This window comes from Pseudomonas sp. NPDC089408 (assembly GCF_044749445.1).
GTDB lineage: Bacteria > Pseudomonadota > Gammaproteobacteria > Pseudomonadales > Pseudomonadaceae > Aquipseudomonas.
This window is the reverse complement of record NZ_JBIVHY010000003.1, coordinates 283,564-340,102: the sequence shown is the minus strand read 5'-3', so window position 1 is coordinate 340,102 and position 56,539 is coordinate 283,564. Positions and strand designations below refer to the sequence as shown.

Annotated in this window: 51 protein-coding genes and 2 pseudogenes (2 of these 53 running past the window's edge); 25 read left to right on the top strand and 28 right to left on the bottom strand. The window is 63.1% G+C overall.

The features are described from left to right. Nucleotides 1–689, top strand: partial view of an AraC family transcriptional regulator N-terminal domain-containing protein gene (locus ACIP02_RS07385; protein WP_400614709.1) — the 3' portion only. It extends 232 nt beyond the left edge of the window; the window shows 689 of its 921 coding nt (coding positions 233–921); its start codon lies beyond the left edge, outside the window; the stop codon is at nt 687–689. 150 nt (nt 690–839) lie between these two features. Here the strand turns inward: ACIP02_RS07385 and ACIP02_RS07380 are convergent, their stop codons facing one another. Beyond that, nucleotides 840–2,477 (bottom strand): 5-guanidino-2-oxopentanoate decarboxylase, encoded by a 1,638-nt coding sequence (locus ACIP02_RS07380; RefSeq protein ID WP_400614707.1) that lies wholly within the window; start codon nt 2,475–2,477, stop codon nt 840–842. 114 nt (nt 2,478–2,591) lie between these two features. Between ACIP02_RS07380 and ACIP02_RS07375 the strand changes: the two genes are divergently transcribed. Then, entirely contained in the window at nt 2,592–3,467 is an 876-nt protein-coding gene (locus tag ACIP02_RS07375; RefSeq protein ID WP_400614704.1) for a LysR substrate-binding domain-containing protein, read from the top strand. A 170-nt stretch (nt 3,468–3,637) separates the two neighbouring features. On the opposite strand, the gene ACIP02_RS07370 is transcribed toward ACIP02_RS07375, so the two are convergent. After that, nucleotides 3,638–4,252, bottom strand: a complete 615-nt coding sequence (locus ACIP02_RS07370; protein WP_400614702.1) for an NAD(P)-dependent oxidoreductase — start codon at nt 4,250–4,252, stop codon at nt 3,638–3,640. Between the two features lie 27 nt (nt 4,253–4,279). Next, a complete protein-coding gene (locus ACIP02_RS07365; RefSeq protein WP_400614699.1) occupies nt 4,280–5,155 on the bottom strand; it encodes an MBL fold metallo-hydrolase in 876 nt (291 codons plus the stop codon). Between the two features lie 102 nt (nt 5,156–5,257). On the opposite strand from ACIP02_RS07365, the gene ACIP02_RS07360 reads away from it, so the two are divergent. Next, the gene (locus ACIP02_RS07360) at nt 5,258–6,163 is read left to right on the top strand and encodes a LysR family transcriptional regulator (protein ID WP_400614697.1); all 906 of its coding nucleotides are present in this window, start codon (nt 5,258–5,260) and stop codon (nt 6,161–6,163) included. 278 nt (nt 6,164–6,441) lie between these two features. On the opposite strand, the gene ACIP02_RS07355 is transcribed toward ACIP02_RS07360, so the two are convergent. Next, a complete protein-coding gene (locus ACIP02_RS07355) occupies nt 6,442–7,311 on the bottom strand; it encodes an oxaloacetate decarboxylase (RefSeq protein WP_201205909.1) in 870 nt (289 codons plus the stop codon). 432 nt (nt 7,312–7,743) lie between these two features. Between ACIP02_RS07355 and ACIP02_RS07350 the strand changes: the two genes are divergently transcribed. Continuing rightward, complete coding sequence (locus tag ACIP02_RS07350) at nt 7,744–9,195, top strand: MDR family MFS transporter (RefSeq protein WP_400614694.1); 1,452 nt, start codon at nt 7,744–7,746, stop codon at nt 9,193–9,195. A gap of 221 nt (nt 9,196–9,416) precedes the next feature. On the opposite strand, the gene ttgR is transcribed toward ACIP02_RS07350, so the two are convergent. Continuing rightward, the gene (gene ttgR / locus ACIP02_RS07345) at nt 9,417–10,049 is read right to left on the bottom strand and encodes an efflux transport transcriptional regulator TtgR (protein ID WP_201207697.1); all 633 of its coding nucleotides are present in this window, start codon (nt 10,047–10,049) and stop codon (nt 9,417–9,419) included. Between the two features lie 257 nt (nt 10,050–10,306). Between ttgR and ttgA the strand changes: the two genes are divergently transcribed. The 6 genes from ttgA (at nt 10,307) to ACIP02_RS07315 (ending at nt 19,522) form a co-directional block, all read left to right on the top strand. After that, nucleotides 10,307–11,461, top strand: a complete 1,155-nt coding sequence (gene ttgA, locus ACIP02_RS07340; RefSeq protein ID WP_400614692.1) for a toluene efflux RND transporter periplasmic adaptor subunit TtgA — start codon at nt 10,307–10,309, stop codon at nt 11,459–11,461. Between the two features lie 3 nt (nt 11,462–11,464). Then, the gene (gene ttgB, locus ACIP02_RS07335) at nt 11,465–14,617 is read left to right on the top strand and encodes a multidrug efflux RND transporter permease subunit TtgB (protein ID WP_400614690.1); all 3,153 of its coding nucleotides are present in this window, start codon (nt 11,465–11,467) and stop codon (nt 14,615–14,617) included. Further along, nucleotides 14,614–16,068, top strand: coding sequence for an AdeC/AdeK/OprM family multidrug efflux complex outer membrane factor (locus tag ACIP02_RS07330; protein ID WP_400614688.1), 1,455 nt, complete (start codon nt 14,614–14,616; stop codon nt 16,066–16,068). The genes ttgB and ACIP02_RS07330 overlap by 4 nt, the downstream gene beginning before the upstream one ends. Before the next feature lie 362 nt (nt 16,069–16,430). Further along, on the top strand, nt 16,431–17,687 hold the full coding sequence (locus tag ACIP02_RS07325; RefSeq protein ID WP_400614685.1) for an OprD family porin: 1,257 nt from the start codon (nt 16,431–16,433) through the stop codon (nt 17,685–17,687). 205 nt (nt 17,688–17,892) lie between these two features. Beyond that, a complete protein-coding gene (locus ACIP02_RS07320; RefSeq protein WP_201207692.1) occupies nt 17,893–18,816 on the top strand; it encodes a LysR family transcriptional regulator in 924 nt (307 codons plus the stop codon). Between the two features lie 193 nt (nt 18,817–19,009). After that, nucleotides 19,010–19,522 (top strand): DUF962 domain-containing protein, encoded by a 513-nt coding sequence (locus ACIP02_RS07315; protein WP_400614681.1) that lies wholly within the window; start codon nt 19,010–19,012, stop codon nt 19,520–19,522. A gap of 161 nt (nt 19,523–19,683) precedes the next feature. Here ACIP02_RS07315 and pcaC read toward each other — a convergent pair whose 3' ends face one another. From pcaC to pcaR, 7 genes are all read right to left on the bottom strand, one after another. After that, entirely contained in the window at nt 19,684–20,076 is a 393-nt protein-coding gene (pcaC, locus tag ACIP02_RS07310; RefSeq protein ID WP_234227641.1) for a 4-carboxymuconolactone decarboxylase, read from the bottom strand. Nucleotides 20,077–20,086: 10 nt separating this feature from the next. Continuing rightward, nucleotides 20,087–20,878, bottom strand: coding sequence for a 3-oxoadipate enol-lactonase (gene pcaD, locus ACIP02_RS07305; protein WP_400614679.1), 792 nt, complete (start codon nt 20,876–20,878; stop codon nt 20,087–20,089). 11 nt (nt 20,879–20,889) lie between these two features. Further along, nucleotides 20,890–22,242 (bottom strand): 3-carboxy-cis,cis-muconate cycloisomerase, encoded by a 1,353-nt coding sequence (locus tag ACIP02_RS07300; RefSeq protein WP_400614676.1) that lies wholly within the window; start codon nt 22,240–22,242, stop codon nt 20,890–20,892. Between the two features lie 9 nt (nt 22,243–22,251). Further along, nucleotides 22,252–23,541 carry an MFS family transporter gene (locus ACIP02_RS07295; RefSeq protein WP_400614674.1) on the bottom strand — a complete coding sequence of 430 codons (1,290 nt, stop codon included), beginning with the start codon at nt 23,539–23,541 and terminating at the stop codon, nt 22,252–22,254. A 184-nt stretch (nt 23,542–23,725) separates the two neighbouring features. After that, a complete protein-coding gene (pcaF, locus tag ACIP02_RS07290) occupies nt 23,726–24,928 on the bottom strand; it encodes a 3-oxoadipyl-CoA thiolase (protein ID WP_400614671.1) in 1,203 nt (400 codons plus the stop codon). A 219-nt stretch (nt 24,929–25,147) separates the two neighbouring features. Beyond that, the gene (locus ACIP02_RS07285) at nt 25,148–26,494 is read right to left on the bottom strand and encodes an MFS transporter (RefSeq protein ID WP_400614668.1); all 1,347 of its coding nucleotides are present in this window, start codon (nt 26,492–26,494) and stop codon (nt 25,148–25,150) included. A 325-nt stretch (nt 26,495–26,819) separates the two neighbouring features. Beyond that, nucleotides 26,820–27,695 carry a pca regulon transcriptional regulator PcaR gene (pcaR, locus tag ACIP02_RS07280; RefSeq protein WP_400614666.1) on the bottom strand — a complete coding sequence of 292 codons (876 nt, stop codon included), beginning with the start codon at nt 27,693–27,695 and terminating at the stop codon, nt 26,820–26,822. A gap of 477 nt (nt 27,696–28,172) precedes the next feature. Here pcaR and ACIP02_RS07275 point away from each other — a divergent pair, with 477 nt between their 5' ends. Both ACIP02_RS07275 and ACIP02_RS07270 read left to right on the top strand, forming a co-directional pair. Further along, a complete protein-coding gene (locus tag ACIP02_RS07275) occupies nt 28,173–28,373 on the top strand; it encodes a hypothetical protein (protein ID WP_201207269.1) in 201 nt (66 codons plus the stop codon). 313 nt (nt 28,374–28,686) lie between these two features. Beyond that, entirely contained in the window at nt 28,687–30,159 is a 1,473-nt protein-coding gene (locus ACIP02_RS07270; RefSeq protein WP_400614664.1) for an inorganic phosphate transporter, read from the top strand. A 101-nt stretch (nt 30,160–30,260) separates the two neighbouring features. Here the strand turns inward: ACIP02_RS07270 and ACIP02_RS07265 are convergent, their stop codons facing one another. Next, on the bottom strand, nt 30,261–31,736 hold the full coding sequence (locus ACIP02_RS07265) for a helicase HerA-like domain-containing protein (protein ID WP_400614662.1): 1,476 nt from the start codon (nt 31,734–31,736) through the stop codon (nt 30,261–30,263). A 168-nt stretch (nt 31,737–31,904) separates the two neighbouring features. On the opposite strand from ACIP02_RS07265, the pseudogene ACIP02_RS07260 reads away from it, so the two are divergent. The 5 genes and pseudogenes from ACIP02_RS07260 to ACIP02_RS07240 form a co-directional block, all read left to right on the top strand. Then, nucleotides 31,905–32,921, top strand: a pseudogene (locus tag ACIP02_RS07260) (cache domain-containing protein); the annotation flags it as partial. Nucleotides 32,922–33,014: 93 nt separating this feature from the next. After that, on the top strand, nt 33,015–33,779 hold the full coding sequence (locus ACIP02_RS07255; protein ID WP_400615057.1) for a methyl-accepting chemotaxis protein: 765 nt from the start codon (nt 33,015–33,017) through the stop codon (nt 33,777–33,779). A 245-nt stretch (nt 33,780–34,024) separates the two neighbouring features. Then, nucleotides 34,025–35,146, top strand: a complete 1,122-nt coding sequence (locus tag ACIP02_RS07250) for a glycosyltransferase family 4 protein (RefSeq protein WP_400614659.1) — start codon at nt 34,025–34,027, stop codon at nt 35,144–35,146. After that, entirely contained in the window at nt 35,139–35,903 is a 765-nt protein-coding gene (locus ACIP02_RS07245) for a DUF2334 domain-containing protein (RefSeq protein ID WP_400614657.1), read from the top strand. The genes ACIP02_RS07250 and ACIP02_RS07245 overlap by 8 nt, the downstream gene beginning before the upstream one ends. Next, entirely contained in the window at nt 35,900–36,892 is a 993-nt protein-coding gene (locus ACIP02_RS07240) for a lysylphosphatidylglycerol synthase transmembrane domain-containing protein (protein ID WP_400614655.1), read from the top strand. Before ACIP02_RS07245 ends, ACIP02_RS07240 begins: the two co-directional genes overlap by 4 nt. A 292-nt stretch (nt 36,893–37,184) precedes the next feature. Here the strand turns inward: ACIP02_RS07240 and purU are convergent, their stop codons facing one another. After that, nucleotides 37,185–38,036: a formyltetrahydrofolate deformylase gene (purU, locus tag ACIP02_RS07235; RefSeq protein ID WP_110742665.1), complete on the bottom strand. Its 852-nt coding sequence runs from the start codon at nt 38,034–38,036 to the stop codon at nt 37,185–37,187. 283 nt (nt 38,037–38,319) lie between these two features. On the opposite strand from purU, the gene mvaT reads away from it, so the two are divergent. Next, nucleotides 38,320–38,697, top strand: coding sequence for a histone-like nucleoid-structuring protein MvaT (gene mvaT, locus ACIP02_RS07230; RefSeq protein WP_346642529.1), 378 nt, complete (start codon nt 38,320–38,322; stop codon nt 38,695–38,697). Between the two features lie 74 nt (nt 38,698–38,771). Here mvaT and sbcB read toward each other — a convergent pair whose 3' ends face one another. From sbcB to ACIP02_RS07215, 3 genes are all read right to left on the bottom strand, one after another. Next, nucleotides 38,772–40,205, bottom strand: a complete 1,434-nt coding sequence (sbcB, locus tag ACIP02_RS07225; protein ID WP_400614651.1) for an exodeoxyribonuclease I — start codon at nt 40,203–40,205, stop codon at nt 38,772–38,774. Nucleotides 40,206–40,263: 58 nt separating this feature from the next. After that, a complete protein-coding gene (locus tag ACIP02_RS07220) occupies nt 40,264–40,623 on the bottom strand; it encodes a PilZ domain-containing protein (protein ID WP_201202616.1) in 360 nt (119 codons plus the stop codon). 123 nt (nt 40,624–40,746) lie between these two features. Next, nucleotides 40,747–41,133 (bottom strand): tetratricopeptide repeat protein, encoded by a 387-nt coding sequence (locus tag ACIP02_RS07215; protein WP_201202617.1) that lies wholly within the window; start codon nt 41,131–41,133, stop codon nt 40,747–40,749. Between the two features lie 280 nt (nt 41,134–41,413). On the opposite strand from ACIP02_RS07215, the gene pyk reads away from it, so the two are divergent. Then, the gene (pyk, locus tag ACIP02_RS07210; RefSeq protein WP_400614648.1) at nt 41,414–42,868 is read left to right on the top strand and encodes a pyruvate kinase; all 1,455 of its coding nucleotides are present in this window, start codon (nt 41,414–41,416) and stop codon (nt 42,866–42,868) included. A gap of 124 nt (nt 42,869–42,992) precedes the next feature. Here pyk and ACIP02_RS07205 read toward each other — a convergent pair whose 3' ends face one another. Then, on the bottom strand, nt 42,993–43,913 hold the full coding sequence (locus ACIP02_RS07205) for an iron-sulfur-binding ferredoxin reductase (RefSeq protein WP_400614645.1): 921 nt from the start codon (nt 43,911–43,913) through the stop codon (nt 42,993–42,995). A gap of 364 nt (nt 43,914–44,277) precedes the next feature. Here ACIP02_RS07205 and ACIP02_RS07200 point away from each other — a divergent pair, with 364 nt between their 5' ends. Next, the gene (locus ACIP02_RS07200) at nt 44,278–45,801 is read left to right on the top strand and encodes a fumarate hydratase (RefSeq protein ID WP_136913127.1); all 1,524 of its coding nucleotides are present in this window, start codon (nt 44,278–44,280) and stop codon (nt 45,799–45,801) included. 123 nt (nt 45,802–45,924) lie between these two features. On the opposite strand, the pseudogene ACIP02_RS07195 reads toward ACIP02_RS07200, so the two are convergent. Continuing rightward, nucleotides 45,925–46,098, bottom strand: a pseudogene (locus ACIP02_RS07195) (amidohydrolase); the annotation flags it as partial. 24 nt (nt 46,099–46,122) lie between these two features. After that, a complete protein-coding gene (locus ACIP02_RS07190; protein ID WP_400614642.1) occupies nt 46,123–46,713 on the bottom strand; it encodes a GNAT family N-acetyltransferase in 591 nt (196 codons plus the stop codon). Nucleotides 46,714–46,828: 115 nt separating this feature from the next. Between ACIP02_RS07190 and ACIP02_RS07185 the strand changes: the two genes are divergently transcribed. Beyond that, a complete protein-coding gene (locus tag ACIP02_RS07185) occupies nt 46,829–47,227 on the top strand; it encodes a nuclear transport factor 2 family protein (RefSeq protein WP_400614640.1) in 399 nt (132 codons plus the stop codon). Nucleotides 47,228–47,421: 194 nt separating this feature from the next. Here the strand turns inward: ACIP02_RS07185 and ACIP02_RS07180 are convergent, their stop codons facing one another. The 6 genes from ACIP02_RS07180 to ACIP02_RS07155 all read right to left on the bottom strand — a co-directional run bounded on the left by ACIP02_RS07180 (nt 47,422) and on the right by ACIP02_RS07155 (nt 52,280). Next, the gene (locus tag ACIP02_RS07180; protein ID WP_012274008.1) at nt 47,422–48,000 is read right to left on the bottom strand and encodes a DJ-1/PfpI family protein; all 579 of its coding nucleotides are present in this window, start codon (nt 47,998–48,000) and stop codon (nt 47,422–47,424) included. A gap of 51 nt (nt 48,001–48,051) precedes the next feature. Further along, a complete protein-coding gene (locus tag ACIP02_RS07175; RefSeq protein ID WP_400614637.1) occupies nt 48,052–49,209 on the bottom strand; it encodes a phosphatidylserine/phosphatidylglycerophosphate/cardiolipin synthase family protein in 1,158 nt (385 codons plus the stop codon). Between the two features lies 1 nt (nt 49,210). After that, on the bottom strand, nt 49,211–49,792 hold the full coding sequence (locus ACIP02_RS07170) for a YceI family protein (protein ID WP_400614634.1): 582 nt from the start codon (nt 49,790–49,792) through the stop codon (nt 49,211–49,213). Between the two features lie 44 nt (nt 49,793–49,836). Beyond that, nucleotides 49,837–50,133: an amidase gene (locus tag ACIP02_RS07165; RefSeq protein ID WP_400614632.1), complete on the bottom strand. Its 297-nt coding sequence runs from the start codon at nt 50,131–50,133 to the stop codon at nt 49,837–49,839. Further along, nucleotides 50,130–51,212, bottom strand: coding sequence for a serine hydrolase domain-containing protein (locus tag ACIP02_RS07160; RefSeq protein WP_400614629.1), 1,083 nt, complete (start codon nt 51,210–51,212; stop codon nt 50,130–50,132). The genes ACIP02_RS07165 and ACIP02_RS07160 overlap by 4 nt, the downstream gene beginning before the upstream one ends. 180 nt (nt 51,213–51,392) lie before the next feature. Then, nucleotides 51,393–52,280: an acyl-CoA dehydrogenase gene (locus ACIP02_RS07155; RefSeq protein WP_400614627.1), complete on the bottom strand. Its 888-nt coding sequence runs from the start codon at nt 52,278–52,280 to the stop codon at nt 51,393–51,395. A 160-nt stretch (nt 52,281–52,440) separates the two neighbouring features. Between ACIP02_RS07155 and olsB the strand changes: the two genes are divergently transcribed. After that, nucleotides 52,441–53,196, top strand: a complete 756-nt coding sequence (gene olsB / locus ACIP02_RS07150) for an L-ornithine N(alpha)-acyltransferase (RefSeq protein ID WP_400614624.1) — start codon at nt 52,441–52,443, stop codon at nt 53,194–53,196. Then, complete coding sequence (locus tag ACIP02_RS07145) at nt 53,196–53,984, top strand: lysophospholipid acyltransferase family protein (RefSeq protein ID WP_400614622.1); 789 nt, start codon at nt 53,196–53,198, stop codon at nt 53,982–53,984. The genes olsB and ACIP02_RS07145 overlap by 1 nt, the downstream gene beginning before the upstream one ends. A gap of 132 nt (nt 53,985–54,116) precedes the next feature. Here the strand turns inward: ACIP02_RS07145 and ACIP02_RS07140 are convergent, their stop codons facing one another. Beyond that, on the bottom strand, nt 54,117–54,701 hold the full coding sequence (locus ACIP02_RS07140; RefSeq protein ID WP_400614620.1) for an ACP phosphodiesterase: 585 nt from the start codon (nt 54,699–54,701) through the stop codon (nt 54,117–54,119). A 150-nt stretch (nt 54,702–54,851) separates the two neighbouring features. On the opposite strand from ACIP02_RS07140, the gene ACIP02_RS07135 reads away from it, so the two are divergent. Further along, nucleotides 54,852–55,154, top strand: coding sequence for a helix-turn-helix transcriptional regulator (locus tag ACIP02_RS07135; protein ID WP_003255178.1), 303 nt, complete (start codon nt 54,852–54,854; stop codon nt 55,152–55,154). A gap of 16 nt (nt 55,155–55,170) precedes the next feature. Further along, the gene (locus ACIP02_RS07130) at nt 55,171–56,220 is read left to right on the top strand and encodes an alkene reductase (RefSeq protein WP_400614618.1); all 1,050 of its coding nucleotides are present in this window, start codon (nt 55,171–55,173) and stop codon (nt 56,218–56,220) included. Between the two features lie 123 nt (nt 56,221–56,343). Here ACIP02_RS07130 and ACIP02_RS07125 read toward each other — a convergent pair whose 3' ends face one another. Continuing rightward, nucleotides 56,344–56,539, bottom strand: the final stretch of a protein-coding gene (locus ACIP02_RS07125; protein ID WP_400614616.1) for an ATPase. 629 nt of this gene lie beyond the right edge of the window; the window shows 196 of its 825 coding nt (coding positions 630–825); its start codon lies beyond the right edge, outside the window — the gene reads right to left on this strand; the stop codon is at nt 56,344–56,346.

The window sequence follows — 56,539 nt, the reverse complement described above, 5'->3', positions numbered from 1 at the left end:
ACGACCCCCTGCATTACATGGTGGTTTCGGTGACCTTGCCGCTGAGTGGCGTAAAACTCGACGCCAGCCCGGAGAACCCCAGCCTGGGCCTGCGCATGGACCTGGACCCGGCCGAGATCAGCCAGCTGATCGCCGAAAGCGGGCCAATGCTGGTGCCCAACCGGCCTTCCGGCCGTGGACTGTTTGTGGAAAAAACCGACGCAGCGCTACTCGATGCCCTGTTGCGGCTGATTCGCCTGCTGGACACTCCGCGCGATATCGCGATGTTGGCGCCGCTGTTCCGCCGCGAAATTCTTTATCGCCTGCTGCGTGGGCCGCAGGGTTGCCGGCTGTACGAAATTGCCTTGGCCAACAGCCAGACCCACCGGGTCTGCCAGGCTATTACCTGGCTCAACAACAACTACCAGCAGCCACTGCGTATCGAAGACCTGGCGCGTGAGGTCAACCTGAGTACCTCAACCTTGCACCACCGCTTCAAGGCAGTAACGTCAATGAGCCCGTTGCAGTACCAGAAGCAACTGCGCCTGCAGGAGGCGCGGCGGTTGATGTTGAACGACGGGCTTGAGGCGGCGGTAGCGGCCTATCGGGTAGGGTATGAAAGCCCGTCGCAGTTCAGCCGCGAATACAGCCGGCTGTATGGCGCGCCGCCGATTCGCGATGTAGCCCGGTTGCGGGCTACGGCTGGCTGAGTGCTGCTTTAGCCTGATCTGGCCTCTTCGCGGCGGTTCGACGCCTCGATAAACCCGCTCCTACAGCTTTTGCATGGACCTCAAGCCTTGTGCAATCCCTGTAGGAGCGGGTTCACCCGCGAAGAGGCCCGCCCAGGCAACGGCAATACCTCAGCCCAGCACAGCCGCCTGCCACTGATTCTGGTCAACCTGGATCAAGGTCGGCCCCTTGCGCTCCACCGCCTCCCCCAGCGCCGCCTGCAACTGCGCCACATCCGCCACGCTCTGCGCCGCAGCCCCCAACGCCCGCGCCACGCCGATGAAGTCCGGGGTGTGAATATCCACCCCGACCGGCTCGATCGCCCGGTTGACCATGTACTTCTTGATTTCCTCGTACCCCTGGTTATTCCACAGCAGCACGATCAGCGGCACCTGCGCTTCCACCGCGCTGGCCAGCTCGGGCAGGGTGAACTGCAAACCGCCATCCCCAATCAAGCACACCGACGGCGCGCGTTCGCCAGCTTGCTCGGCACTGCCCAACCAGGCGCCCATGGCCGCTGGCAGGGCGTAACCCAGGGTGCCGTAACCAGTCGAGGCATTGAACCAACGCCGTGGCTGATCCATGTCCAACGTCAGGTTGCCGGTGTACACCGGCTGGGTCGAGTCGCCCACCAGAATGGCATTGGGCAAGCGTTCGAGAATCGCGCTCAGCAAGCGCGTCTGGCTCAGCGTCGGCTGGTCCCAGCCTGCCGCCAGGGCCTGGCGCAGGTTGGCCACGCGGGCCACACCCCAAGTGCTCTCACGCAGCGGTTGCGGCTGTACCTGCAAGGCGCCCAGCAGCGCGTCGGCGGCCAGTTCGGCATCGGCGACCAACGCCAACTCCGGCAGGTAGTTACGCACGGTCTGGTCGGGATCGATGTCGATACGCAGCAGGCTGCCCGGGATCTCGAAGCCGCCCTTGAAGGTCACGTCATAATCGGTTTCGGCCAGTTCGGTACCGATCGCCAACACCACGTCGGCCTCGGCCACCAGCGCCCGTGTGGCCGGCAGCGACTGGGTCGAGCCGATCTGCAGCGGGTGGCTGGCCGGCAGCAAACCCTTGGCATTGATGGTCAACGCCACCGGCGCCTGCAGGTGTTCGGCCAGGCGTGCCAGCACAGCACCTGCTGCCAAGGCACCACCACCGGCGAGGATCAATGGCCGCCTTGCGCAGGCCAGGCGTTCAGCCATCTGCGCGACGGCCTGCGGTGCAGCCCCTGCCCGGTGACCACGCACCGGGCGGCCCGGCAGCAGTTGGTCAGCCGGCTCAACCAGCACATCCAGCGGGATCTCGATGTGCACTGGGCGCGGCCGCGCACTGTCGAATACCGCAAAGGCCCGCGCCAATACCTGTGGTAGGTCGGTAGCACTCATCAGGGTGTGCGAAAACGCCGCGACACCCGCCACCAGCGCCGCCTGGTTAGGCAGCTCGTGCAGCTTGCCACGGCCGCCGCCCAGCTGGTCACGCGACTGCACGCTGGAAATAACCAGCATCGGAATCGAGTCGGCATAGGCCTGGCCCATGGCGGTGGTGATGTTGGTCATGCCCGGGCCGGTGATGATGAAACACACCCCGGGTTTGCCACGGGTGCGCGCATAGCCGTCAGCCATGAACCCGGCGCCCTGCTCGTGGCGCGGGGTGATATGGCGAATGGACGAGCCCGCCAGGCCTCGGTAGAGCTCCACGGTATGCACGCCGGGGATGCCAAAGACATGGTCCACGCCATAGCCTTCAAGGAGTTTGACCAGTACTTCGCCGCAGGTTGCCATCGGGTTTCACCATGAATCTTGTTGGGTTATGCGCTTATTGGACCCAAGCCACGGCTATCGCCACAATGCAAAAAAACACATACTAGCCATGTCCTGAGATCATGGCTTATTGCGATGAAACGCCTCCCGCCCCTGCCCGCCCTGCATACCTTTCTGATCACCGCCCAGTGCTGCAATTTCACCCGTGCCGGGCAGCAGTTGCACATCACCCAAGGCGCCGTCAGCCGGCAGATCGCTGCGCTGGAGGAGCACCTGGGTTATGCCTTGTTCCAGCGCCAGGCCCGCGGCTTGAGCCTGACCCGTGAAGGCCAGGACTGGCTGCCACGGGTACAACAGGTATTTGCACTCATCGAGCAAGGTGTGCGCGAGGTGGGAGAGCACAGCACGACCCTGCAGTTGAAGGCGCCCACGTGCGTGATGCGCTGGCTGCTGCCGCGCCTGATGGAGTGGCAGGCACTGCGCCCGGACGTACCGGTGGAGCTGACCACGACCGTTCAGCATGGCGTGGATTTTCGCCGCGAGGGCTTTGATGCCGCGGTGGTCTACGGCGATGCACCGAACCACGGGCTGCAGGTGCGCAAGCTATTCGACGAGCAACTGACGCCGGTGTGCGCGCCGTCATTGCGTGAGGGGCCACTGCCGTTGCAGCAGGTTGAAGACCTGGCGCGGCACATGTTGCTGCACCCCTCGCGGGATGAGCATGACTGGCGGTTGTGGCTGCAGGCGGCTGGTGTAACGCTGGCGGCACAGGGGCCGAAACAGCACTTCGAGACGCTGGACATGGCAATGGCCATGGCTTCGCAGGGGACAGGCGTGGCGATCGGTGATTGGTCGCTGATTGGCGATGACCTGCGCGGCGGGCGGTTGTGCATGCCGTTTGCGCTGAAGGTGCTGACCGGTAAGGGCTATTACCTGGTGAGCCAGGCCAGGAACCTGCCGGCGGGGTTGCTGGAGTTGCTGGACTGGCTGGAGGGCCAGGCCAGTCTATAAGAGCTTTACTCCAGACTGAGCGGCGTACGCAGGCCCTTGTAGGAGCGGCCTTGTGTCGCGAAAGGGCTGCAGAGCAGCCCCAGCAATTTGTGCATCGGCGCCGAAATCCCGGGGCCGCTTTGCGGCCCTTTCGCGACACAAGGCCGCTCCTACAGGGAACGCGCAGTGAGTTAATAACCCACAGTGAACCGCTGCCGCGAATGCTGCGGTTTCTCCAGCTCATCGAGCATGGCAATCGCATAGTCGGCAAAGGTGATCCAGCTTTTACCATCGGCACCGATCAGCAGATGGTCCTTGCCCAACCTGTAGTGCCCGCTGCGCGCCCCTTCAACGAACTCCGCCGACGGTGAGAGGAACGTCCAGTCCAGGTTCGGCTCGCGCTGCAACGCCTCCAGAAAACGCACCCCGGCAGAGGCCTCGGCCTTGTATGCCTCCGGGAAGTCCGGGCTGTCGATTACCCGGTGCCACGATGGCAGCAACAGGCTGCCGGCACCGCCCACCACCAGCAGGCGCTTGACCCCGGCGCGCTTGACCGGTTCGATGATGGCCTGCGGCTCGATGGTCGAGAAATGCGCCGCGCTCAGCACCGCGTCCACACCTGCCACAGCGGCTTGCAGGGCCGCGCTGTCCTTGGCATCCAGCGCCTTGACGGTCACCCCGTCACGCCCCTGTAAGTGCGCAGGGTCGCGGGCAATGGCCAGCACACTGTGACCACGGCGCAGGGCCTCTTCCAACAACTGGCTGCCCGCGCGGCCAGTGGCACCGATGATTGCAATCTTGCTCATGGGTTACGCTCCATCAGTTGAACGGAATTACCACTTCATTTCTCCCTTGGCGACTTTGGCCCCTAGCTCCAGCGAGCTTTCATCGGCCAGGCCCGGGTAACGCTGCTTCATCGCCTTGATCAACGCGTCAGCATCTTTCGCCTTGGCGGCTTCGGCATCGAAAGCACGAATGTAATTGGCCGTGAAGCGCACGGCCTCCAGCGAGCGGCTGCTGTCGCCCAGGTAATGGCCCGGGATGACCGTGCGCGGTGCCAGCGCCTCGATCTGCGCGAGCGTGCCAAGCCAGTCGGTATGCGACTTGGCCGTTTGCGTGTCGGCCATCCACACATGAATGTGCTCGGATACCACCACGCCACCGACCACCGCCTTGATCGACGGGATCCAGACAAAACTGCGCTCAGGCTGCGGGCCGTCCAGGCCAATCACTTCGAGGGCCTGCCCCTCCAACGTCAGACGGTTGCCTTCAAGCACCTGCGGCAGCACCAGGCGCGCGGGTTTGTCCGCGCCCATCTGCGGGCCCCAGTACGCCAGCTTGGCCTCCATGGTCTGGCGGATATGGGCAACCGTAGCGGCCGAAGCCAGCACCTTGGCGTCGGGGAAGGCCTGGGTCAGCGTATCCAGGCCGAAGTAGTAGTCCGGGTCACCGTGGCTGATGTAGATGCTGGTCAGCTGCTTGCCACTCGCCCGCAAGCGTTGAACCAGCTGCTCGGCCTGCGCCTTGCCGAACTGGGCATCGACCAGCACGGCGTCGTGCTCGCCACTGACGATCACCGAACTGACCGGGAAAATCGCCTCGTGCCCGGGGTTATAGGCCTCCAGTTGCAAAGGCTCGGCAGCCCGCACCGGGCCGGCCAGGGTCACGCAGGCCAGCAGCAGGCCACGCAGGGGAGTGAACAGGGACATTGGCAACGCCTTCAGCTGAACAATGCCCAACAGCTTAGTTGCCCGATCTGTGACAAAAAATGCCATGCTTGAACATAGTTTGTTTCTGAAATCGGGCAAATCATGGACCGTCTCAACGCCATGCGCGTGTTCGTCACCGTCGTCGACCTGGGCAGCCAGTCGGCGGCGGCGGACCATCTGCAACTGTCGCGCCCGGTCGTGTCGCGCTACCTGGCCGAGCTGGAAGACTGGGTGGGCGCGCGGCTGATGCAGCGCACCACGCGCAAGCTCAGCCTCACTGCCGCCGGCCAGGAAACCCTGCCGCGCTGCCGGCAACTGCTGGAGCTGGCCGGTGACCTGCAAGCTGCAGTGCAGCAGCCGGATGATGCACCAAGGGGTGCATTGCGCATCAGCGTCAGTACCTCGTTCGGCCAGGCACAACTGGTGGATGCGATCGCTGCTTATGTGCGGCGCTACCCTGGGGTAAAGATTGAACTGCAGATGCTCGACCGCACCGTCAACCTGGTGGACGAGCGTATCGACCTGGCCATCCGCACCAGCAACGACCTCGACCCCAACCTGATCGCCCGGCGCCTGAGCGTGTGCCGTTCGGTGGTGTGTGCGGCACCGGCCTACCTGCGCGAGCAGGGTACGCCACTATTGGTCGAGGAACTGAGCCGGCACAACTGCCTGACCCATGCCTATTTTGGCCATAGCCTATGGCACTTCGAAGTGGCCGGCCAGCAAGTTGCCGTACCGGTGGCGGGAAACATCAGTGCCAACGAAGCAATGACCTTGCAGAAGGCGGCACTGGCCGGCGCGGGCATCGCCATGCTGCCGACTTACCAGGCCGCCGAGGCCCTTCGCAAAGGTGAGCTGGTGCGCCTGCTGCCACACGCCAAGCCACGCGAGCTGAGCCTGAATGCGGTGTACACGTCGCGCAAGCACATGCCGGCGACCTTGCGCAGCATGCTGGATTTTCTGGTGCAGCGGTTCAAGGACGAGCCGGAGTGGGACCGCGATTTATAAGGTTCACGCCCCTTGTAGGAGCGGCATCACTGAATTTGGCCTAAGCTGGAAGTATCACCTATCGCTGTACCAGGAGGTGAGCACCATGGGCATCAAATCAAGAAGAGTCGCCCTTGTCATGGCCCTGACCGCAGTCGCAGGGCTGTACGGCTCGGCCTGCTGGCGCGCCGAGCTGCTACGTAGCCAGCCCAGCGCCGCCGCCAGCTGCGAGCAGGCACACTGTGTGCCTCACACGGCAACCTTGAGCGCCGTCCGTTGAGTTGACGGCGCCCTGCCGGTCACTCCTCGACGCTCATGTATTCCTTGGCCCAGCGGATGTAATCCTCAGGCTGGGTGTAGGTGTGCGAGAGTTCGGTAGCGCTGAGGTTTTCAGACTTGTTCTGCTTGCCGCGCTGCAGTCGCAAGCAGTCGTAGGTGGCCTTGATTGCAGCAAAGTAAGCCGCGTGGCCATCGACGGCAATGCGCACGCCCAGGCGCGCCAGGCGCTCGTCGTCATGCAGGTTCGGGTTGCCGTAGGTAACCAGCATCAGCGGCACCGTCAGGTGCTCGGCAATCTTTTCCAGCTGCTCGAAGTCCTTCACGCCCACCATGCAGATACCATCGGCACCGGCCTTCTGGTAGCTCTGGGTACGCACGATGATTTCTTCAGTGGTCAGCACGCCAGCATTGGTGCGGGCAATGATCGACAGCGAGGAATCGACCCGGGCTTCCAGCGCCGCGCGGATCTTGCCAACGCCCTCATCGACCGGGATCAGGTCGGTGGACTTGCGCCCGAACTGGGCGGGCAGCAGGGTGTCTTCGATGGTCAGGGCGGCCACGCCGGCGCGCTCCAGCTCGATCACCGTGCGCATCACGTTGAGCGCGTTGCCATAGCCATGGTCGGCGTCGGCCAGAACCGGCAGCTGCGCTACGCGGCCAATACGGGTCGCCTGCTCGACGAACTCACTCAGGGTGATCAGCGCGAAGTCCGGTGCAGCCAGTACCTGCAACGAGGCAACGGACCCGCCAAGAATGCCGACCTCGAAGCCCAGGTCAGCGGCAATGCGCGCCGACATCGGGTCGAACACCGACGCGGTGTGGTAACAGGAACCTGAAGCGAGCAGCTCGCGGAAGGCAAAACGCAGATCTTGATGGGAAGCCTTGGGCATGGTCACTCCGCTAATAGTTGAAATTTTGAACGGTAACTACCGACCCCTGTAATCGGGTCTACCTGACCTGTTCCAACCGTCGCCATCTGGGCGGTCATGCTCGACATGCAGGCAGAGGAATAAAAGGTGTGGGAGACAGCGGGCAGAAAGCCTGCGGCAGATGTTGCACCAAGCTGGTGCAGGCCGCGGTTTTCAGCCCCTGTGGCATACCAACGATATCACGCGGCCATGCAGCACTGGATGAATGCGCCAATGCCGATTCGGCATAGGGGATGCAGATAGTACATAGGAAGCTATCTAACTCAGGTTACAATCCGGGTACACCATGCTGGCCTTTTCGCGGGTAAACCCGCTCCCACAGTGACCGCGTCCGCCCTCTGTGGGAGCGGGTTTACCCGCGAAGAGGCCACCACAGCTATACAAGGTATCCCCGTGACCGCCGCCCTGCCCTCCACCACCCTGCGCAACGTGCTCACCGCCCTGATGCTGGCGATCTTCCTCGGCGCACTTGACCAGACTATCGTTGCTGTCTCGCTGCCGGCAATCTCGGCCCAGTTCAACGATGTCGGCCTGCTGGCCTGGGTCATTTCCGGCTACATGGTGGCCATGACCATCGCCGTGCCGATCTACGGCAAGCTGGGCGACCTGTATGGCCGGCGGCGCATGATCCTCACCGGCATCAGCCTGTTCACCCTGGCTTCGATTGCCTGCGCCTTGGCCCAGGACATGCAGCAACTGGTGCTGGCCCGGGTGCTGCAAGGTATTGGTGCCGGTGGCATGGTCTCGGTCAGCCAGGCGATCATCGGCGACTTCGTGCCCCCGCGCGAACGCGGCCGCTACCAGGGCTATTTCAGCAGCATGTATGCCTCGGCCAGTGTTGCCGGGCCGGTACTGGGCGGCTGGCTGACCGAGTACTTGTCATGGCGCTGGGTGTTCTGGGTCAACCTGCCATTGGGACTGGTGGCCTTGTACGCGATTCGCCGTGCCTTGGCTGGCATGCCGGTGCAGCGCCGCGAGGCACAAGTGGACTACCTTGGCGCCGTGCTGTTGATCCTCGGCCTGGGCAGCCTGCTGCTGGGTATTACCCTGGTCGGGCAAGGCCATGCCTGGGGTGACCCTGCCGTGCTGGCGCTGTTTGCCTGTGCCGTATTGGGCCTGGCGCTGTTCATCGCCCATGAGCGTCGCTGCCCCGAGCCGCTGCTGCCACTCGGTTTGTTCGGCAACCGGGTGGCGGTGCTGTGCTGGGCGGTGATCTTCTTCGCCAGCTTCCAGTCGATTTCGCTGACCATGCTCATGCCCTTGCGCTATCAGGGCATCACTGGCGCCGGCGCCGACAGCGCGGCCTTGCACCTGCTGCCGCTGGTCATGGGCCTGCCCATGGGTGCCTTTACCGGTGGCCGCATGACCAGCCGCACCGGGCGCTACAAGCCACAGATCCTCGCCGGGGCAGTGTTGATGCCCCTGGCCATACTCGGCATGGCGCTGATCCCACCGCAGTCGGCGTGGCTCAGTGCACTGTTCATGCTGCTGACCGGCATAGCCTGCGGGCTGCAGTTCCCGACCTCGCTGGTGGGCACGCAAAGCGCGGTGGCCAGCCAGGACATCGGTGTTGCCACCAGTACCACCAACCTGTTCCGCTCGCTGGGCGGCGCCATGGGTGTGGCGTGCATGTCTAGCCTGTTGTTGGCGCTGCTGCACGGAGGTGGGTTCGAATTGCTGGGTAATCCGTTGCTGGGGAGCTTGAAGGCGGGTGAGGTGGACCTGGTGACGCAGGGGCGGTTGCTGGAGACGTTCCGGCAGCTGTTGATCGGGAGTGCGCTGGTGGCGCTGCTCGGGCTGCTGGCGGCGGTGGCATTGCCGGACCGGCAACTGCGCGGCCGTTAAAACCTAGCGCGTTTTGTGTAGGAGCGGCCTTGTGTCGCGATCGGGCTGCGAAGCAGCCCCAGGATTTCAGCGGCGGTGCAAAAAATGCCGGGGCTGCTGTGCAGCCCGATCGCGACACAAGGCCGCTCCTACAGGATCTGTGTGCTGCCCAATGTACCTGGAAGCATTAATCCTCTCTTAACACAGAGAGGAAACACTCCCTCACAATCCTTAACAAAGTGTCATTTGCGCAGCGCCGGGCTCAAGCGCAGCATATCCAGCCCGGTGTCGACCCATTTTTCGACATCGCCGAGTAGATCGACACTGTCAGGTAGCAGCAGCCAGCGCCCGATCAGGCCATCGACATAGGCAAACATGGCCACCGCCGCGCGCTCGACATCCAGCTCGCCTGGCAACTGGCCCCGGCGTACGGCATTGGCCAACGCCAAGGTAATGCCCTGGTGGCAATCCAGCACCGCACCCTGGCGCTGCTGGCGAATTTCACACATATCGTCGGTGAACTCGCACTTGTGATGCAGGATTTCATTGATACGCCGGGTTCGGGCATCGAGCACCAGCTCGTTGAACACCTGCAACAGCAGCTTGCGCATGCAGCCAAGCGGGTCGAGTTCGTCCTCGCTTTCGCTGGCCCGCGCCAAATGGTCATGGGTCTCGTGCAGGCTGTCGAGCAGCGCCTGCACCAACTCGGCCTTGTTGTTGAAGTGCCAGTAGATCGCCCCACGCGTCACGCCCGCCAGTTCGGCGATGTCGGCCAGGGTGGTTCGCGCAACCCCGCGCTTATAGAAGGCCTTTTCCGCTGCCTCGATGATCTGGGCGCGGGTCTCCTGGGCTTCTTCTTTGGTTCGACGGACCATGGCAGTACAACCTCATCTGGCCCGAACGCGCAGCGCGAACGGGAAAACGCTCCGCGGGCACCTCTGCAGGGGGCCTCACGGATGACTAATCAAGGCTGCGGCAGTACCCAAGTACAACCCAGCGGTATTTACAAACAACCATGAATGTAAGTATATTCCTTAGCAAGCTATTTATCCACCGGATAGCAAATTTCTCCAGATCAAGACTCTTCCATTACTCTTGAGCGTCTCCCTGCTCCTGCGACCCGAGGATCCTCATGCAATTCAAGCCAGCCGTTACCGCTCTGGTTTCCGCCGTCGCCCTGGCAACTCTGCTCAGTGGCTGTAAGAAAGAAGAAGCAGCGCCAGCGGCGCAGGCTCCTCAGGTCGGCGTCGTGACCATCCAGCCGCAAGCCTTTACCCTGACCTCGGAATTGCCGGGGCGCACCAGCGCCTACCGCGTCGCCGAAGTGCGCCCGCAGGTCAACGGCATCATCCTAAAACGCCTTTTCAAGGAAGGTAGCGACGTCAAGGAAGGCCAGCAGCTCTATCAGATCGACCCTGCCGTGTACGAAGCCACCTTGGCCAATGCCCAAGCAAACCTGCAAGCTACCCGCTCGCTGGCCGAGCGCTACAAGCAGCTGATCGACGAGCAGGCGGTGTCCAAGCAGGAATACGACGACGCCAATGCCAAACGATTGCAGGCCGAGGCCGCGCTTAAAAGCGCCCAGATCGACCTGCGCTACACCAAGGTGCTGGCACCGATCAGCGGCCGTATCGGCCGTTCGGCATTTACCGAAGGTGCACTGGTGAGTAATGGCCAGGCCAATGCCATGGCCACCATCCAGCAGCTCGACACCATGTACGTTGACGTGACCCAGTCCACTGCCGAGCTGCTCAAGCTACGCCGTGACCTGGAAAGCGGCCAACTGCAGAAGGCGGGTGAAAACGCAGCCTCGGTGCAGCTTGTGCTTGAGGATGGCAGCCTGTTCAAGCAGGAAGGCCGCCTGGAATTCTCCGAAGTCGCGGTCGACGAGACCACCGGCTCGGTGACCCTTCGCGCCGTATTCCCCAACCCCGATCACACCTTGCTGCCAGGCATGTTCGTGCATGCGCGGCTCAAGGCCGGGGTCAATGCCAACGCCATCCTGGCCCCGCAACAGGGCGTGACCCGTGACCTCAAAGGCGCGCCGACCGCGCTGGTGGTCAACCAGGAGAACAAGGTCGAGCTGCGCCAACTGAAGGCCAGCCGCACCCTGGGCAGCGACTGGCTGATCGAGGAAGGCCTGAACCCAGGCGACCGCCTGATCACCGAAGGGCTGCAGTATGTGCGCCCTGGCGTCGAGGTCAAAGTCAGCGAAGCCACCAACGTCAAGAAGCCGGGCAGCCCTGATCAGGCCAACGCGGCGAAAGCAGACGCCAAAGCGGAGTAAACCATGTCGAAGTTCTTTATCGATCGCCCGATCTTCGCCTGGGTGATCGCCTTGGTGATCATGCTGGTCGGGGCCTTGTCGATCCTGAAGTTGCCGATCAACCAGTACCCCAGCATCGCACCGCCGGCCATTGCCATCGCCGTGACCTACCCGGGCGCCTCGGCGCAAACCGTGCAGGACACCGTGGTGCAGGTGATCGAGCAGCAGCTCAACGGTATCGACAACCTGCGCTATGTGTCGTCGGAAAGTAACTCCGACGGCAGCATGACCATTACTGCCACCTTCGAGCAGGGCACCAACGCCGACACCGCCCAGGTCCAGGTCCAGAACAAGCTGAACCTGGCCACCCCACTGCTGCCGCAAGAAGTGCAGCAGCAAGGTATCCGCGTCACCAAGGCAGTGAAAAACTTCCTGCTGGTGATCGGCCTGGTGTCCGAAGACGGCAGCATGACCAAGGACGACCTGGCCAACTACATCGTCTCCAACATGCAGGACCCGATCTCGCGTACTGCAGGTGTGGGTGACTTCCAGGTGTTCGGTGCCCAGTACGCCATGCGTATCTGGCTCGATCCGGCCAAGCTGAACAAGTTCCAGCTGACCCCGGTCGACGTCAAGACTGCCGTGGCCGCACAGAACGTGCAGGTGTCCTCCGGCCAGCTCGGCGGCCTGCCGGCCATGCCGGGCACCCAGCTGAACGCCACCATCATCGGCAAGACCCGCCTGCAAACCGCCGAGCAGTTCGAGAAGATCCTGCTCAAGGTCAACAGCGACGGCTCGCAAGTGCGCCTGGGTGATGTCGCCCAGGTTGGCCTGGGTGGTGAAAACTACGCGGTCAGCGCCCAGTTCAACGGCAAGCCGGCGTCCGGCCTGGCGGTAAAACTGGCCACCGGTGCCAACGCCCTGGACACTGCCAAGGCCCTGCGCCAGACCATCGCGGACCTGGAACCGTTCTTCCCGCCTGGGGTGAAAGCAGTCTTCCCGTATGACACCACGCCGGTGGTCACCGAATCGATCAGCGGGGTAATCCACACCCTGATCGAAGCCGTGGTCCTGGTGTTCCTGGTGATGTACCTGTTCCTGCAGAACTTCCGCGCCACCATCATCACCACCATGACCGTACCGGTGGTGTTGCTGGGTACGTTCGGCATCCTTGCCGCCGCGGGCTTCAGCATCAACACCCTGACCATGTTCGCCATGGTCCTGGCCATCGGCTTGCTGGTGGACGACGCCATCGTCGTGGTGGAGAACGTCGAGCGGGTCATGTCCGAGGAAGGCTTGCCGCCCAAGGAGGCGACCAAGCGCTCGATGGAACAGATCCAGGGCGCCCTGGTGGGTATTGCCCTGGTGCTGTCGGCGGTACTGCTGCCCATGGCGTTCTTCGGTGGTTCTACAGGTGTGATCTACCGGCAGTTCTCCATCACCATCGTCTCGGCCATGGGCCTGTCGGTGCTGGTGGCGCTGATCTTCACCCCGGCGCTGTGCGCCACCATGCTCCAGCCGCTGAAGAAGGGTGAGCACCACACGGCCAAAGGCGGCTTCTTCGGCTGGTTCAACCGCAACTTCGACCGCAGCGTCAACGGCTACGAGCGCAGCGTGGGTACCATCCTGCGCAACAAGGCGCCGTTCCTGCTGGCCTATGCGCTGATCGTGGTTGGCATGATCTGGCTGTTCGCACGCATCCCGACCGCGTTCCTGCCGGAAGAAGACCAGGGCGTACTGTTTGCTCAGGTGCAGACTCCGGCCGGTTCCAGTGCCGAGCGCACCCAGGTGGTGGTCGACCAGATGCGTGAGTACCTGCTCAAGGAAGAAGCTGACACCGTTGCATCGGTGTTCACCGTCAACGGTTTCAACTTCGCCGGCCGTGGCCAAAGTTCGGGCATGGCATTCATCATGCTCAAGCCGTGGGGCGAGCGTTCGGCAGAAAACAGCGTGTTCAACCTGTCGCAACGTGCCCAGCAGCATTTCTTCAGCTTCCGCGATGCGATGGTGTTCGCCTTCGCCCCGCCTGCGGTACTCGAACTGGGTAACGCCACCGGCTTCGACGTGTTCCTGCAGGACCGCGCGGGTGTCGGCCACGAGAAGCTGATGGAAGCGCGCAACCAGTTCCTGGCCAAGGCCGCGCAAAGCAAGATCCTCATGGCTGTGCGCCCGAACGGCTTGAACGACGAGCCGCAGTACCAGCTTACCATCGATGACGAGCGTGCCAGCGCCCTGGGCGTGACCATTGCCGACATCAACAACACCCTGTCGATTGCCCTGGGTGCCAGCTACGTCAACGACTTCATCGACCGCGGTCGAGTCAAGAAGGTGTACATCCAGGGCGAGCCCAACTCGCGGATGAGCCCGGAAGACCTGCAGAAGTGGTACGTGCGCAATGGCGCGGGCGAGATGGTGCCGTTCTCTTCCTTCGCCAAGGGCGAATGGACCTACGGTTCGCCGAAGCTGTCGCGTTACAACGGCGTCGAAGCCATGGAAATCCTTGGTGCACCAGCCCCTGGCTACAGTACCGGTGAAGCCATGGCCGAAGTCGAACGTATCGTCGGCGAACTGCCTACCGGCATCGGCTACTCCTGGACCGGCATGTCCTACGAGGAAAAGCTCTCCGGTTCGCAGATGCCGGCGCTGTTCGCCCTCTCGATCCTGTTCGTGTTCCTGTGCCTGGCAGCCTTGTACGAAAGCTGGTCGATCCCGATCGCCGTGGTGCTGGTAGTACCGCTGGGTATCATCGGTGCGCTGATCGCCACCAGCCTGCGCGGGTTGTCCAATGACGTGTACTTCCTGGTCGGCCTGTTGACCACTATCGGCCTGGCAGCGAAGAACGCCATCCTGATCGTCGAGTTCGCCAAGGAACTCCACGAGCAGGGCCGCAGCCTGTACGACGCTACGATCGAAGCCTGCCGCATGCGTCTGCGCCCGATCATCATGACCTCGCTGGCGTTCATCCTCGGCGTGGTACCGTTGACCATCGCCAGTGGCGCCGGCGCGGGTAGCCAGCACGCCATCGGCACCGGTGTGATCGGCGGCATGATCAGTGCGACCGTACTGGCAATCTTCTGGGTGCCGCTATTCTTCGTCGCAGTGTCGTCAGTGTTCGGCAGCAAAAAGCCGGAAACAGACGCCACCCCTGAAACTCCACGTTATGAGGCTGGGCAATGACCAAGTCTTTGTTGTCCCTGGCGGTAACCGCTTTCATTCTTGGCGGCTGCTCGCTGATCCCTGACTACCAGACCCCGGAAGCGCCGGTGGCACAGCAGTGGCCGCAAGGCCCTGCGTACTCGCCGACGCAGTCGGCGGACGTTGCCGCCGCCGAACAGGGCTGGCGCCAGTTCTTCCACGATCCAGCACTGCAGCAGCTGATCCAGACCTCGCTGGTCAACAACCGCGACCTGCGCGTCGCCGCGTTGAACCTCGACGCCTACCGTGCGCAATACCGCATCCAGCGGGCCGACCTGTTCCCGGCGGTTTCGGCCACTGGCAGCGGCAGCCGCCAGCGCGTGCCGGCGAACATGTCGCAAACCGGTGAATCGGGCATCACCAGCCAGTACTCGGCCACCTTGGGCGTCAGCGCCTATGAGCTGGACCTGTTCGGCCGTGTGCGCAGCCTGACCGAGCAAGCCCTGGAAACCTACCTGTCCAGCGAGCAGGCACGTCGTTCCACGCAAATTGCCCTGGTGGCCAGCGTGGCCAACGCTTACTACACCTGGCAGGCCGACCAGGCGCTGTTCAAGCTGACCGAAGAAACGCTGAAGACCTACGAGGAGAGCTACAACCTTACCCGTCGCAGCAACGAAGTCGGTGTGGCTTCGGCATTGGACGTGAGCCAGGCGCGCACCGCCGTCGAAGGCGCCCGGGTCAAGTACTCGCAGTATCAGCGCCTGGTCGCCCAGGACGTCAACAGCCTGACCGTGCTGCTGGGCACCGGTATTCCTGCCGACCTGGCCAAGCCACTGGAGCTCAACGCCGACCAGTTGGCCGAAGTACCGGCCGGCCTGCCGTCGGACATTCTCCAGCGCCGCCCGGACATCCAGGAAGCCGAGCACCTGCTCAAGGCTGCCAATGCCAACATCGGCGCCGCCCGCGCAGCCTTCTTCCCGAGCATCAGCCTGACGGCCAACGCCGGCAGCCTGAGCCCCGACATGGGCCACCTGTTCGCAGGCGGCCAGGGCACCTGGCTGTTCCAGCCGCAGATCAACCTGCCGATCTTCAACGCCGGCAGCCTGAAGGCCAGCCTGGACTACTCGAAGATCCAGAAGGACATCAACGTCGCCAAGTACGAAAAAACCATCCAGACCGCCTTCCAGGAAGTCTCCGATGGCTTGGCGGCGCGCAAGACCTTTGAAGAGCAGCTGCAGGCCCAGCGTGACCTGGTGCAGGCTAACCAGGACTACTACCGCCTGGCTGAACGCCGCTACCGCATCGGCATCGACAGCAACCTGACTTTCCTCGATGCCCAGCGCAACCTGTTCAGTGCGCAGCAGGCGCTGATCGGCGATCGCCTGTCTCAGCTGACCAGCGAGGTCAACTTGTACAAGGCGCTTGGTGGTGGCTGGTACGAGCAGACCGGGCAGGCGAACCAGCAGGCATCGGTGGAAACACCGAAAGGCTGATTGAAGCTGCTTGAAGCATAAAGCCCACCCTCGCGGTGGGCTTTTTGTTTTGTGTTGCCTGTGCCGGCCTATTCGCGGGTAAACCCGCTCCCACAAGGACCGCACAGGTTCCAACGCTTGTGCATTACCTGTGGGAGCGGGTTCACCCGCGAAGAGGCCGACACAGACAAACTATTAACTAACCGGAACATTCCGTTCGATTATCGCCCCGTTCCGTTTGCGACGAATTGCCTCACCCCCGTCGAACGCCGCACCATCCCCCCACGCAACGTTGCCCAAGTTCATCAAGAAAAGACCCGCACCTGCTGGCTCGACCCCGCAGTGCACCGGCTCGCCCCATAAAAACAAGAGATCCACGACAGATGAGCACTTTGCAACCCGCACGCCAGCTGCTGCCCGGCCTGTTGGCCATGTCCTGCACCCTTCCCGTGTTCGCCGCCGACCAAGGTGGTTTCCTGGAAGATGCCAAGGCCACCCTCAACCTGCGCAACTTCTACATCAACCGCAACTTCGTCGACCCGGCCCACCCGCAGGGCAAGGCCGAGGAATGGACGCAAAGCTTCATCCTCGACGCCCGCTCCGGCTTCACCCAGGGCACCGTGGGTTTCGGTGTGGATGTGCTGGGCCTGTACTCGGTCAAGCTCGACGGCGGCAAAGGCACCACCAACACCCACCTGCTGCCCGTGCACGACGATGGCCGCCCGGCTGATGATTTCGGCCGCCTGGGTGTGGCGCTGAAAGCCAAGTTGTCGGAAACCGAGCTGAAAGTCGGTGAATGGATGCCGGTCCTGCCGATCCTGCGTTCGGACGACGGCCGTTCGCTCCCCCAAACCTTCCGCGGCGGCCAACTGACCTCGAAAGAGATCGCCGGCCTGACCCTGTACGCCGGCCAGTTCCGCGGTAACAGCCCGCGCAACGACGCCAGCATGGAAGACATGTCGCTGAACGGCAGGGCCGCGTTCACCTCCGACCGTTTCAACTTCGGCGGCGGCGAATACACCTTCAACGACAAGCGCACCATGATCGGCCTGTGGGATGCCCAGCTCAAGGACATCTACCGCCAGCAGTACCTCAACCTGACGCACAGCCAGCCGCTGGGCGACTGGACCCTGGGCGCCAACCTGGGCTACTTCATCGGCAAGGAAGACGGCGCCGAGCGCGCGGGCAAGCTGGACAACCGCACCGCCTCCGCGCTGCTTTCGGCGCGCTACCAGGGCCACACCTTCTACGTCGGCCTGCAGAAGGTCAGCGGCGACGATGCCTGGCTGCGGGTCAACGGCACCAGCGGCGGCACCCTGGCCAACGACAGCTACAACTCCAGCTTCGACAACGCCAAGGAGCGCTCCTGGCAGGTGCGCCATGACTTCAACTTCGCCGCTGTCGGCGTACCCGGCCTGACCCTGATGAACCGGTATATAAAGGGTGACAACGTTACCGCTGGCGGCGTGGACGATGGCAAGGAGTGGGCACGCGAGACCGAACTGGCCTACGTCATTCAATCGGGTAGCTTCAAGGATCTTTCGGTGAAGTGGCGCAACTCCACCATGCGCCGGGACTTCAGCACCAATGCCTTTGATGAGAACCGCTTGATCGTAAGTTACCCGCTGAATCTCCTCTGAGCCCACTGGCCTCTTCGCGGCGGTTCGACGCCTCGATGAACCCGCTCCTACAACGGGCGGGGAACTCTGTAGGAGCGGGTTCACCCGCGAAGAGGCCATCTGCCCCTCAAATAACGAAAAGACATAAACAAATCAATAAACCTTCTTTTACAACATATGCAGTAACCGCTTGAATAGGCGCCTGCCCCCGCCCCAGAGCCGTGACATGGACCTCCGTCAGCTGCGTTACTTCATCGCCCTCACCGAATACCGCAGTTTCGTCCGTGCCGCCGAGGCCATGGGCATCACTCAACCCGCCTTCAGCCGCGCCATCCAGGGCCTGGAACACAGCTTCGGCTGCCCACTGGTCGACCGCGCCAGCAAAGCTTTGCCGCCCACCCCCGAAGGCCTGGTGGTGCTGCAACATGCCCGGCGTCTGGTGCAAGGCGCGGCGCAGCTAAGCAACGAAGTGCTGCAGATGACCAAGCTCGACGCGGGCGAGTTGCACTTCGGCAGCGGCCCGGCACTGGCCGTGCGCCTGGTGCCTGATGCCCTGCGCCACTTCATCGAGCGCCACCCGGGCATTCGCACCTCGCTGCTGGTGGACAATGCCGAACGCCTCGGCCAGGCGTTGCGGCGGGAGCAGATCGAGTTTTTCGTCGACGATATCCGCCCGTTCGAAGCCGACGCCAACTTCCACACCGAACCTTTGTCGCCCCGCCCTGGCCTGTTCTTCTGCCGCCCGGGCCACCCGTTGCTGGCCAAGGACAGCCTGTCGACCAACGACCTGTTCAGCTACCCACTGGCCAGCGCCCTGCTCGCCCCCGGTGTGCGCAAGCGCCTGGCCAACCTCAGCGGGCGCAGCGACTTCACCCCGCACCTGCAAACCGAGCACCTGGCCATCCTGCGCAGCGTGGTGCAGGCCAGCGATGCCATCGGCACCGCCAGCGAGGAAGCGGTGGCCGAAGACCTGGCCGCCGGCACCCTGGTACGCCTGCACTGGCGCAACCTGCCGCCAGCGCTGGAGGTGCTGAGTGTGCGTTGCGGGGTGGTCAGCCGCAGCGGCTACCGGCTGTCGCCGGCGGCGCGGGCGATGATCGAGACCTTGGTGGGGCTGGATATGCCGGTGCGGGCTGCTGCCATTCGCTGAGCTGATGATGGTGGTGGGTGCGGGCTATCCTGAGCTATATGGGTTGCCTGTGCCGGCCTCTTCGCGGGTGAACCCGCTCCTACAAAGGATTGCGCGAACCGTTGTAGGAGCGGGTTTATCGAGGCGTCGAACCGCCGCGAATAGGCCCGTACAGGCACCACACATCGACCAGGCAAACCAGTGAGGCACAACCATGAAAACCCTCGTCGACCACCTGAGCCAGTACGCCAGCTACCACCGCGACCCACGCAACATCCTCACCCATTTCATCGGCATCCCCATGATCGTGCTGGCGGTCACCGTCCTGCTGTCGCGCCCTGGTTGGGAGGTCGCCGGTATCTGGCTGTCCCCTGCCCTGCTGGCAGCAGCCGCTTCGGTATGGTTTTACCTGCGCCTGGACCTGCGCTTCGGGCTGGTGATGGGTTTGCTGTTGGGGCTGTGCCTGTGGGCAGGCCAGGTGCTGGCGGTGCAGGCCACTGGGCTGTGGCTCGCTGCCGGGCTGGGGGCGTTCGTGGTGGGCTGGATCATCCAGTTCGTCGGCCATTACTACGAAGGGCGCAAACCGGCGTTTGTCGACGATGTCAGCGGGTTGATCATCGGGCCGCTGTTCGTGGTGGCTGAAGCGGCGTTCATGCTGGGCTTGTGCCCGGCCCTGAAGCAGGCTCTCGAAGCCAACGCCGGGCCGGTGGCCGTGCGCGCCCTGTAACAACTTACGCGGCCTCTGTAGGAGCGACCTGGTGTCGCGATGGGCTGCAACGCAGCCCCGGCGATAGCAGTTGCGGAGCTGAAATTCTGGGGCCGCTTCGCGGCCCATCCGACCGGTCCGGCGCCCCGGCAAGGCCGCTCCTACAAGGGACCGCGTAACAGTCAGCTACGCGACTCTACACCCAACTCATCCCACACCGATTCCGCCATGTGGAAGGTGGCATTGGCCGCCGGAATGCCGCAATAGATCGCGCTCTGCATCAGCACTTCCTTGATCTCCTCACGGGTCACGCCGTTGTTGGCCGCCGCACGCAGGTGCAGCTTCAACTCGTCGTTGCGGTTCATGCCGATCAGCATGGCAATGGTGATCAGGCTGCGGGTGTGGCGTGGCAGGCCCGGGCGGGTCCAGATGTCACCCCAGGCGTGGCGGGTGATCATTTCCTGGAACTCGCCGTTGAAGTCGTTGAGCTTCTCCAGGCTGCGGTCGACGTGGGCATCGCCAAGCACCGCGCGGCGCACTTGCATGCCGGCGTCGTAACGTTGTTTCTCGTCCATGGCGGTGTCCTCAGTGAGCCAGCAGGAAGTCGAGCACGCGGCGGCTGAACGCCTCACCAATCTCGACGTTGGACAGGTGCGCCGCCGGGAACTCGACGTACTCGGCACCGGTAATACCGGCCTGCATGAAGCGGCCATGCTCCGGGGTGGTGACCACGTCCTCGGTACCCGCCACAATCAGCGCCGGCACCTGGATACGGCCCAGTTGTTCACGGTAATCGGCATCACGCACTGCGGCGCAGTTACCGGCGTAGCCCTGCGGGCTGGTGTGCGCCAGCATCTGGCAGATGCGTTGGGCCTGCTCTGCGTGGGCCTGGGCAAAGCCTGGCGTGAACCAGCGGGCGATCGAGGCATCGCGCAGATCGACCATGGCCTGCTGGCCACCCTTGAGCACGGTGTCGATACGGGTGTTCCACACCTCGTCGTTGGCGATCTTGGCGGCGGTGTTGCACAGGGTCAGGCTGTGCAGGCGGTCGCCGGCGTTGATACCCAGCCACTGGCCGATCAGGCCACCCATCGACAGGCCGACGAAGTGGGCCTTCTGAATGTCCAGGCCATCGAGCAGGGCCAGTACGTCGCGGCCCAGCTGGTCGATGCTGTACGGGCCTTCAGTGACCAGCGATGCGCCGTGGCCACGGGTGTCGTAGCGCAGCACCCGGAAGTGCTGGCTCCACAGCGGCATCTGGGTGTCCCACATGCCCAGGTCGGTACCCAGCGAGTTGGACAGAACCAGCACCGGGGCGTTTTCCGGGCCATCGATTTGGTAGTTCAAAACGCCATCGGCCAGTTGCAAATGCGCCACAGCGGTCTCCTTCAGGCAGTGAAACGTTGATGTTCGGATACAGCCCGCGCCACCCAGACGCGGGCTTGGCCCAGGTAATGGGCAGGGTCGAGCAGGCGATCGAGTTCTTCAGCCGACAGTTCGGCACTGACCTGCGGTTCATCACCCAGCACGGCACGCAAATGGCGCTGTTCGGCAACGGCACGCTGGCAGCATTGCTCTAGCAGGTGGTGGGCGCGGTCACGGCCCAGCCGCTGGGCGAGGACAATGCTGACCGCCTCGGCCAGCACAAGGCCCTGGGTCAAGTCGAGGTTGCGGCGCATGCGCGCGGCATCCACCTCCATGCCCTCGGCAATCACCTGGGCCTGGCGCAGGGCGCCGGAGACCAGGCAGCAGATTTCCGGCAGGGTTTCCCACTCGGCATGCCACAGCCCCAGGCTACGTTCGTGTTCCTGGGGCATGGCGCTGAACAGTGTCGATACCAGGCCCGGTACGCGGGTGGCGGCGCCGATCAGCACAGCAGCGCCCACCGGGTTACGCTTGTGCGGCATGGTCGACGAGCCGCCCTTGCCCGGCGCGGAAGGCTCGAACACCTCCCCCGCCTCGGTTTGCATCAACAGGCTGACATCGCGGCCGAACTTGCCCAGGCTGCCGGCCACCAGGCCTAGCACCGATGCAAACTCCACCAGGCGGTCACGTTGGGTGTGCCAGGGTTGTTCTGGCAGGGTCAGCTTGAGCTGCTCGGCCAGTGCCTCGGCCACCGGCATCGCCTTGCTGCCCAGGGCCGCCAAGCTGCCCGAGGCACCGCCAAACTGCAGCACCAGCAAACGTGGGCGCAGTTCCTGCAGGCGCTGACGGTGACGGGTCAAGGCGCCCAGCACCCCGGCCAACTTCATGCCCAAGGTCACCGGGGTGGCGTGCTGCAACCAGGTGCGGCCCACCAACGGTGTATCGGCATGCTTCAAGGCCTGCTGCGACAAGGTTTCGGCCAGCTTGCCAAGGTCGGCTTCGATCAGCGCGAGGGCATCGCGCAACTGCAGCACCAAGCCACTGTCCATGGCGTCCTGGCTGGTGGCGCCCAGGTGCACGTAGCGCTCGGCCTCCGGCACGCCAGTGGCGATCACCTTGCCCAACGCCTTCACCAGCGGGATTGCCGAGTTGCCAGCGGTGGCGATGGCATTGGCCAACGCGCCAACGTCATAGCGCTCGGCCTGGCATGCTGCCTCAATGGCCGCTACGGCACTGTGCGGGACCAGGCCGGCAGCGGCTTCGGCACGGGCCAGCGCCGCCTCGAAATCGAGCATGCCCTGCAGGCGGCCACGGTCGGAGAAAATCTCGCGCATGGCCGGCGCGGTGAAGTAGGCGTCGAACAGTTGGTTGCTCATGCAGCGTCCTTAGTGGTCATGGTGCAGGTACTCGGCCTGTTTCGGCAGGCGCAGGCTGAACAGGAAGGCGATCGCCATCATCGCGGTCACGTACCAGTAGAAAGTATTTTCCATGCCCATGGTCTTCAACCCCAGGGCCACGTATTCGGCCGAACCGCCGAAGGCCGCGTTGGCCACCGCATAGGCCAGGCCCACACCCAGCGCACGCACCTGCGGCGGGAACATCTCGGCCTTCACCAGGCCGCTGATCGAGGTGTAGAAACTGACAATGCACAATGCCAGGGTAATCAGCACGAAGGCCATGAACGGGCTGGTCACGGTTTTCAGCGCCATCAGCAGCGGCACAGTGAACAACGTGCCCAGGGCGCCGAACAGCAGCATCGAGTTACGCCGGCCAATGCGGTCGGACAGCATGCCGAAGAACGGCTGCAACACCATGAACAGGAACAGCGCGCCAGTCATCACGTAACTGGCGTTTTTCGCCGTCATGCCGGCAGTGTTCACCAGGTACTTCTGCATGTAGGTGGTGAAGGTGTAGAAGATCAGCGAGCCGCCTGCGGTGTAGCCCAGTACCGTGATGAACGCCGCCATGTGGTTGCGGAACAGGCCGCCGATCGAGCCGGCATCCTTGTCGTTGCGGGTTTCGGCGCTGCTGGTTTCGTGCAGCGAACGGCGCAGCATCAGCGAGATCAGCGCGGCGATGGCACCCACCACGAAGGGGATACGCCAGCCCCAGGCGCGCAGTTCATCTTCGGTCAGCAGTTGCTGCAATATCACCACCACCAATACCGCCAGCAACTGGCCGCCGATCAGGGTGACGTATTGGAACGAGGCAAAGAAGCCGCGCTGGCCGCGCAGGGCCACTTCACTCATGTAGGTAGCAGTGGTGCCGTACTCGCCCCCCACCGACAGGCCCTGGATCAGGCGGGCCAGCAACAGCAGCGCCGGGGCCCAGGTACCAATGCTGGCGTAAGTGGGCAGGCAGGCGATCATCAGCGAGCCGAAACACATCATCAGCACCGAGATCATCAGGGAATTCTTGCGACCATGGCGGTCAGCGAGGCGGCCGAAGATCCAGCCACCAATGGGGCGCATCAGGAAGCCTGCGGCGAATACACCCGCCGTGTTCAACAGCTGCACGGTGGGGTCGTCGGAGGGGAAGAAGGCCGGGGCGAAGTAGATGGCGCAGAAGGCGTAGACGTAGAAGTCGAACCATTCCACCAGGTTGCCCGAAGAGGCACCAACGATAGCGAAGATGCGTTTGCTGCGCTCTTCGCCGGTGTAATAGGTTGAGGTCATGGTGAGATTACTCCTGGAGGGTCACAGGTAATTCTAGACACACCTGGTAACACCTCGTTCCGCTTTGAGGCTGGCAATTGGCCTTGAGTCGAACATACCGGCCTCTTCGCGGGTGAACCCGCTCCTACAAGGGATGCGTGGTCCCTTGTATAGGCGGGCTTGCCCGCGAAGAGGCCAGTACAGGTCAAACCCGCTCGATGGCCAGCGCCAAACCTTGCCCAACGCCCACACACATGGTCGCCAGGCCTTTACGCCCCCCGCTCTTCTCCAGCTGGTGCAGCGCCGTCAGTACCAGGCGCGCACCGCTCATGCCCAGCGGGTGGCCCAGGGCGATCGCGCCGCCATTGGGGTTCACCTGCGGCGCATCGTCGGCCACACCCAGCTCACGCAGCACCGCCAGACCTTGACTGGCGAAGGCTTCGTTAAGCTCGATAACGTCAAAATCATTCATCGCCACACCCAGGCGCTCGGTCAGCTTGCGCACCGCCGGCACCGGGCCGATGCCCATGACCCGTGGCGCAACGCCGCCGCTGGCCATGCCCAGTACGCGGGCACGTGGGGTCAGGCCGTGTTTCTTCACCGCTTCGGCCGAGGCCAGGATCAGTGCAGCGGCACCGTCGTTCACGCCCGAGGCGTTGCCGGCAGTGACAGTCTTGTCCGGGCCGTTGACCGGTTTGAGCCTGGTCAGCGCTTCGAGGGTGGTTTCCGGGCGCAGGTGCTCGTCACGCTCGACGATGATCTCGCCTTTCTTATGGGCAATACGCACCGGCACGATTTCTTCGGCGAAAAAGCCGGCGGCCTGTGCGGCGGCGGCCTTCTGCTGGCTGCGCAGGGCGAAGGCGTCCTGGTCAGCGCGCGAAACCTGGTAATCGTCAGCCACGTTGTCAGCGGTTTCCGGCATGGAATCCACGCCGTACTGGCGCTTCATCAGCGGGTTGATGAAACGCCAGCCGATGGTGGTGTCTTCCAGCTTCATGTTGCGTGAATAGCCGCTTTCGGCCTTGCCCATGACGAACGGCGCACGCGACATCGACTCGACGCCGCCGGCAATCGCCAGCTCCATTTCACCGCTGGCGATAGCGCGGAAGGCGGTGCCGATGGCATCCATGCCCGAGGCGCACAGGCGGTTCAGGGTAACGCCGGGGATGCTCTCTGGCAGGCCCGCCAGCAGCAGCGCCATGCGTGCCACGTTGCGGTTGTCTTCACCAGCCTGGTTGGCGCAGCCGAAAAACACCTCGTCAACCTGGTCCCATTGCACGCTGGGGTTACGCTCGATCAGCGCTTTCAGCGGCACAGCGGCCAGGTCGTCGGCCCGCACACCGGCCAAGGCACCGCCAAAGCGGCCGATCGGGGTACGGATGGCGTCACAGATGAATACGTCGCGCATTAAGCTTCTCCTGCGGTACGGGCTTCGAGGTCACGCAGGGCGGACGGCTCGACTTCAGTGGTTCGGGGGTGGTCTGCTGGAGGCTACTGGTCAGGGTGCTTCAGTAAGCTCAGATTAAGGAGACTGGCAGCTCGCTTACAATCCGATAATCGACTATTTGTGCGATTATCGAACTATTTGTTGCGAGCCTACCGATCCCTTTCTTGCCCTTTAAAGGCCTCAGGTCGCGTCCGCGTGGCTTACCAGCCCCTTTACAATCACGCCCACAGTCGCCAGCGCCGCCGGCACCAGCAGCGCCGTCAGCACCTGCTCGAAGTTCCAGCCAAGGCCCAGCAACGTCGCGCCACTCCAGGCCCCGAGAATCGCGCCAAAGCGGCCGATGCCCAGCATCCACGATACACCCGTGGCACGGCCCTGGGTCGGGTAGAAGCGTGCCGCCAGCGATGGCATTGCCGACTGCGCGCCGTTCACGCACATGCCGGCGACCAGCACCAGCGTAGCCAGCAAGGTGATGTTGCCCAGGCTCTGCCCTACGGCGTAGGCGAACACGCCGGCCAGCAGGTAGAAAATGCCGATCACCTTGTGCGGGTTGAAGCGGTCCATGGCCCAACCCACAAAAACCGCACTCAGCACACCACCGAACTGGAACAACGCGCCGATGAACGCGGCCTGCTCCATGCTCGCGCCACTGTCGCGCATCAGGGTTGGCAACCAGCTGGTCAGCAGGTAGACGATCACCAGCCCCATGAAGTAGGTCAGCCACAGCAGCACCGTGCCCAGGCCATAGGTGCCCGAGAAGATCACCGCGAACACGTTGCGGGCGGCCACGGCCTTTTGTTCCGGCACGCTGAAGCTACCTGCCTCGGCCACCACCTGCGGCGCAATCGGCGACAGGGTCTTGCGAATCTTGTCGGTGCCACGGTTGCGTACCACCAGGAAGCGTGCCGACTCCGGCAGCCAGACCATCAGCACCAATGCCAGCAACAGCGGCAGCACGCCACCAATCACCAGCAGGCTATGCCAGCCGTAGGCAGGGATCATTTTGGCGGAAATGAAGCCACCACCGGCCATGCCCAGGTTAAAACCGCAGAACATGCTGGTTACCAGTAGCGACTTCAGGCGCTCCGGTGTGTATTCGGACAGTAACGTGGTGGCATTGGGCATGCCGGCGCCAAGGCCCAGGCCGGTCAGGAAACGCAGTACCAGCAACTGGTCGACGTTGGTGGCATAGGCCGAGGCCAGGCTAAAGCCGCCAAACACCAGTACCGCGCCCACCAGCACGCCCTTGCGGCCGAAACGGTCGGCCAACGGCCCGGAGCCCAGAGCGCCGAACACCATGCCGATCAAGGCAGCACTCATGACCGGGCCAAGGCTGGCGCGGTCGATACCCCACTCCTGCGACAGGGCCGGGGCGATGAAGCCCATGGCAGCAGTGTCCAGGCCGTCGAGGAAGACGATCAGAAAGCACAACAGCACGACCCGCCATTGATAGCGGGACAACGGCTGCTGATTGATGAACGACTGAACGTCGAGGCTTTTGCCGACGTTGGATTGCGCTTGGTTCATTGTTGTTATCCAGAATGAGGGGCACAGCCAGGCCACTGCACAGGGTTTACCGGTACAAATTGGCAATGATTGGGGGTATGGCCTGTGTCAGCCTGGATACAACTGGACTGCGTGCGGGTGCGGCCGCGGCAGCGAAGGGACAGTATGCATGGTAAGTGCCTCTTATGTTTTTCTTGTTCGGTCGGCACAGCCGACCGTTGCGAGAGACATTAATCAGCGGGCGCAGGTGAAGCAATTCACCGGGAGCGACACTGTGCGTTTATCGCACAGGAAACGGTTTTGCCTGTTCAATATTTGAATGGGGGCGCTTGCGGCCCAGGTAATCTCAACCAAACAACTGATGGCAAAGGTCCCTGCTGGCCGCCAGCAAAATCGGCAGGAAGCGCTGCTCCAGTTCGCTGCGCGTCACCCGCCCAACGTGGGTACTCACGTTCAACGCCGCCAGCACCTGCCCCGAAGCGTCATACACCGGCACCGCAATCGAGCGCAGCCCCTGCTCCAGCTCCTGGTCCACCACGCACCAGCCTTGGGCGCGCACCTGCTGGATGCAGGCGAACAATGATTCAGGGTCGTGCAGGGTACGGCTGGTGCGCGCCTTCAGGTCGGCACGGTCCAGGTACTCACGCAGGCTGGTGTCGTCCAGGGCCGCCAGCAGGATACGCCCCATCGACGTGCAATAGGCCGGCAGTCGCCCGCCCACCGACAGGTCAACCGAAATCAGCCGCTCCACCGTGGCCGAACGGGCTATATAAAGGATGTCATCACCTTCAAGGGTGGCCATGTTGGCCGCCTCGTGCAGCTGGTCGCTGATGCGGTCCAGGTAAGGCTGGGCCGAAATGGCCAGTGGCGTCGATGACAGGTAGGCATGCCCCAGCGTTAGCACCTTGGGCAGCAGTGAGTAGGTACGCCCGTCTGTGGTGGCATACCCCAGTTTGATCAGCGTATGCAGACACCGGCGCACCGCTGCGCGGGGGATTTCCGTGCGGTGGCTGATCTGGGCGATGGTCAGGTGGCGCTTGCGTTCCTGGAAGGCCTGGATCACCGCCAGGCCACGGGCCAGGGAGGTCATGAAGTCCGGGTCGCCGGTAAAAGCCTGAATGCGCTTGGCCGGGGAGGCCACGATCGGCGGTGCCATGGCAGCCGAAGCAGGTCGTGCCGCCTCCGGGTTGGCGGAATCGTTGCCCTGGGTTTCGTCACTCATCGCACACCTCAAAAAAAACGCCGGTCCGTGCGATTATCGAACAAACGGCCGATAATCGCAATTGACCGCCGACACGTTTGCTTATACCTTTCTCCTGCCACTTGTGGCTTCTTTGGAGAGACTGGTCAGGTACCCACCGTAGAAGTCCCCAGGCAACGGCCTCGCCTTTGGCGAGGCCGTTTTTCATTCCCGCCCCGCCCTCGACATTGCGGCGAACTTTTATCCGCCAAACCTTTCAAACTTGTACGAAAGGTCGAAATTGTTTATAGGCACATCTCACAACTTGCGTCAGAGGGTGTCAGGGTTGGGTAAATAACCCTGTTCGGCGAATTATCGGTTGCTATAATCGGTTGCGTAGGCCCCGACGTTACTGCGGTAACGAACCTTCCGCTGTATCGAACTGTTGCGGCCGGCAAAGCCTGTGCATGCTGCACAGCGCCTAACTTTTAGTCATTACACTTCATTCAGGTACTGCATGTGACGAAAGATGAACTGCGCGCAGAACTCGAGCGCCAGGCTGAACGTTACAAGGATGTTTACGGTGGCGAAGTCACCACTTACGCCGCCCAACCGGATCCGGAACGCAAACCTTGGCGCAAACGTGCCAGCGTGCGCGACCAATCGTTCAGCCAGGAACTGGAACGGATGGAAAAGGAACTGCGCAGCGATACGCCCTGACCCACAGGGCCACGCCAGCGCGTCGTCGCCCGGCCAGCCCGGGCGCGGTCGATCTTTACCGCCAGGCCGAAGGTGAAATGGAATTTCACAAATTTCATACAACCGTTTGAACGATAGCGAAACGGCTTCAACTCGGCTTTTATGCCTGGTTTCACTGACTTTTGTGCTTTTTAGCCGACATTCCCCTAATTCGATACGTCTCCACGCAAGCTGCATCATCGCCATGAAGATTGCCATCGGTCTATAGCGGGTGCATCGATTGCCAAGGTTTTCTGGCATAATCCCGCCCCCCTATGACCGCCAGACAACCTTCATGATCGATTTATTCAGCGGACTGGATGCCTGGGTGTTGGTGAGCCTGCTGCTCGCCTTGACCTTCGTACTCGCCTTCGAGTTCATCAATGGCTTTCATGACACCGCAAACGCGGTAGCAACCGTCATCTATACCAAAGCCATGCCACCACACCTCGCCGTCTTCTTCTCCGGCGTGTTCAACTTCCTTGGCGTTCTGCTCGGCGGTGTCGGGGTGGCCTATGCCATCGTTCACCTGTTGCCGGTAGAGCTGCTGATCAATGTGAACACCGGGCACGGCCTGGCCATGGTCTTCTCGCTGTTGGCTGCGGCCATCACCTGGAACCTTGGCACCTGGTACTTTGGTATTCCCGCGTCCAGCTCGCACACGCTGATCGGCTCCATTCTGGGTGTCGGCCTGGCCAACGCGCTGATCAACGACATCCCGCTGGGCGACGGCGTCAACTGGCAGAAGGCGATCGACATCGCCATGTCGCTGGTGGTCTCGCCGATGGCTGGCTTCGCTGTTGCCGCCCTGGTCCTGATCGGCCTGAAATGGTGGCGCCCGCTGTCGAAGATGCACAAGACCCCTGACCAGCGTCGCAAGCTCGACGACAAGAAGCACCCGCCGTTCTGGAACCGCCTGGTCCTGGTGGTTTCCGCCATGGGCGTCAGCTTCGTGCACGGCTCCAACGACGGTCAGAAAGGCATCGGCCTGATCATGCTGGTGCTGATCGGCATCGTCCCGGCCAAGTTCGTCCTCGACCTGAACAGCACCACCTACCAGATCGAGCGCACCCGCGACGCCACCCTGCACATGAGCCAGTTCTACCAGCGCAACGCCGCCACCCTGGGCGAGTTCCTGGCACTGGGCAAGGCCAAGGCCAGCGACCTGCCGGAGCAGTTCAGCTGCAACCCACAGCAGACCGAGCCGACCATTGCCGCCCTGCAAACCTCGCTGCAAGGCGTGACCGACTACCACAGCCTGGACGCCGACAAGCGCGTTGAAGTGCGCCGCTACTTGTTGTGCCTGGATGACACGGCGAAGAAAGTAGGCAAGCTGCCAGGCCTGGACGCCCGTGAAAAGGCCGACCTGGAAAAGCTGCGCAAAGACCTTACCGCCACCACTGAATACGCCCCGTTCTGGGTGATCGTGGCCGTCGCCCTGGCCTTGGGCCTGGGCACCATGGTGGGCTGGAAGCGTGTGGTGCTGACCGTAGGCGAGAAGATCGGCAAGCAAGGCATGACCTATGCCCAGGGCATGTCGGCACAAATCACCGCAGCCTGCGCCATCGGCCTGGCCAACGTGTTCGCCCTGCCGGTATCGACTACCCACGTACTGTCGTCGGGCGTTGCCGGCACCATGGTCGCCAACAAAAGTGGCCTGCAAGGCGGCACCGTCAAGACCATCCTGATGGCCTGGGTGCTCACCCTGCCAGCCTCGATGGGCCTGGCGGCCGGCCTGTTCTGGCTGGCGTCCAAAGCCATTGGCTGAGTGATACTGCAAATAGAAAAAGGCGCCCCCGGGGGCGCCTTTTTTCATCTCTGCGAAAAACCGCTTCTTGTAGGAGCGGCCCGTGCTAGCCAAGAGAGTCACTACTTTTTCTTGCCCCCCAACAACGACCCCATCAACCCACGCACCAACTGCCGCCCCAACTGATTAGCTGCCTGACGCACCGCCGATTTGATAGCCTGCCCCGCCGCACTCTGCAAGAATTCACCGGCTTTGTCGGCAAAGCTCTCTTCATCCGCCTTCGGTTGCGGCGCCGGCTCTACCGCCTCACCTTTACGCTGGGTGAGCATTTCATAGGCCGATTCACGGTCCACCGGCTTGTCATAGCGCCCGGCCAACGGCGAAGCCGTAATCAGCGCACTGCGCTCAGCCGCACTCAACGGCCCGATCCGCGACTGCGGCGGTGCCACCAGCACCCGCTGGACCATGGCCGGCGTGCCCTTCTCTTCCAGCGTACCCACCAACGCCTCGCCAATCCCGAGTTCGGTCAGCACCGCCAGGGTGTCGAATGCCGGGTTGGGGCGAAAGCCATCAGCCACGGCGCGCAGCGACTTCTGCTCCTTGGCAGTAAACGCCCGCAAGCCGTGCTGAATGCGCAAACCCAGCTGGGCCAACACCGCATCCGGCAAGTCGCCAGGCGACTGGGTAACGAAGTACACGCCAACCCCCTTGGAGCGGATCAGCCGCACTACTTGCTCCAGGCGGTCCTGCAGCGCCTTGGGCGTACCGTTGAACAGCAGGTGCGCCTCATCGAAAAACAACGCCAGCACCGGCTTGTCGGCATCGCCGCGTTCAGGCAACTGTTCGAACAACTCGGCCAGCAGCCACAACAGGAAGGTCGCGTACACCTTGGGGGCTTCATGCACCAGCCGGCTGGCATCGAGCAGGTGGATCCGGCCGCGGCCATCCGGGTCCGGGCGTAGCAGGTCTTCCAGCTGCAATGCCGGCTCGCCGAACAACGCCTCGGCGCCCTGTTGCTCCAGCGTCGCCAGCCGGCGCAGCAGGGCCTGGGTGGATGCCGCGGTCATCAGGGCACTGTCTTCACCGAGCAGTTGCGGGTTGTCCTTCAGGTGCGCGAGCAGCGCCTTGAGGTCCTTGAGGTCCAGCAACAACAGGCCCTCACGGTCGGCCACCTTGAACGCGGCATACAGCGCCGCCTGCTGGCTGTCGGTCAGTTCCAGCAAGTTGCCCAGCAGCAACGGCCCCATCTCGCTAAGGGTGGTGCGCAGCGGGTGGCCAGACTGCCCGGCGATATCCCACACGCTGACCGGGCAGCCCCGCGGCGTATGCCCCAGCCATGGCATGCCGGCAATGCGCTCGGCGACCTTGCCCTGCGGCGCACCGGCAGCGCCCAAACCGCAGAGGTCGCCTTTGACATCGGCGGCGAACACTGCCACCCCGGCATCACTGAACACCTCCGCCAGCCGCTGCAGGGTGACGGTCTTGCCAGTCCCCGTCGCCCCTGCCACCAGGCCGTGGCGGTTGGCCAGCCGCATTGCTTGCCCGACGGGCTGGCCATCAGGGCCTGCGCCTACAACGATGGTGGAATTTTCCGACATCTCTTAATCCTCTGCTCAAGCTTTAGCTTAATTCGGCCGATACCTTTGGGTCATATTCGCCTTAATAGAGAGGAACAACCGAAAAGGGAATTTTCGGGATGTTGCACTGCCTTGCGGCTCTACGCGTGCGAACGCCTGATATAAAACCTTAGCGGAACCGATTACGCCATGAACAAAAGCCTTCGTTTCAGCCACAAGATTCTTTTGGCGGCTTCACTGATCGTGATACTCGCCTTCAGCCTTTTCACCCTCTACAACGATTACCTCCAGCGTAATGCGATCCGCGAGGACCTGGAAAACTATCTGGCTGAAATGGGCACCTCCACTTCGACCAACATCCGCAACCTGTTCGAAGGGCGTATCAAACTGGTGGAAAACCTGGCGCAGAACATTGCCCAGAGCCCGGCCAATGCTGAAACCCTCATGGGCCAGAATGCGCTGATTTCCAGTTTCCTCACTGTTTACCTGGGCAAGGTTGATGGCGGCTTCAGCGTGCGCCCAGATTCGAAAATGCCCGATGGATATGACCCGCGCACCCGGCCCTGGTACAGAGATGGCATGAATGCCAGCGGGGCAACCCTGACCGAGCCGTACATCGACATGACCACCAACAAGATGGTCATCGGCATCCTCAGCAAGGTCTCCAGCAGTGTCGGCGTGGTGGGCGGCGACCTGGCACTGGACGGCCTGGTGCAAATCATCAACTCGCTGAACTTCGGTGGCATGGGCTACGCCTTCCTGGTCAACGACCAGGGCAAGATCCTGGTGCACCCGGACAAAGACCTGGTGATGAAGTCGCTGTCGGACCTGTTCCCGCAACACACCCCGAAGCTTTCCAGCGAGCTGACCGAAGTGCAGGGCGATGGCCAGGCCCGCTTGCTGAGCTTCACCCCGATCAGCGGCCTGCCGTCGGCCAACTGGTACATCGGCCTGTCGGTGGACAAGGACAAGGCCTTCTCGATGCTCAGCACCTTCCGCACCTCGGCGGTGATCGCCACGGTCGTGGCGGTGGTGATCATCATCGGCCTGCTTGGCCTGCTGATCCGCGTACTGATGCAGCCGTTGCACACCATGACCCGTGCCATGGAAGACATCGCTGAAGGTGAAGGCGACCTGACCAAGCGCCTGCGCATCCACAACCACGACGAATTCGGCGTCCTCGGCAACGCCTTCAACCGCTTCGTCGAGCGTATCCATGGCAGCATCCGCGAAGTGTCCTCGGCCACCGAGCAGGTCAACGAAGTCGCCTTGCGGGTCATCAGCGCCTCGAATTCGTCGATGACCAACTCCGACGAGCAGTCCAACCGCACCAACAGCGTGGCCGCCGCCATCAACGAGCTGGGCGCCGCCGCCCAGGAAATTGCCGGTAACGCCGCCCAGGCTTCGCAGCACGCCAGCTCCGCACGCTTGCTGGCCGAAGAAGGCCAGCAAGTGGTCGAGCGCAACATTGCCGCGATGAACCGCCTGTCGGACCTGATCGTCACCTCCAGCGAGCACATCGAAACCCTGAACAGCAAGACCGTGAACATCGGCCAGATCCTTGAAGTGATCACCAGCATCTCCCAGCAGACCAACCTGCTGGCGCTGAACGCCGCCATCGAAGCGGCCCGCGCCGGTGAAGCCGGGCGTGGTTTTGCCGTGGTTGCCGATGAAGTGCGCAACCTGGCACACCGCACCCAGGAGTCGGCGCAGCAGGTGCAGACCATGATCGAAGAACTGCAGGTGGGCGCCCGCGATTCGGTCGAGACCATGGACCAGAGCCAGCGTCACAGCCAGGACAGCGTGCAGATCGCCAACCAGGCCGGTGAGCGCCTGGACAGCGTGACTGTGCGCATCGGCGAGATCGACGGCATGAACCAGTCGGTTGCCACCGCCACGGAGGAGCAGACCGCCGTGGTCGAGGCAATCAACATGGACATCAACGAAATCAACATGCTCAACCAGGAAGGCGTGGAGAACCTGCAAGCGACCTTGCGGGCGTGCTCCGACCTGGAGAAGCAGGCTGGCCGCCTGAAGCATCTGGTGGGCAGTTTCCGTATCTGACCGTCAGGCTGAGTCGCTTGCTTCGCGGGTAAACCCGCTCCTGCAGGATCTCCACCACCCTTGAATGCGTGGTGATCCCTGTAGGAGCGGGTTCACCCGCGAAGATGCCCACACAGCTGCCCCTGCCATCCCCGTTCCCACCCAACTCCGATCGAACAAACTATTCTTCTGAAAGGTCAACCTTTAGGCGCGTCATCGCCGGCAAGTTACCGCTTGATGACACACCCGAAGACGATCCCGGAGGGATGCTGATCGTGCACATCGCCGACATCACCATGTTCTACGCCCCGGCCAGCGGTGGCGTACGTACCTATCTTGATGCCAAACATCACCGTCTCGAAGCCATTCAGGGTGTACGCCACAGCCTGTTGATTCCCGGTGCCAGCGCCCACAACGCCGATGGTATCTACCACGTGCCGGCGCCCCCCTTGCCGTTCGGCAAGGGTTATCGCTTTCCGGTACGCCTGGCCCCCTGGTGCAAGACACTACGCACACTCAAGCCCGACCTGATCGAAGTCGGCGACCCCTACCTGACCGCCTGGGCGGCGCTGGAGGCGCGGCGCCAGCTCGATGTGCCGGTCATCGGTTTCTACCATTCCGATCTGCCCTTGCTGGTGAGCAACCGCATGGGCAACTGGTTTACGCCGAATGTAGAGGCCTATGTCAGCAAGCTGTACGGCAATTTCGACCGGGTGCTGGCCCCCAGCCAGGTCATGGCCGACAAGCTGCGCCGGCTGGGTGTGCGTGACGTGCATGTACAGCGCCTGGGCGTAGACCTGGCCACCTTCAACCCCGCACGGCGCGACCCACGCCTGCGCGCCGAACTGGGCATTGCCGACACCAGCCGCCTGCTGATCTATGCCGGCCGAGGCTCGCGGGAAAAGAACCTGCCGGTGCTGCTCGACTGCATACAACAGCTTGGCAGCCCCTACCATTTGTTGCTGGTGGGCTCGAACATGCCGGCCAACGTGCCGAACAACGTCAGCGTGATCGACCACTTCTGCCCTGCCGCGGAGGTCGCGCGGTTCATGGCCAGCGCCGACCTGTTGGTGCATGCGGGCGATCAGGAAACCTTCGGCCTGGTCATTCTCGAAGCCATGGCCAGCGCCACACCGGTGGTAGCCGTGCGCGCCGGTGCCTTTGGCGAAATCATCAACGAACAGTGCGGCCGCCTGTGCGCGCCCAACGATGGCCGCGCCATGGCAGCGGCCGTACGCGAGGCGTTCGAGGCCGGTACACGCAAACTCGGTGTGCAGGCCCGGCACCACGTGGAGCAGCACTACGCGTGGGACAACGTGGTCAACGGCCTGCTGCAGCACTACCAGGCCGTGCTGGGTCACCAGCCACAGGTACGCGCCCATGCTTGAGCCACTGCCGCCATCGCGCAGCCTGATGCTGGTGCTGCACGATGTCGCGCCCGAGACCTGGTCCGACTACCAGCCCTTTGTCCAGGCCGTCGACGCCATCGGCGGCGTACCCATGACCTGGCTGGTGGTGCCGGACTTTCACCAGCGCAACCCGCTGCTGCGCTCACCGGCTTTCTGCCGCCTACTGGAACGGCGCCTGGCCCAAGGCGACGAGCTGGCCCTGCACGGCTATTTCCATGCCGACAATGGCCCGCCACCCCGTACGCCCGGTGAATACTTCATGCGCCGCATCTACACCCATGAGGGCGAGTTCTTCGGCCTCGACCGGCAACAGGCGTTGCAGCGCCTGGAGCACGGCCTGGCGCTGTTCGACCAGCAGGGTTGGCCGGTGGCAGGCTTCGTCGCGCCGGCCTGGTTGATGAGCGAAGGCACCCGCCAGGCGCTGCGCAGCCTGCCGCTGCGCTACACCAGCACGCCACAGCACCTGTACCGCCTGCCCGACTTCACGGCCATCAAGGCACCGGGGCTGGTATGGAGCGCCCGCAGTGCCTGGCGCCGAGGGTTGTCGCGGGTACTGTGCGACTGGCAATGCCGGCGCTGGCACAACGCCGAGACCCTGCGCTTGGGCCTGCACCCGGTGGACATGCGCCATCGCACCTCCCGCGAGTACTGGCTGAACACCTTGCGCACCCTGCTGGCACAAGGCCGTGAGCCACTGACCAAATCGGCCTGGCTGGACCGCCAGGCGAAAGCATGAACCGCCTGGCCTGGCTTGGCCTGGCACTGCTCGGTGCGGTGCTGGTACCCACCCTGCTGGGTGGCAGCGAGCTGCTGCCCAGGCTGAAAGGCTTCGAGCCCGGCCTGTTGCTGACGCTGTTGGGCATGATCCTGCTGTGCTGGGTGATCAATGCCATCCGCCTGCGCCTGCTGCTCGGCCAGCAAGGTGAAAGGCTTGGGCGCATGCGTAGCCTGGGCGTGGTGATGGCCACCGAATTCGCCATTTGCACCACGCCCGGGGGTAGCGGCGGCCCGTTGACCCTCATGGCTCTGCTTGCGCGTGAACGCATCGGCCCGGCGCACAGTGGCGCCGTGTTCGCCATGGACCAGCTCAACGACTTGCTGTTCTTCTTCTGCGCCATGCTGGCGATTGCCGGCTATGCGCTGTTCCACAGCCTGGGTCGCAGCCAGGAAAGCATGCTACTGGGCAGTGCATTGCTGCTGTGCACGGCGCTGGCCGGGGTAATCGGCCTGATGCGCTATCGACGCGTGGTGATGCGCGTAAATGGCAAGCTGCTGCAGCGCGTGGGCGTCGGCAGGCAGCGTCAACGGCGTTGGGCACGCAAGGTGCTGCATTTCATCGACGCACTGGCGCAAACCTGGCGCCTGCCCAAACGCACGCTGGCAATGGTGTTCACCTTGACCTGTGCGCACTGGAGCTTGCGCTACAGCGTGTTGTACCTGGTATTGCGCGGGCTGGGCGTGGATTTGGCGTGGATCCCCAGCTTCCTGGTGCAGATGCTGTCACTCAGTGCTGGGCAGTTCAGCCTGCTGCCGGGTGGGGCGGGAGCCGCCGAGCTGACTTCGGCCAGCCTGCTGACGCCACTGGTGGGCAGTTCGACCGCCGCGGCGGCGATCCTGATATGGCGGGCGGTTACTTACTACTTTTATCTGCTCGCGGGTGGGCCGGTGTTCGTGTGCCTGCTGGCGCGTCCGCTGCTGGAGCGCTGGCGGCGTCAGGCGGGTTGAGCTGTTGCCAGAGTTCGGCGGCGCCGGGGAAGTCGGTGCCGTCGGTGTCGGCCAGGGCTTCGGGGTCGTAGCGTGCCAGGCAACCTTCGCCCAGGGTGGGTGGGGGTGAGGCGGTGGGTTGGTTGCGTTGCTTTGCCACTGTAGTACCCCTCAAGATCGCCGGGGGCGCGTTGCGCCCCATCGCGACACAAGGCCGCTCCTACACAAAGCACGGCGTACACCTTGTAGGAGCGGCCTTGCGTCGCGATGGGCTGCCAAGCAGCCCCAAAATCTCACAGGCAACCCGACTGTATCAGTCAAACACCACCGTCTTGTTGCCATGCACAAGCACGCGGTCTTCCAGGTGATAACGCAGGCCACGGGCCAGTACCATCTTCTCCACGTCACGGCCAAAGCGGACCATGTCCTCGATGCTGTCGGCATGGCTGACACGTACCACGTCCTGCTCGATGATCGGGCCGGCGTCCAGCTCTTCGGTGACGTAGTGGCAGGTTGCACCGATCAGCTTCACGCCACGCAGGGACGCCTGGTGATACGGCTTGGCACCCACGAACGAGGGCAGGAAGCTGTGGTGGATGTTGATCACCTTCTCGGCATAATCCCGGCACAGTTGCGGCGGCAGGATTTGCATGTAGCGGGCCAGCACCACCACGTCGGCAGCATGTTCCTCGACCAGGCGCGACACTTCGGCAAACGCCGGGGCTTTGTCCTTGGGGTCAACCGGTACATGGAAGAACGGAATACCGTGCCACTCGACCATGCTGCGCAGGTCGTTGTGGTTGGAGATCACGCAAGGGATCTCGCAGTCCAGCTCGTCGGTGTGCCAGCGGTGCAGCAGGTCGGCCAGGCAGTGCGACTCACGGCTGGCCATCAATACCACGCGTTTTTTCTGCGCCGAGTCGGTCACGCGCCAGGTCATGGAAAACTCTTCAGCGATCGGTGCAAAGGCCTCGCGGAAGGCTTCGATACCGAACGGCAGTGATTCAGCGCGGATTTCATGACGCATGAAGAACCAACCACTCTGCTCATCGGAGTGGTGGCTGGCTTCGTTGATCCAGCCATTGTACAAGGCCAGGAAATTACTGACTTTCGCCACGATGCCTACACGGTCGGGGCAGGCGATCACCAGACGATAGGTGCGCATGAATGAGACTCCAGAACTTCGCAAAGGCGCTCATTCTAGCGGCACACCAGGAAAAACGCAGTATTGATTGCAGCGAGGGCGGTCTGTGTAGCCAGCGCGCTGCACTGCGGGCAATGTCTGACAGACATGACCAACGTCACGGCGCTTATGTAAATTTTTGTTCACCTGAGAAATATTGTCACAGCTTAATTAACAGTTAACTGCCCAATATTATGTTTACTTGCGAGTATCGGCTGTCTATTATTGCCCCACACATTTCCGAACACGCATTAAGGAACACTCCATGTCCCTGATCAACGAGTACCGCGCTACCGAAGAAGCCATCAAGGAACTTCAGGCCCGCCTGGCCAACCTGTCGCAGGATGACAAGCTGAAGAAAGAACTGGAGTTCGAAGGCAAACTGCGCACCCTGATGGGCGAGTACTCCAAGTCGCTGCGCGACGTGATTGCCCTGCTCGACCCAGAGTCGAAATTGAGCAAAGCACCCCGTGGTGCGGTCAAGACTGTTGCCACCAAGCGTGCGCGCAAGGTCAAGCAATACAAGAACCCGCACAACGGTGAAGTGATCGAAACCAAAGGCGGCAACCACAAGACCCTGAAAGAGTGGAAAGCCACTTGGGGCGGCGACGTGGTTGAAAGCTGGGCTACTCTGCTGGACTGATTGTCCACCTACGCCTTTGCTTGTCGCAAAAGAAAACGCCGGCACATTGCCGGCGTTTTTTGTTTGCCTGGCTTTCAGGCAATAGCAAACTGTTGCTGCAATTGCCGAGCATGCACTTGCCAGGCATCCAGCACTCGCCTGCCCGCCTCGTCGGCGCCCTCCCAGGCTTGCTGACGCGCCTGTTCGAAGTCACCCAGGGTATTCGGTGCGCCCCATTGCGGGTCGCTCAGGCGCTGCTGGCAGAAGCCCTGCCAACGCTGTCGCTCTTCGTGGCTCAAGGTGTCAGGGAAGTTACGTGCCCGATAACGGAACAACAGTTCAGGCAGCCGCGGATCATCGAACATCCAGTGCCCACTGCCCAACTGTGCAGGGTCCAGCGTACGAACTTGCTCGCACAAGCGCCGGTCGCGATCACCGATAAAACCCTCATACAACTGCTGTTCCGGGTCGTCACTCGGGGCAAAGTCTTCCTTGCCGTAGATGTGCTCCAGCTTGTCTTGCCATTGCGCCTGTTGATTGGCCAACTGTTCGCCGCGCAATTGTAACAACGTCAAGTCGAGGCCCAATCGTTGTTGATCGACCGGGCGCAATACCGACAGCGGCGCCAGTACCGGACAACGATTGATCTGCACCAGTTTCAGCGGAACCGGTAATTCACCTTCGGCCAATTCATCATGTCGGGTGTACAAGCGCTGACGCAGAACTTCAGCACTTTCCCTTAGTAACGGTAGGGTTTCCTGATGCAAGTCGCACACAATCAGTGCATTGCGATTGCGCGGGTGCCAGGCCAGCGGCAATACCACGCCCAGGTAATTACGCGCCGCCGAAAAGCGCCCGGAAATATGTACCAGCGGCTGCAGCAGGCGGACCTGTTCCATCACTTTATGCTTGCTGCGCAACTGGAACAGCCAGTCATACAACTTGGGCTGTTTCTGCCGGATCAGGCGGGCCAGGGCGATGGTTGCCCGCACGTCGGAAAGCGCTTCGTGGGCATGCCCGTGGTCAATGTCATTGGCCTTGCTCAACAGTTCCAGGCGCAGGCTGGTGCGCCCGTCCTGCTGCGGCCATTGAAGACCATCAGGGCGCAAGGCATAGGCGGTGCGCACAATGTCGATCAGGTCCCAGCGGCTGTTGCCGCCCTGCCACTCACGGGCATAGGGGTCGAAAAAATTGCGGTACAGGCTGTAGCGGGTTACTTCGTCATCGAAGCGCAGCGTGTTGTAGCCGGCGCCGCAGGTGCCCGGCTGCGCCAGTTGCGCATGCACCCGGGTCATGAACTCGGCTTCGCACAGGCCCTGTTCGGCCAGCAACTGCGGGGTGATACCGGTCACGAGGCAGGCTGCCGGGTGCGGCAGGATATCGTCCGAAGGCCGGCAATAAAGGCTGATCGGCTCGTCGATCTCGTTGAGGTCGAAGTCGGTGCGCAGGCCGGCCACCTGCAGCGGCCGGTCACAGCGCGGGTTGATGCCGGTGGTTTCGTAGTCGTGCCAGAAAATGCTGGAGGTCACGGGGTCGTCCTGTATCAAGGTCGACCCGAATTCTAGCGCGATTCTGCAACGCCAAGGCTCAGGCAGAGGCGTTGGCCGGGCGGAAGCTGAAATAGTCGCGCAGCGAACGGACGAAATCATCGTACTCGCGCGGTGCCTGCAGCAGCATGAACCCCGAATCGTAATGCCCGGGGGTCTGGTCTTCGCTGCACCACAGGCAGCTGGCAGTGAGGTTGACGAACTGGTGGCCGCCGCCGACCAGCGGCATGCGCAACTGCAGCTCGTAATCGGGCCCAACCAGCACGGGTAGCTGGCTAATGACCATCAAACCGTCTTCGGAGGCATTGCCCAGCTGGCCGATCTCCTGACCGGTAAAGCGGTTGAACACCTTGAGGACACAAGGCAGCTGATGGCGTTCGATATGGCGCTTGTTGAACATGATCGCGGGTGTATTCCGTACCTGGTGCCAGGAATACAAGGTACTGGCGGTTGTTGTAACAGCTGAGTTACAGATTAGCGCAGCGCGCGCTGCAAATCTCGTGAAATAAACCACACCTTGGTGTTAGCGCCAAGGTGCGGTCGTCACCGGGCTGGCCACAGCCGCTTCGCTGCCGCGCAAGTGGCCTAGTTTTTCCAGCGTCTGCAGACGTGCCTGGGCCCGGTAGGCGTACTCGTTGCGCGGGTACTGCTGGATCAGGTACTGGTAGGTCTGCGCAGCATCCACATACAACGCCTGGCGTTCCAGGCACTGGCCACGCAGCAGCGACACCTCGGGGTGGATGAACGGGCGTGCGCGGCTGGTGCGGTCGACCTGCGACAGTTCAAGCATGACCCGCGCACAATCGCCACGGTCGTAGGCGCGGTAGGCATTGTTCAGGTGGTGGTCCATGGACCAGCGGGTGCAGCCGGTGGCGCTGACGGCCAGGGCTAAAACGATCAGGGCTCGCATGGGGATCTCCTTTGATGGGAAGTATATCGGCTTGGAGTGGGTTTTCTTCAATCGCGAGCTGCAAGCTGCAAGCTGCAAGCTGCAAGCTGCAAGCGGCAAGAAAAAGCAGCGTATGCGCCGCTCGCGCTTTTACTTGTAGCTTGCCGCTTGTAGCTTGCAGCTGCCCGTTTGTAGCTTGCAGCTGCCCTATCCCGGAAGGTCGCAGGTAGTGCAACGGAACAATGACTACAGCGAGATTCAGGAGTAGCCTTTCGCTGCGCTTCACTATAGGAGTCTGTGCATGAGCATCCGCCGTACCAAAATCGTCGCCACCCTTGGCCCCGCCAGCAACTCGCCGGAAGTGATCGAACAGCTGATCCTCGCCGGCCTGGACGTGGCACGCCTGAACTTCTCCCACGGCACTCCGGACGAGCACAAGGCCCGCGCGCGCCTGATTCGTGAGATCGCCGCCAAGAACGGCCGCCATGTTGCACTGCTGGGCGACCTGCAGGGTCCGAAGATCCGCATCGCCAAGTTCGCCAACAAGCGCATCGAATTGAAAATCGGTGACAAATTCACCTTCTCCACCGCCCACCCGCTGACCGAAGGCAACCAGGACATCGTCGGTATCGACTACCCCGACCTGGTCAAGGACTGCGGCGTCGGTGACGAACTGCTGCTCGACGATGGCCGCGTGGTCATGCGCGTCGAAACCGCCACCGCCGATGCCCTGCACTGCGTGGTGATCATTGGTGGCCCGCTGTCGGACCACAAAGGCATCAACCGCAAAGGTGGCGGCCTGACCGCACCGGCCCTGACCGAAAAAGACAAGGCCGACATCAAGCTGGCCGCGGAAATGGACCTGGACTACCTGGCCGTGTCGTTCCCGCGTGACGCCAGCGACATGGAATACGCGCGCAAGCTGCGTGACGAGTCCGGCGGCAGCGCCTGGCTGGTGGCCAAGATCGAACGCGCCGAAGCGGTTGCCGACGACGAGACCCTGGACAAGCTGATCCTTGCCTCCGACGCCGTCATGGTTGCCCGTGGTGACCTGGGCGTGGAAATCGGCGACGCCGAGCTGATCGCCATCCAGAAGAAGATCATCCAGCACGCCCGCCGCAACAACAAGGCGGTGATCGTGGCGACCCAGATGATGGAGTCGATGATCCAGAACCCGATGCCGACCCGTGCCGAAGTGTCCGACGTGGCCAACGCCGTGCTCGACAACACCGACGCGGTGATGCTGTCGGCCGAGAGTGCTGCAGGTTCCTACCCGATCGAAGCCGTACAGGCCATGGCCCGTATCTGCTCGGGCGCCGAAAAGCACCCGACCAGCCAGAAGTCCAGCCACCGCCTGCACACCACCTTCGAGCGCTGCGACGAGAGCATCGCCTTGGCGGCCATATACACCGCCAACCACTTCCCGGGCGTGAAAGCGATCATCGCCCTGACCGAAAGTGGCTACACCCCGCTGATCATGTCGCGCCTGCGTTCGCACGTGCCGATCTACGCGCTGTCGCCGCACCGCGCTACTCAGGCCCGGGCCAACATGTTCCGTGGCGTCTACCCGATTGCCTTCGACCCGGCTTCGCTGCCGGCCGACAAGGTCAGCCAGGCAGCCGTCGACGAACTGCTCAAGCGTGGCCTGGTGGAGCAAGGTGACTGGGTGATCCTGACCAAGGGTGACAGCTACCACACCATCGGTGGCACCAATGGCATGAAGATCCTGCATGTGGGTGATCCGCTGGTTGGTTGATCTGCTGCTCTGATGGGGCCGCTTTGCGGCCATCGCGACACAAGGCCGCTCCTACAGGGGTTACGCATTACCCTGTAGGAGCGGCCTTGTGTCGCGAAAGGAGGGCGAAGCCCTCCCAGCATTCTCAAACATGCTCAACGAACACATCAGCAAACACCTGCCCCCGCGGCACCCCGGCAATAAACAGCCGCCGGGCAAACCGCTCGACACTCCCCGGCGCACCACACACTAGCGCTACCGTCTGCCGCGATGACGGCCGCAACCCGGCCAGCGCTTCCTCAAGCCGCTCCGCCAGCACCAACTCCACCTTAACCCCTGACAACTGCAACAGCGGTTCCGCCAGATAGTGCCCGGCCAGGTCCCGCGCCACATGCACAAGCCTTATCTCGCCCTGATGGCCCTGCCGCAATGCCTCGCGCAAGATGCCCCACAGTGGCGCCAGCCCGGTACCCGCTGCCAACAGCCACAGCGGTCGGTTCTGCCAGTCGGGGTCGTAGTGCAACGCGCCACCTCTCAGCTCACCCAGACGCATCTCATCGCCCACCTGCAGCCCACGCGCCTGGTCACAAAAAGCACCAGGTCGCCGGCAGTCGATATGGAACTCAAGCTGATCATCCTCACCCGGCAAGCTGGCCAGCGAATACGGCCGTGCGACTTCGCCAAGCCACAGCACCACATGCTGACCGGCCTGATAGCGCAACGCTCGTTCGGGCTTCAAGCGCAATCGCAAGACATCGCCAAACCAGTCCAACCCGCTGATCCTGGCCGGCACGCCATCGCGCCGTGGATCGAACAGTGCTACCTGCAGGTTCTCGACCACCCGGCACTGGCAGGCCAGGCGCCAGCCCTGGGCATGCTTGTCCAGGACCAAGGCTTCGGGCAGGGCGTCCAGCGGCTGCCCAGCCTGACAATGCACAAGGCAGGCATGGCAGCTGCCGGCGCGGCAACTGTAGGGCACATTAAGCCCGGCCTCGTTCAGGGCATCGAGCAGGTTGCTGCCGGTCGGCACCGCCCAGCGGCGCTCGCCCACGCAAAGTTCGGGCATGTTCAGGTATCTCTTCCAGCTTCAGAGTGTTGGGGGCGCTCTGCGCCCCGATCGCGACGCAAGGCCGCTGCTACAGGAGATCGCGGTCAATTGTAGGAGCGGCCTTGTGTCGCGATCCGGCTGCGCAGCAGCCCCATCGATTTTAAGGCCTGTCACATGAGTCAGCAGCAAAAAGGATGCCTGGCGCCCAACCGACCATGGTCCAGACCACTCGCAGGTGTTTCACGCGGTGAGGCACGCTATACTGCCGCGCCCTTTTGCGTCGGCCATGCTGCCGGCGCGCCTTTGCAAGGCGTTTCGACATGCTGGTCGGCACCGTCGAGCGTCTCTATGAATGTTCCCGTCTTTAAGAGGAGCGCGCTGCATGACCGTGATCAAGCAAGACGACCTGATTCAGAGCGTCGCCGATGCCCTGCAATTCATCTCGTACTACCACCCCGTCGATTTCATCCAGGCCATGCACGAGGCCTATCTGCGTGAAGAGTCGCCAGCTGCGCGCGACTCCATCGCCCAGATCCTGATCAACTCGCGCATGTGCGCCACCGGCCACCGCCCGATCTGCCAGGACACCGGTATCGTCACCGTGTTCGTGCGCGTGGGCATGGACGTACGCTGGGACGGCGCTACCCTGAGCGTCGACGACATGATCAACGAAGGTGTGCGTCGCGCCTATAACCTGCCTGAAAACGTCCTGCGCGCCTCGATCCTGGCCGACCCGGCCGGTGCCCGCAAGAACACCAAGGACAACACCCCGGCAGTGATCCACTACTCCATCGTCCCCGGCGACAAGGTCGAGGTCGATGTCGCCGCCAAGGGCGGCGGCTCGGAGAACAAGTCGAAGATGGCCATGCTGAACCCGTCCGACTCGATCGTCGACTGGGTGCTGAAGACCGTGCCGACCATGGGCGCTGGCTGGTGCCCGCCTGGCATGCTCGGCATCGGCATCGGCGGTACCGCCGAGAAGGCCGCAGTCATGGCCAAGGAAGTGTTGATGGAGTCCATCGACATCCATGAGCTGAAAGCCCGTGGCCCGCAGAACCGCCTGGAAGAAATCCGCCTGGAGCTGTTCGAGAAGGTCAACCAGCTGGGCATCGGTGCCCAGGGCCTGGGTGGCCTGACCACCGTGCTCGACGTCAAGATCATGGACTACCCGACCCACGCCGCCTCGCTGCCGGTGTGCATGATCCCCAACTGCGCCGCCACCCGCCACGCCCATTTCGTGCTCGATGGCTCCGGCCCGGCCGAGCTGGAAGCGCCGTCGCTGGACGCTTACCCGGAAATCGTCTGGGAAGCTGGCCCGAGCGCCCGTCGCGTCAACCTCGACGACATCACCCCGGAAGAAGTCGCCAGCTGGAAGCCAGGCGAAACCATCCTGCTCAACGGCAAGATGCTGACCGGCCGCGACGCCGCGCACAAGCGCATGGTCGAAATGCTCAACCGCGGTGAAGAACTGCCGGTGGACTTGAAAGGCCGCTTCATCTACTACGTCGGCCCGGTCGACCCGGTCGGTGACGAAGTGGTAGGCCCGGCTGGCCCAACCACCGCGACCCGCATGGACAAGTTCACCCGCCAGATCCTCGAGCAGACTGGCCTGCTGGGCATGATCGGCAAGTCCGAGCGTGGCCCGACCGCGATCGAAGCGATCAAGGACAATAAGGCCGTGTACCTGATGGCCGTGGGCGGCGCTGCCTACCTGGTGGCCCAGGCCATCCGCAAGTCGAAGGTTCTGGCCTTCGCCGAGCTGGGCATGGAAGCGATCTACGAGTTCGAGGTCAAGGACATGCCGGTAACTGTTGCCGTAGACAGCAACGGTGAGTCGGTACACATCACTGGCCCAGCCCTGTGGCAGAACAAGATTGCCCAGAGCCTGGCCGTTGAAGTGAAGTAAGCCTGGATGTAACCGTGTCGCCTGCTTCGCGGGTGAACCCGCTCCCACAGGGACCCCACAGGTTTCGAGACCTGTGATGTTGCTGTGGGAGCGGGTTCACCCGCGAAGAGGCCCTCCCTGTTTTCACAGAATCCGGTCAAACTGCTCCGGCCAGTCTCTACGGGTAAACACTTGCCCTTCCTGCCTCACCCGCCGCACCTTCTCAAGATCCACCTCACACACCAGCCACTGGCTGCTCTGCGGGTTCAACGCCTCACTCAACGCCACCACCCCGTCCCCCGGCATCCAGCTCGACGGCGTACTGGCAGGCCGCAAGACGGATCAAACCGGCAGCTCCTTGGTCCAGAACGACATCAGCTTGTCGGAGCTTTCCGCCTCGTCGAGGTCGCGCCAGGCATAACGGGTGCGCAGCGACGGATCGTGCAGGAAGCCGCGGTTGCGCCAGAAACCGTGCAACGGTTTGTAATCGGCCGGACGGCGTGGGTGAACGCCTGGCCGCTCTACGGCGCAGAACGCGCAGTAATCGAACTCGGCCAATTTGTGTGCGTAGGACTCGCGCTCGATGAAAAAGCGCACGCCCAGGCCCTGGCCACGGTACTCCGGCAATACCAGCGATTCACCGAAGTAATACACGCTGGCCGGGTCGCGGCCCTGGGCCAGGAATGGCTGCTGGAATTGCGGCGCAACATCCACCAGCGGCAGGCCGGTAGATGCGCCGACCACCTTGCCGTCGTCCAGCGCCAGCACCACCAGGCTGCGCCCGGAACGGGCATAGCTGGCCAGGTAGTCGGCTTCGTACTCCGGGGTGCCGTCGTACAGGTAGGGAAACTCGCGAAACACCGTTAAGCGCAGGCGAGCGAGGTCATCGATGTAAGGCGCGATAGCGGCGCCGTGCAACAGGCGTATTTCCATGCTTGGCGGTCGTTTTGTCGATGTGGATGACGCGCTCGGCTAAGCCGGGCTTGAGGGGAAACCCTATCATCCGGGGCAACGACCCGCCTTTTCCCTACACGACAGGTATTGTTCCATGACCGCTACCGAACTGGTAAATGCTTACTATGCCGCCTTCAACGCTGGCGACATGCCGGGCTTTCTGGCGCTGCTGAGCGAGGACGTGATTCACGACATCAACCAGGGTGAGCGGCAGATGGGCAAGGCCAGGTTTGCGGCGTTCATGGACAAGATGAACCGCTGCTACCGCGAGCGGCTGGCCGATATCGTGGTGATGCAGAACGCCGAAGGCAGCCGCGCGGCGGCGGAGTTCACCGTACACGGTGAGTACCTGGCTGATGATGAGGGGTTGCCGGCGGCCAACGGGCAGACCTACGTGTTGCCGGCGGGGGCGTTCTTCTACATTCACTGCGGCAAGATTGCCCGGGTGACCAACTATTACAACCTCAATGACTGGATTGAACAAGTCGGTTAAGCCTGGCAGGGGTGTATTGCCTGTACTGGCCTCTTCGCGGGTAAACCCGCTCCTACAAAGAATTGTGATTGATGTAGGAGCGGGTTCACCCGCGAAGAGGCCAGTGCAGGTAATTCAGATTCCCACAGCATCACCACCGAACCTGAGGACAGTGCAATCCCTGTGGGAGCGGGTTCACCCGCGAAGAGGCCCGGTCAGGCGATACGGGTACCCAGCACCTTGAGGAAGGCCGCCAGCCACGCCGGGTGCGCTGGCCAGGCCGGTGCGGTCACCAGGTTGCCATCTACATGCGCCTGGTCCACGGCTATGTCGATGAACGTGCCACCCGCCAGCCGCACCTCCGGCGCACACGCCGGGTACGCGCTGCATTCCCGTCCTTCCAGCACCCCGGCCGCCGCCAGCAACTGCGCGCCATGGCACACCGCCGCAATCGGCTTGCCCGCCTGGTCGAACGCGCGCACCAGCTCCAGCACCTTTTCATCCAGGCGCAGGTACTCCGGCGCGCGGCCACCGGGGATCAGCAGCGCGTCGTAACTCTCGGGCCGCACCCGCACAAAGTCGTAGTTCAGGGCAAAATTGTGCCCAGGTTTTTCGCTGTAGGTCTGTTCACCCTCGAAGTCATGAATCGCGGTACGTACCGTCTGCCCCGCCAGCTTTTCCGGGCACACTGCGTGCACCGTGTGGCCGACCATGCTCAGCGCCTGGAACGGCACCATCGCTTCGTAATCCTCGACGTAATCACCCACCAGCATGAGAATTTTCTTCGCCGTCATCGCATCCACTCCTTCCATTGCCCGTGAACAGTCATTGCACGATAGCCGCTATCAGTCACGGCGGTCGAGCACGTTCACTACCAGGCGGTCGAGCCAGCCCCATACCCGTTGCTTGACCCGCCGCCACAGCGGCCGGGCATGCCAGTGAGCAAGGTCAACCTCCTCGCTCAGGGCAAAGTCGCGCTCGAAGCTGGCAACCACGGCGGCGGTCAACGGCGGGTCCAGCGCCTCGATGTTGGCCTCAAGGTTGAAGCGCAGGTTCCAGTGGTCGAAGTTGCACGAACCGACGCTGACCCAGTCATCCACCACGGCCATTTTCAGGTGCAGGAAACACGGCTGGTACTCGAAAATACGTACCCCTGCGCGCAGCAGGCGCGGGTAGTAACGGTGCCCGGCGTAGCGCACCGAAGGGTGATCGGTGCGTGGGCCGGTCAGCAGCAGGCGCACATCCAGGCCCTTGCTGGCGGCGCGACGCAATGAGCGGCGCACGCTCCAGGTCGGCAGGAAGTACGGCGTGGCCAGCCATACCCGCTGCTTGCCGCTGTTCAGCGCCCGCACCAGCGCATGCAGGATGTCCTGGTGCTGACGGGCGTCGGCATAGGCTACCCGGCCCAGACCCTGCCCCTGTGCAGGCACCTTGGGCAGGCGCGGCAAGCCGAAGCCTTCGGCGGGGCGCCAGGCGGTGCGGCGGTTGTTGGCGTGCCATTGGCGGTCGAACAGCAGTTGCCAGTCGGTCACCACCGGCCCCTCCATCTGCACCATCACCTCGTGCCAGTCACTGGTGGCATCACCCGGTGTCCAGAACTCGTCGGTAACCCCGGTGCCGCCCACCGCGGCCCAGCGCTCATCCACCAGCAGCAGCTTGCGATGGTCGCGGTACAGGTTGCGAAGGCCGCGCTTCCAGCGCAGGCGGTTGTACCAGCGCAGGTACACACCCGCCTCCAGCAGGCGCTGGCGCAACTTGCTGTTGAAGGCCAATGAGCCGTAGTCATCGAACAGGCAGCGTACCCGCATGCCACGCCGGGCGGCCTGCTCAAGTGCTTCAACCACGGCTTCGGCACAGGCGCCAGCTTCGACCAGGTACAGTTCCAGGTCGACCTGGAACTCGGCACGCACGATCGCAGTGAGCATGCGCGGAAAGAACTCGGGGCCGTCGATCAGCAGCTCGAACTGGTTGCCATCCCGCCAGGGGAAGACCGGCCCCGCCATGTCAGCGGGCGGTGAAGATCAGCACCGCATTCACCGGTACCGATGGGTTGATGGATTTCAGCTTGGCGAACTTGCGCAGGCTTTCCAGCCCCGGCAGCAGGCCGAAATCCTCGGCACGCAGCACCACTGGCTCAAGGGTCACTACCTGGAAGCGTCGCGCATCCAGGCGGGTGGCCAGCAACAGCGCGTTATAACTGTGCGACTGGCCATGCAGGTTCACCGTCAGTGGCAGGCGCAGTTCGACCTGCGCCCCGTCGGCCAGGTCGTTGATCGGGCGCAGGTCGATTTGCGCCTTCACGCTGACTTCGGCAAACCGCTCGACCTCGAACAGGTGGTCGCGCATCTGCTCGTCGCGCAGCGGAATGCCGCTGCTCACCGAGTCCATCTCGATGCGCAAGCCCGCCGCGCCCTTGCGGTCGACCGCGCCATGCAGCACCAGAAAACGATGCACTTCGGCGGTATCACCGTTCTTGCCGGTAATGAACGACAGGCGCGAAGACTCGCCATCAAGGTGCCAGTTGGCATGGGCGGGCAGGCACAAAGCCAGCAACAGGGCGGGGAGCAGACGGGGCAGCTTGAACATGACAGATCTCGTGAAACCAGGCCGCCAACCTTACCCGCCCGCCTTCACGGCAGCAAGCGGCAACCCGCGCGCGTGCCCTGCCAGGCGGCCTGGTTGCGCTGGCCCAGGCCTTCGGCGGTAACCAGACGCTGCGGGGTGTTTTCCTCCAACCGGCGCAAAGGCAGCCATTGCTTCACATAGCCTCGGCAATACCCCTCGTCGAAGCCCATGACAAAGCGGCACGAGCAGTACTCCTTGGCCGAGTAGGCCGAGAGGATGCCGGGGAAGTCCGCCAGCGCCTGACGCTCCAGCCACGCCCAGCCGAGCAGGGCGACCAGCACCAGTAACAGCACGCGCTTCATGCACCCTCCTTGGGCAACGCCGCCAGCACCCGTTTCAGCAGTTCGTCATGACGGTAGCTGCCGTCACGGTCATCGCCGTAGCGCACGATCACCAGCTTTTGCGCAGGCAACACATAAAGCGCCTGGCCCCAATGCCCCAGGGCCGCGAAGGTGTCTGCGGGCGCATTCGGCCACGGCCGTTCGGCGCCGGCCAACGGCTGGTTGAGCCACCAGTGGCCGCCGGGGTTAGCCTCGCCGGGCAGCGCTTCGGCCTGGGCAAATGCCGTACGGTTGAAGGCCACCCAGGCCTGGGGTAGCAGTTGCTGACCCTGCCAGCGCCCGGCGCGCTGCATCAGCAGGCCGATACGTGCCAGGTCGCGGGCCGTGAGGTATAGGTAAGAGGAGCCAACGTAAGTGCCCGCACGGTCACGCTCCCACACCGCACTCTCGATACCCAAGGGGCTGAACAGTGCCTGCCAGGGGTAGTCATCATATTGACCGGGGTCGAGCATGCCGCGCAGCGCGGCGGCCAGCAGGTTGCTGTCGCCACTGGAGTAGAGAAAGCGCTGGCCGGGGCTGGCTGCCATGCCCCGCGCCGCCGTGTAGGCGGCCATGTCCGCGCGACCACGGGTATACAGCATGGCCACCACCGAGGATTTCAGCGGAGCGTATTCGTAGTCTTCCTGCCAATCCAGGCCGCTGGCCCAGTGCAGCAGGTCGGCCATGCGCACGCCAGGGTGGGCATCCATGGGTGGGTAGAAGCGGCTTGCTGCGTCTTGCAACTGGAAGCGGCCCTCGCCTTGGGCCACGCCCAGTAGTGTGGCGAGCACGCTCTTGCTTACCGACCAGGTCAGGTGCGCAGTGGAGGCAGTGGTGGGGGCGCCGTAGCGCTCGTGGAGGATGCGACCATCGCGGATGATCAGCAGGGCGTCGGTGCGGATGCCATTGCGCTCGGGGGTGGTGCGGGTGGGGAAGGCATAGGTGTCGACGGCTTGCCAGTTGAGGGTGGCGTTGTCGATTGGCCAGTCGGGATCAGGCCATTCCTCAGCCTTGGCGGATGCCATGGCCATGCAAAAAAGCAGCAGTAGACCTTTCAGCATCCCTTATTGGCTCGCAATTTTTGGGGCTGCTTTGCAGCCCTTTCGCGACGCAAGGCCGCTCCTACAGGTACAGCGCCAGGCCTGAAGCTGACGCGATCCCCTGTAGGAGCGGCCTTGTGTCGCGAAAGGGCCGCAAAGCGGCCCCAAGGATTTATAGGTTCACACAAACCTATCAGGCACTCATGACAATCCCGCAGCAGCCCAAGCCTTGTTCAGCCGCTTCTCCCGCGCCGCCATCGCCAGCGCCATCACCCCCTGATCGCGCTGCCAAAGTTCAGCCCACTGCACCGGCCCAGCCGCCAGTGCTGCATCGACTTCCCCGCGCAGCGCCTGGAACTGCGCAAACAACCCGCCCAGCAGCAAATGGCACCCCGTGCTATCGGCACACTGCCGGCTAGCCTCGGCACACCCAGCCAGCAGCGAGAGCAACTGCAGGCGCAAACCTTGCGACCAGGCACACGCCTGCCCCACCCCATACAACCAGGCCGTCAACGCCGTGAGCACATACAAGTCCTCCAGCGAGCGAAACGGCTTCACGTAGGCATCCCAACCATCACCGGCCAGCAACTCGCATGCCGCCTGCTCAAGCACCAATCGGCCGTGGCCCACCTCCGGCATCAGCGGCAAGGTCGGCAATGGCTCCAGCGTCACCCCCGGCTCACCGGGGTAGACCACCGCCAGGTTCAATTGCGGTGCTGCGCCTGCCGCCTCGCTGCGCGCCGCCACCAGCAGCCACTCTGCTTCAAGCCCGGCTGTGACGAAATCCTTGCTACCCGTCAGCCGCAAACCGTCCAGCCGCGTCTGCATGTCAGCCGGCCGCACGCTACGCCGCTCGGTTGCACACAGCGCGCCAAGGCTGGGCGGCGCACTGGGCCACAGCACGCGCAAGGCCGCCTGGTAACCGACCAGAAAGGCCAAGCCCGGGGTGGCCATTGCGCGCCCGCCCAATACCGCCAGTTCGAACGGCGCAACCGGGCCAAGGCGCTCGAGCAGCGCGGCGTAGGTTTCGCCCAGGGTGCCCGCCAGGGCCTGGCGAAGCGGGTCGTTGATTCGTTGCAACCAAGCCATGGCACAGCTCCTTTCCGGGGGCATTCGGTTAAGGCTCAGGGGGGTGTCACGCAAGCATCACCAAAGATTCACAGGGGTGACACCCCGTCTACCTAGGCTGACTTTGCACAACAAAGCCGACCGGCCGCAACCCTTCATGGCTGGCTTATGGAGACTCGTAATGACTCGGATCGCTCACGCTGGCGATAACAGCACTGAACGCCGTCTGCAAGCCGAACGCCTGGTTGGCGCCGCGGCGCTGCAAGAGGCCCAGGCCCTGCGCTACAACGTATTCAGCGCAGAATTCAAGGCCAAGCTCAAAGGTGCCGAGCACGGCCTGGACATGGACGACTACGACGTGCACTGCCGCCACATTGGTGTACGCGACCTGAGCACCGGCAAGCTGGTTGCCACCACCCGCCTGCTCGATCACCAGGCCGCCAGCAGCCTGGGCCGTTTCTACAGCGAAGAAGAATTCAGCCTGCACGGCCTGTTGCAGTTGCAGGGCCCGATCCTGGAGCTGGGCCGCACCTGCGTAGCCCCCGACTACCGCAACGGCGGCACCATCGCCGTGCTCTGGGGCGAACTGGCCGAAGTGCTCAACGAGGGCCGCTACAGCTACCTGATGGGCTGTGCCAGCATCCCCATGCAAGACGGTGGCGTACAGGCCCATGCGGTGATGCAGCGCCTGCGCGAGCGCTACCTGTGCACCGAACACCTGCGCGCCGAACCAAAGAACCCGCTGCCGAACCTGCCGCTTCCCAACAATGTCATTGCCGAAATGCCACCGCTGCTCAAGGCCTACATGCGCCTGGGCGCGAAGATTTGCGGCGAGCCGTGCTGGGACGAGGATTTCCAGGTCGCCGACGTATTCATCCTGCTCAAGCGCGATGAACTGTGCCCGCGCTACGCCCGTCACTTCAAGGCGGCGGTCTGATGCCGAAGCTGCGGGTACTGGCCCGCCTCTCCCGACTGCTGTTGGTATTGCTGCTGGGCATGCTGATGGCCAGCGTGATCGCCCTGGGCGAGCGGCTGGGCTTCAAGGCACCGATCGAACGCCGCCAGCGCTGGACCTGCCTGTTCATGAAACGCCTGGTCGCGGCCCTGCCCTTCGATGTGCGGGTAATCGGCGAGCTGCCGCAGCGGCCGATGCTATGGGTCAGCAACCATGTGTCCTGGACTGACATCCCCCTGCTCGGCATGTTGCTGCCACTGTCGTTCCTGTCCAAGGCCGAAGTGCGCCATTGGCCGGTGGCGGGCTGGCTGGCGGAAAAGGCCGGCACCCTGTTCATTCGCCGTGGTGGGGGTGACAGCCAGCGCCTGCGCGAGCAGATCGCCGGGCAACTGGGCCTGGCCCGGCCGGTGCTGATCTTCCCCGAAGGCACCACCACCAGCGGTCGCACCTTGCGCACCTTCCACGGCCGCCTGCTGGCGGGGGCCATCGACCGGGGCGTGGCGGTGCAGCCAGTGGCTATCCAGTACCTGCGTGACGGCCAGATCGACCCCGTTGCGCCGTTTATCGGCGATGAAGACCTGGTGTCGCACCTGATGCGCCTGTTTGCCCAGCCGCGGGGTGAGGTGTGCATCCACCTGTTGCCGCCGATTGGCAGCGTAGGCAAGGAGCGTGCGGTGTTGGCAGTGCAGGCGCAGCAGGCGATTCACCTGGCGTTGTTCGGGGTTGAAAACGGCGAGATGGCGCCACGGCGGCAGGCGCGGGCTGCCTGAGTTTTTTGCACTGCCTGTTATGGCCCTTTCGCGGGTAAACCCGCTCCTACGGGGACCGTGCAATCTTTGGTATCACGCTATCCCTGTAGGAGCGGGTTTACCCGCGAAAGGGCCGGCACAGCCAACACAACACTAACTGCCAGACACCCGCCCCGCCGCCGCAAACGCCTGCAATTCGGGATAAAACGCGCGGAAATCCGCCATCAACGGCTCATACAACCGCTCCAGCTCAGCCATCACCCCAACCATCCCTTCCGGCCGCGACAGCCGTCGGCCAATGCCGTTGAACACCTGTTCCAGCGTGGCGAAATCACCATACGCCCCCAGCCAGTCATCCGCCGCCATGAACGGTGCAATCCGCGCCAAACGCCCCGGCAATTCTGGCTCCGCCAGCAGTACCCGATAAAAATCGCCGGTGAACTGAGCCAGCGGCTGCTCGGCATAATCGTGCCAATGCCGCGCCAGGCAATGATCAAAGAACACATCCAGCACGATGCCGGCAAAGCGCCGCCGCTCGCGCGGAAAGCGCGCCAGCGCCGCCAGCACCAGCGGGTGCTGGTCGGTGTAACTGTCGATGTGCCGGTGCAGCCGAATGGCCGCCTCCAGCGCAGGCGCAAAACGCCCCTCCAGCGAGCCTTTGACAAAGTCGCCATACAGGCTGCCAAGCAGTTGTTGCGGCGCCGGGCCGCCCAGGTGCAAGTGCGCTAGGTAGTTCATGAGCGCATTCTAGCACCGCACCCGCCTATATCGTCATAACGCGATATAGCGATTCGTGCTCAGCTCAGAAGATCTTCATATTTGTATATCGGGATTCAGCGATTTACATTTCGCCCTATCGCGATATACCGCTACAACGAGCCCCAACCGATGCCACTCGATCTCGACGAAATCATAAAAGCGCTGGCCCACCCGGTCAGGCGAGAAATCCTCAGCTGGCTGAAAGACCCGGCAACTCAATTCCCCGACCAGTACCACAGCACCGAAAACGGTGTGTGTGCCGGGCAGATCGATCAACGCTGCGGCCTGTCGCAGTCAACCGTCTCCGCCCACCTGGCCACCTTGCAGCGCGCCGGGCTGATCAGCAGCCAGAAGATTGGCCAATGGCATTTCTTCAAACGCGACGAAGCCACCATCCAGGCGTTCCTCGAACAACTGCGCCAAGCGCTTTGACCAGCAGGTAACCGATATGACCACGCTTTTCGATCCGATCACCCTGGGCGACTTGCAACTGCCCAACCGCATCATCATGGCGCCGCTCACCCGCTGCCGCGCCGACGAAGGCCGCGTGCCCAATGCATTGATGGCCGAATATTACGTGCAGCGCGCCAGTGCCGGGCTGATCCTCAGCGAGGCCACTTCGGTCAGCGCCATGGGGGTCGGCTACCCGGACACCCCCGGCATCTGGAACGATGAACAGGTGCGTGGCTGGAACAACGTGACCAAGGCCGTGCATGCTGCGGGCGGGCGCATGTTCTTGCAGCTGTGGCACGTGGGCCGTATTTCCCACCCCAGCTACCTGAATGGCGAACTGCCGGTGGCCCCCAGCGCGATCCAGGCCAAGGGCCATGTCAGCCTGGTACGCCCGCTGAGTGATTACCCCACCCCGCGCGCACTGGAAACCGAAGAAATCAGCGACATCGTCGAGGCCTACCGCAGCGGCGCGGAAAACGCCAAGGCGGCCGGTTTCGACGGTGTGGAAATACACGGCGCCAACGGCTACCTGCTCGACCAGTTCCTGCAAAGCAGCACCAACCAGCGCACCGACCGCTACGGCGGCTCGCTGGAAAACCGCGCGCGCCTGCTGCTGGAAGTGACCGACGCAGCCATTGAAGTATGGGGCGCTAACCGTGTCGGCGTACACCTGGCGCCGCGTGCCGACGCCCATGACATGGGCGATGCTGACCGTGCCGAAACCTTCACCTATGTGGCCCGTGAGCTAGGCAAGCGTGGTATCGCTTTCATCTGCTCGCGCGAGCGGGAGGCTGACGACAGCATTGGCCCGCTGATCAAGGAAGCGTTCGGTGGCCCGTACATCGTCAACGAGCGTTTCAACAAGGCAAGTGCCAATGCAGCCTTGGCCAGCGGTAAGGCGGATGCGGTGGCGTTTGGTGTGCCATTCATTGCCAACCCTGACCTGCCGGCGCGGCTGGCGGCGGATGCGCCGTTGAACGAGGCGCATCCCGAGACCTTCTATGGCAGAGGGCCGGTGGGGTATATCGACTATCCGCGGTTGTGACTGAAATCGCCGGGGCCGCTCTGCGGCCCTTTCGCGACACAAGGCCGCTCCTACAAGGGAACGCGATCTCCTGTAGGAGCCGCCTTGTGTCGCGATAGGAGGGCAAAGCCCTCCCCTGCGATCTCAGGGCCGGGCGCTGATCTGCTGCTGCAGGTTCTGGATCTGGCTCTGCAGGGTGTTCAGGTTGCGTGTGGTCTGCCCACGGAACGCATCGAACTCTTGCACCGAGGCCCCACTGGACGCCGCCGCCGGGCGGTTTTCCATCTGCGTCTTGAGCACCAGCATGTCCTGCTCCAGGCTTTCGATGGCCGCTTTCTGG

Bases quoted from the DNA above. Each gene is read 5' to 3' on its own strand.
- ACIP02_RS07330 (WP_400614688.1), top strand. From the start codon at position 14,614: ATGACCAAGTCTTTGTTGTCCCTGGCGGTAACCGCTTTCATTCTTGGC.
- ACIP02_RS07220 (WP_201202616.1), bottom strand. From the start codon at position 40,623: ATGTTCAACAAGCGCCATATCGAACGCCATCAGCTGCCTTGTGTCCTC.
- ACIP02_RS07245 (WP_400614657.1), top strand. From the start codon at position 35,139: ATGCTTGAGCCACTGCCGCCATCGCGCAGCCTGATGCTGGTGCTGCAC.
- ACIP02_RS07300 (WP_400614676.1), bottom strand. From the start codon at position 22,242: ATGAGCAACCAACTGTTCGACGCCTACTTCACCGCGCCGGCCATGCGC.
- ACIP02_RS07285 (WP_400614668.1), bottom strand. From the start codon at position 26,494: ATGAACCAAGCGCAATCCAACGTCGGCAAAAGCCTCGACGTTCAGTCG.
- ACIP02_RS07320 (WP_201207692.1), top strand. From the start codon at position 17,893: ATGGACCTCCGTCAGCTGCGTTACTTCATCGCCCTCACCGAATACCGC.
- ACIP02_RS07185 (WP_400614640.1), top strand. From the start codon at position 46,829: ATGACCGCTACCGAACTGGTAAATGCTTACTATGCCGCCTTCAACGCT.
- ACIP02_RS07365 (WP_400614699.1), bottom strand. From the start codon at position 5,155: ATGTCCCTGTTCACTCCCCTGCGTGGCCTGCTGCTGGCCTGCGTGACC.
- ACIP02_RS07215 (WP_201202617.1), bottom strand. From the start codon at position 41,133: ATGCGAGCCCTGATCGTTTTAGCCCTGGCCGTCAGCGCCACCGGCTGC.
- ACIP02_RS07155 (WP_400614627.1), bottom strand. From the start codon at position 52,280: ATGGCTTGGTTGCAACGAATCAACGACCCGCTTCGCCAGGCCCTGGCG.
- ACIP02_RS07205 (WP_400614645.1), bottom strand. From the start codon at position 43,913: ATGCCCGAACTTTGCGTGGGCGAGCGCCGCTGGGCGGTGCCGACCGGC.
- pcaF (WP_400614671.1), bottom strand. From the start codon at position 24,928: ATGCGCGACGTATTCATCTGTGACGCCATCCGTACCCCGATCGGCCGC.
- ACIP02_RS07190 (WP_400614642.1), bottom strand. From the start codon at position 46,713: ATGGAAATACGCCTGTTGCACGGCGCCGCTATCGCGCCTTACATCGAT.
- ACIP02_RS07325 (WP_400614685.1), top strand. From the start codon at position 16,431: ATGAGCACTTTGCAACCCGCACGCCAGCTGCTGCCCGGCCTGTTGGCC.
- ACIP02_RS07240 (WP_400614655.1), top strand. From the start codon at position 35,900: ATGAACCGCCTGGCCTGGCTTGGCCTGGCACTGCTCGGTGCGGTGCTG.
- purU (WP_110742665.1), bottom strand. From the start codon at position 38,036: ATGCGCACCTATCGTCTGGTGATCGCCTGCCCCGACCGTGTAGGCATC.
- ACIP02_RS07380 (WP_400614707.1), bottom strand. From the start codon at position 2,477: ATGGCAACCTGCGGCGAAGTACTGGTCAAACTCCTTGAAGGCTATGGC.
- ACIP02_RS07165 (WP_400614632.1), bottom strand. From the start codon at position 50,133: ATGAAGCGCGTGCTGTTACTGGTGCTGGTCGCCCTGCTCGGCTGGGCG.
- ACIP02_RS07135 (WP_003255178.1), top strand. From the start codon at position 54,852: ATGCCACTCGATCTCGACGAAATCATAAAAGCGCTGGCCCACCCGGTC.
- ttgB (WP_400614690.1), top strand. From the start codon at position 11,465: ATGTCGAAGTTCTTTATCGATCGCCCGATCTTCGCCTGGGTGATCGCC.
- olsB (WP_400614624.1), top strand. From the start codon at position 52,441: ATGACTCGGATCGCTCACGCTGGCGATAACAGCACTGAACGCCGTCTG.
- mvaT (WP_346642529.1), top strand. From the start codon at position 38,320: ATGTCCCTGATCAACGAGTACCGCGCTACCGAAGAAGCCATCAAGGAA.
- ACIP02_RS07375 (WP_400614704.1), top strand. From the start codon at position 2,592: ATGAAACGCCTCCCGCCCCTGCCCGCCCTGCATACCTTTCTGATCACC.
- pyk (WP_400614648.1), top strand. From the start codon at position 41,414: ATGAGCATCCGCCGTACCAAAATCGTCGCCACCCTTGGCCCCGCCAGC.
- ACIP02_RS07170 (WP_400614634.1), bottom strand. From the start codon at position 49,792: ATGTTCAAGCTGCCCCGTCTGCTCCCCGCCCTGTTGCTGGCTTTGTGC.
- ACIP02_RS07370 (WP_400614702.1), bottom strand. From the start codon at position 4,252: ATGAGCAAGATTGCAATCATCGGTGCCACTGGCCGCGCGGGCAGCCAG.
- ACIP02_RS07270 (WP_400614664.1), top strand. From the start codon at position 28,687: ATGATCGATTTATTCAGCGGACTGGATGCCTGGGTGTTGGTGAGCCTG.
- ACIP02_RS07265 (WP_400614662.1), bottom strand. From the start codon at position 31,736: ATGTCGGAAAATTCCACCATCGTTGTAGGCGCAGGCCCTGATGGCCAG.
- ttgA (WP_400614692.1), top strand. From the start codon at position 10,307: ATGCAATTCAAGCCAGCCGTTACCGCTCTGGTTTCCGCCGTCGCCCTG.
- pcaR (WP_400614666.1), bottom strand. From the start codon at position 27,695: ATGAGTGACGAAACCCAGGGCAACGATTCCGCCAACCCGGAGGCGGCA.
- ACIP02_RS07360 (WP_400614697.1), top strand. From the start codon at position 5,258: ATGGACCGTCTCAACGCCATGCGCGTGTTCGTCACCGTCGTCGACCTG.
- ttgR (WP_201207697.1), bottom strand. From the start codon at position 10,049: ATGGTCCGTCGAACCAAAGAAGAAGCCCAGGAGACCCGCGCCCAGATC.
- ACIP02_RS07140 (WP_400614620.1), bottom strand. From the start codon at position 54,701: ATGAACTACCTAGCGCACTTGCACCTGGGCGGCCCGGCGCCGCAACAA.
- ACIP02_RS07200 (WP_136913127.1), top strand. From the start codon at position 44,278: ATGACCGTGATCAAGCAAGACGACCTGATTCAGAGCGTCGCCGATGCC.
- ACIP02_RS07315 (WP_400614681.1), top strand. From the start codon at position 19,010: ATGAAAACCCTCGTCGACCACCTGAGCCAGTACGCCAGCTACCACCGC.
- ACIP02_RS07130 (WP_400614618.1), top strand. From the start codon at position 55,171: ATGACCACGCTTTTCGATCCGATCACCCTGGGCGACTTGCAACTGCCC.
- ACIP02_RS07180 (WP_012274008.1), bottom strand. From the start codon at position 48,000: ATGACGGCGAAGAAAATTCTCATGCTGGTGGGTGATTACGTCGAGGAT.
- ACIP02_RS07355 (WP_201205909.1), bottom strand. From the start codon at position 7,311: ATGCCCAAGGCTTCCCATCAAGATCTGCGTTTTGCCTTCCGCGAGCTG.
- ACIP02_RS07250 (WP_400614659.1), top strand. From the start codon at position 34,025: ATGCTGATCGTGCACATCGCCGACATCACCATGTTCTACGCCCCGGCC.
- pcaC (WP_234227641.1), bottom strand. From the start codon at position 20,076: ATGGACGAGAAACAACGTTACGACGCCGGCATGCAAGTGCGCCGCGCG.
- ACIP02_RS07295 (WP_400614674.1), bottom strand. From the start codon at position 23,541: ATGACCTCAACCTATTACACCGGCGAAGAGCGCAGCAAACGCATCTTC.
- ACIP02_RS07255 (WP_400615057.1), top strand. From the start codon at position 33,015: ATGACCAACTCCGACGAGCAGTCCAACCGCACCAACAGCGTGGCCGCC.
- ACIP02_RS07160 (WP_400614629.1), bottom strand. From the start codon at position 51,212: ATGCTGAAAGGTCTACTGCTGCTTTTTTGCATGGCCATGGCATCCGCC.
- ACIP02_RS07145 (WP_400614622.1), top strand. From the start codon at position 53,196: ATGCCGAAGCTGCGGGTACTGGCCCGCCTCTCCCGACTGCTGTTGGTA.
- ACIP02_RS07175 (WP_400614637.1), bottom strand. From the start codon at position 49,209: ATGGCGGGGCCGGTCTTCCCCTGGCGGGATGGCAACCAGTTCGAGCTG.